This window comes from Archangium violaceum Cb vi76, assembly GCF_000733295.1.
Classification (GTDB): domain Bacteria; phylum Myxococcota; class Myxococcia; order Myxococcales; family Myxococcaceae; genus Archangium; species Archangium violaceum.
On the sequence record NZ_JPMI01000289.1, the window covers coordinates 115,343 to 161,360 of the forward strand.

The window sequence follows — 46,018 nt, forward strand, 5'->3', positions numbered from 1 at the left end:
ATAGATGTCCATGCCCGTGAGGCCCGGCATCATCAGATCACAGAAGATGACGTCGAACGGCTCACCGGAGGTCAGCTGTGCCAGGCCCTCCTGCGAGTTCACCACCACCGCCACCTGATGGTGCCGGCCGATGATCCGCGACAGCGAGCGGGCCACCAGCGGCTCATCATCGATGATCATCAAGCGTCCGCGGCGCTCGGCGCGGCTCTCGGGCGAGCCCGGGGACGGTGCTCCGGCGGCCGCCACTGGCCGCATGGGCGGCAGGAGGACGGTGAAGGTGGTCCCACGCCCGACCTCGCTGCGGACGGAGATCTCCCCGCCGAGGTCGCGGATGATGCCGTGGCAGATGGACAGGCCCAGCCCCGTTCCCTTTCCCACCGGCTTGGTGGTGAAGAACGGATCGAAGATGCGCGCGAGCACCTCGGGCGGCATGCCGGCGCCGGTATCGCTCACGTCCACGGCGACCCGGCCGCTCGCATCGAGCCGGACCCAGAGGGTGATGGTGTTGTGGGCGGAGCGCTCCTCGGGGAGGGCCTGTGCCGCGTTGATCAGCAGGTTGAGGAAGACCTGTCCGAGGCGGGACGCGTCGGCATGCACCTGGGGGACGGGCTCGTACTTCGTGATGAGCTGGGCGCGGTGGCGCAGCTCGCTGGCCGCCATCTTGAGGGAGAAGCCGAGGGGCTCGCGCACATCCACCGCGGTCCTCCGCTCCTCCTCCTCCTGACGCGAGAAGCTCTTGAGATCGCGCACGATGTTGCGCACCCGGAGCGCTCCCTCGTGAGCCTCCTGGAGCAGGGTCTCCAGCTCCGCGAACTGCTCGGCCTGGCGTTGCGCCTCCGGGCCGCCCGCTCCGGCGCCCATGCGCTCCTGGGCGAGCTGCTTCATGGACTCCAGGGCCAGGGCGAGGTTGGCCTGCACGTAGGACAGGGGGTTGTTGATCTCGTGACCGACTCCAGCGGCGAGTGTCCCCACCATCGACAGCCGATCCGTCTGCAGCAGTTGCGCCTGTATCTGCTTCCGCTCGGAGACGTCGCGCGCCATCACCACGACGGCCTTCGCTCCATCGAACTCGACGGGCACCCCCGTGCTCTCGACATCGAACCAGGTGCCGTCCCGCCGCAGGTAGCGGAGCTCTCTCAAGGGGGCCAGCTCGCCCAGATCCGCCGCGGAGTGGATCCGCTCCCGCACCAGCTTGCGATCGTCCGGATGGACGATGGTCAGGATGTCCTGGCCGATGAGCTCGCTCCGGTGCTCGTAGCGGAGCGCCTTGAGCATCATGGGGTTGACGTAGATGAAGCGGTGGTTGCTGTGGATGAAGATGGCCTCGGGCGCGTTCTCGATGACCCTGCGGAAGCTCTGCTCCGAGCGCCGGAGCGCTTGTTCGGTGCGCATCCGCTCGGTGATGTCCTCGAACAGGTACAGCTGGCGGAGCACCTTGCCCGCGGCATCGCGCGCGGGCGTCGAGAGGCGGCGGAGGGTGCGCCCGTTGGCGAGCTCCACCTGGCCCTCTTCCTGCCCGGAGCGGGGCTCGCCAGAAGGCGGAACGTGCGTCGGGAAGAAGGCCTCCGCGTCGCTGGCCGCGAGCGCGTGGAGGACGTGCGAGTGGGTGGCCTCTCCGCGGCGGATGTGCTCCTCCAGCGCCTCGAGGCCCGCCAGTTGGAGGAACCGGGGGTTGGCGTAGAGGACCTGGCCCGAGGGGAACTCCACGAGGTAGAGCCCGAGCGCGAGGCCATCACTCATGCTCCACGGCCGCGCCACGTCGAACGTCACCGGATCCGCCCTTCCCTGGAAAAGCAAGAGGGCGCGCCCCGCACTCCCTCAGAACTATGGGATATTAAACTTTCCGTGCAAAACAGGTGAGTCCTTTCTTGAGGGACAGAGCCGTGCCTGTCGCAACGGAATCCAGCGCCAGCAGGCGAGCGCCGTCCGGGCCCGCTTCCGCTACGGGGGCAGCGTGGCGGCCTGCACGATCGGCGACTCCTACGACGATCAGGACGATCTCGTCTTCGCCGTGCAGTGACGCATGCCGGGTGACGCCCCGCCGCTCTGATTCGAGGGCGTCGGGGTGTGTGTTGCCCCCCTGGTGGGCGGCCCGCGCTCCACGTGAGGCCCCCTGGCTTCATAACTTCCTGGGACACGCCACTCCTTCTTCGAGCGGGAGTGGAAGAGGGCCGGGAGGGAATGATGAGCAAGGATGGTCGGTGGGAGGACGGAGATGCGTGGCCGGTCACCACCGGCGCGCCCCAGGCCTCCGGGCCAGTTTCCGAGTCCGGTGACTCCTTCCTGAGGGAAGTGCTCCAGGTCGAGCCGTCCTCCCGGCAGCCGGTCCCCGGGCAGTGGCTCGGGGGCCTGGAGGGCCGGCGTTTCGAGATCCTCGAGCCGATGGGCAGGGGAGGAATGGGACAGGTGTTCCGCGCGCGGGACGCGACGCTGCGGCGTGAGGTGGCGCTCAAGTTCCTGCTGCCCCGTCCGGGTTTCGAGGAGCTGGCGCTCGCCGAGGCGCGGGCGGTGGCCCGGCTGGATCACGAGAACATCGTCCGCATCTTCGACGTGGCGGAGTGGAGCCACACACCCGGTCGAGCCGGGGTGCCCTTCCTGGTGATGGAGTACCTGGAAGGTGAGTCGCTCGCCGGGCTGTTGCGGCGCGAGCGCCCGGAGCTCCGGCGCGCGCTGGAGATTCTCGAGGCCATCGCCGCGGGCCTGGCGCATGCGCACGAGCGGGGCATCATCCACCGCGATCTCAAGCCCGGGAACGTCTTCCTCACCCGGGAAGGGGCGGTGAAGCTGCTGGACTTCGGCCTGTCGCACCTGGCGGTGGAGCCGGTGCGCTCCGAGCTCCAGCCGGAGGGAGGCACTCCCGCATACATGGCGCCGGAGCAGTGGCGTGGGGAGCCGCAGGACGCGCGGACCGACATCTGGGCGGCCGGAGTGGTGCTGCACGAGCTGCTCACGGGGGAGCCGCCCTTCCAGGGCGCCACGTTGGCGGAGCTGCGTGAGCGTGTCACTTCCCCGGAGCCCGCGTCCCCCGTCCGCGTGCGCCACCCGGAGGTGCCGCGGCGGGTGGCGGTGTTGCTGGCCACCGCGCTGGCGAAGGAGCCGGCCCGGCGTTTCGCCTCGGCGCTGGAGCTGCGGCAGGAGGTGCGCGAGCTGCGTGCCCGGCTCTTCGGGGGTGGGCACGAGGCGCGGGAATCCTCCGCCGAGCTCCAGCGGCGTCAGGTGACGCTGGTGTCCTGCCAGCTCGGGGGGCTCGCCGGGGGCGGCGAGGCGCTGGATGCCGAGGACCTGGGCGAGCTGGAGCAGGCCTTCCACGAGGCCTGCCTGGAGGTCATCGAGCGGCACGGGGGCACCGTGGCCCTGTCCATGGGCGGCGAGGTGCTCGCGTGCTTCGGTTGGACGCAGGGCCGGGAGGATGACTCGGAGCGCGCGGTGCGCGCGGGGCTCCAGCTCACGCGGGAGCTGCGGGACACGCTGTGGCGTGTGTTGCCGCACCTGCCCCTCTCCGGCCTGTTCGTGCGCGGGGGCATCCACACGGAGTGGATGACGGTGGGCCCGCGGCTCCAGGGCGAGGCTCCCAAGGTGGCCGCATGGCTCGCGCGGCGGGCCGGGCCGGGGGAGGTGGTCGTCAGCGGCACGACGTGGACGCTCGTGCGGGGCACCTTCCAGTCCAAGCCACTCGGCTCCCACGCCTTCGAGGGACTGTCGGGAAGCGTGAGCCTGGAGCTGCACCGTGTGCGCGGCGAGCGGGAGTTGGCCTCCCGGTTCGAGCGGACGCACGTGGTGGGACGGCTCTCCCCGCTGGTGGGGCGCGAGCGCGAGCTGGGCCAGCTCCTGACGCTCTGGGAGCGGGCGCGGCGGGGGCAGGGGGGGGCTGTCCTGGTGAGCGGCGAGGCGGGCATCGGCAAGTCCCGGCTCATCGAGTCGCTGTGCGAGCGGGTGGCGGAGTCGTCCACCCTGATCCGGGTGCAGTGCTGGTCCCGGTTCACCACCCACGCCCTGCACCCGATCCTCGTGCTGCTTCAGGTGGCGGTGGGCATCCGCCCGGAGGATCCTCCCGCGCTGCGCCTGGAGAAGCTGGAGGCCCGGTTGGGGGCGCTGGGCCTGTCCCAGGAAGACAGGGCGCTGCTGGGACTGCTGCTGGAGCTGCCCCTTTCCGAGGGCTCACCGCTGCTCCAGCTCACGCCCGAGCGGCGCAAGGAGAAGACCTTCCAGTCCCTGGTCCGCATGCTCATGCACTGCCCTTGTGATGACCCGCCACGGCTCCTGGTCATCGAGGATCTGCACTGGGCTGACTCCTCCCTGCTCGAGTTCCTGGACTTCCTCCTGAAACGCTGCGGGAAGGCGAGCGTCCTCGTCGTCCTGAGTGCGCGCCCGGAGTTCCAGCCGGCCTGCCCCTGGAGCGAGGGGGTGCATCGGCTGACGCTGGAGCGGCTGCCGGCCGGGCACGCCGCGGCGCTGGTGCGGCAGGTGGCCCGGGAGCGCGAGCTGCCGGAGGAGACGGTCCAGACGCTGGTGGGGAAGACAGATGGCAACCCGCTCTTCATCGAGGAGATGACGCGCATGGTGCTGGAGGGCGGGGCGGCGGCGTCCATCCCGCTCACCTTGCACGAGTTGCTGCTGGCCCGGTTGGAATTGCTGCCCTCGCGTCAGAAGGCCCTGGCCCAGCTGGGCGCGGTGGTGGGGCGGGTGTTCTGCGCCCGGATGCTGCTCATCCTGTCGGAGCGCGATGAGACCACCGTGCGGCGCGACATCGCCGGGCTGGTGGAAGCGGGGCTCTTGAGGGAGTGGGAGAGCGAAGACGTGCCCGGGCCGCAGTACCAGTTCCGGCACGCGCTCTTCCAGAAAGCCGCGTACCGGTCCCTGTCCCGGAGCACGCGGCGGCGCTATCACCGGCGCGTCGCATTGGCGATGGAGGCGGACTTCTCCGTGCTGGTGGAGAGGAGGCCGGATGTGCTCGCGCACCACCTCACCGAGGCGGGCGAGCACACGCGTGCCATCGGCTATTGGGTGCGGGCCGGACGGCTCGCCCTCGAGCGTCAGGAAAGCCTCGAGGCGTTGGGTCATCTGAACCGGGCGTTGGAGCTGTTGCCCGTCCTGACGGATGCCTCGCGGCGTCTCCAGCGGGAGCTTGAGATCCGCATGGCGCTGGGTTTCTCGATGCTGGAGGTGCATGGCTACGCCGCGCCCGAAACGGAGCGGATGTTCGCCCGTGTCTGGGAGCTGCTCCTCCAGGTAGGTGAGGCGTTGCCACGGCTCGACCTGTCCTTGTGGGGTCTCTTCGCCTACTACCGGGGGCGGTCCGAGTACCACCGGGCGAAGGAGCTGGCGGAGCGGCTCGTGGACCTGGGGCAGCGCCACGGGCAAGGGGAGCTCCGGAGCCTGGGCGAGGTGATGAGCGCGGTCATCCTCTTCACCTGGGGACGGCCGTGGGACGCCGCGCGGGAGCTGGCGCGTGTCCTGGGCCGCCCGGAGCCTTCCCTCGAGGAGCATCGGGCGCTGTCCATCCGCTACGGGACCGATCCCTGGATGATGGCGCTGGCCGAGAGCGCCATCGTGCATGCGATGCTCGGCCGGGTGGAGGAGTCACGGCGCCGGGCCCGGGAGGCGCTGGAACTGGCCGGCCGCCTCGGTCATCCCTACACGTTGGGCTCCACGCAGGTCTATGTGGCCATGGCCCGCCTGATGCGCCGGGATGCATCGGGGGCATTGTCGCTGGTGGACCGGGCCCTCTCGTTCGCGAGCGAGCGCAGATTCGTGATGTGGAGCACGTGGGCGACGCTCATCCGGGGAGGTGCCCTGGCCTGGCTGGGGCAGCCGCGGGAAGGCCTCGCACTCGCGCGGGGGGTCCTCGAGGTCTGGCGCGCGAGGGGGGTTCATCACGGGATTCCCGCCTGCCTGAACCTGATCGCGAAGAGCTGGTTGGCGCTGGGAGAACTCCAGGAGGCGGAGGCGGCGATTGATGAAGCGCTGGCCGAGAGCGCGCGGACGGGGGAGGTCAGCGGCGAGGCCTGGCTGCATCAGAACCGGGGCGAGTGCCTGAGGCGGGCGGGAAGGGACGAGGAGGCGGGCTCCTGCTTCGTCCGCGCCCTCGCGGTCGCTCGTGAGCAGGGGGCGGGTCTGCCCGAGCTGCGTGCGACGGTGAGCCTGTGCCGTCTGCTGAGGGACAGGGGTCGGGCGGAAGGAGCGCGGAGGATGCTGGAGCGCGCCTGTGCCGGGTTCGAGCCAGGAGGTGAATGCCTGGATCTCCAGGAGGCGCGGGCGCTTCGCGACGAGCTGTCGCGAGGCGAGGAGGCCGTGTGGGGAGTCGCCAGTCCCTGAGCTTCGAGGCTCCTGGGAAGCATGGGAGCCCTGGTCTACGGTACCGCCTCGTTCGAGGAGTCTCGTCCGAGGCGCTCGCCGTCACGGCGGAGCCGGCCTGGCTGGGGCCCAATCCGGTCGCCCGGTCGATGCTGTCGATGGATCCACCGCGCCATACCCCACTGCGCGCACTGGTGACCCGGGCCTTCGGCCCCGCGGGGATGGCCCGGTTGGAGGCCCAGGTCCGGCGGGTGAGCGAGTCGCTGGCGGAGGCCGCGGTGCGCCAGGGCGAGGTGGAGCTGGTGGATGCCTTCACCTTCGCGCAGCCCCGTAACATCATCGGCGCGATGCTGGGGTTGGACCCGAGCACCATGCGCGCCGCCGCCAGCCGGGCGATGACATGGTGAGTGATCTGCTCCAGGCGGAGGTGGAGGGGCAGAAGCTCACGGATGAGCAGTTGCTGTCCTTCCTCTTCCTGCTGCTGCCGGCGGGCATGGAGACGACGACACAACTGCTCGGCAACGCGGTGCTGATGCTCGCGCGGCATCCCGAGCAACTGGAGCTCATGAGGGCGGACAGGACGCACATTCCGCGCTTCATCGAGGAGGTGCTGCGCTACGAGCCACCCACGCAGCTCAGCTTCCGCACGGCGATGCAGGACGTGGAGCTGTCGGGGACGAAGGTGCCGGCGGGGAGCCTGGTGTTCGGGCTGATGGGCTCGGCCAACCGGGACGAGCGGGTGTTCGAGCAGCCGGAGCGCTTCCTCCCGGGGCGGGAGAAGGCCACCCAGCACCTGTCCTTCGGGTACGGGGTGCACTTCTGCCTGGGCGCGCAACTGGCCCGGATGGAGGCGCGGCTGGGCCTGGAGGCGCTCGTCTCGCGCATCCGCGGGCTGCGGCTGCGCTCGCCGGAAGTCCAGTGGCTGCCCGGGTTCACCATCCACGGGCCCGCGGTGCTGCCCGTGGAGCTCATTCCCGCCTGAGGCTCGGGCGTCGCGTCACTCCCAGCGGAGGACGAGCTTGCCCACGGAGTCGTTGCGGGCCATGCGGGCGAGGGCCTCGCGGGCCTCGCGCATGGGGTACATGGCGTCCACCACGGGGGTGAGCGTCCCGGAGCGGAACAGCGGAAGCAGGCTGCGCTCGGCGGCCTGGGCGAGCGCCATCTTCTCCTCGGGAGGCCGGCTGCGGAGCACGGTGCCGGTGACGCGCAGCCGCCGGGTGAGGAGGACGTCCAGGTCGGTGAGTGCCTGCCGGCCGGCGACGAGCCCCACGAGCAGGACGCGGCCCTGGGGCGCCATGGCCCGGAGCGTCTCCGGGAGGTAGTCCCCGCCGACGAGCTCCAACGCCACGTCCACCCCGCGTCCGCCGGTGGCTTCCCGGACGGCCTCCGCGAACCGGGGAGGCGCGTCACACAGCACCGTCTTCTCCACGCCCCAGGCGGAGGCGCGGGAGAGCTTCTCCGCGTTGCGTCCCGTCCCGATGCTCCGGACACCGAGGGCGCGGCAGATCTGCGCGGCGGCGGAGCCCACGCCGCTGGCGACGGCATGGATGAGCACGGACTCGCCCATGCGCAGGCCGCCCTGGAGCACGAGCGCGTCGAAGGCGGTGAGGTAGGCCTCGGGGAGCGCCGCGGCCGAGGCGAAGTCGAGGTTCTCCGGAAGGGGGAGGGCCTCGCGCTCGTGGGTGATGAGCTGCTCGGCGAAGGCACCTCCGCCCACGAGCCCCATCACCCGGTCACCGGGCTTGAAGCGGCGGGCGAGTGGACCGGTGGCGATCACCTCGCCGGCGTACTCGAGGCCGGGGACGTCGGAGGGGACGCCGGGAGGGGCGGGGTAGCCGCCGCGGATCTGCAGGAGATCGGCGCGGTTGAGCGCGGTGGCATGCACGCGCACGAGGAGCTCCGAGGGGCCGGGAGTGGGGGCGGGACGCTCCTCGAAGTCGAGCACCTCGGGACCGCCGGGACGGGTGAAGCGGAGCACCTGCATGGGAGAGCACCTGGGAGGTCGTTGAACCGGGGCAGTCAAGCACGGATGCTCTCGGGCCCCACCCGCAAAGCTTCCCGAGCGGACGCCTGGCGGGTGGCGCTCGAGCATGGGGTGGACTTCCTCGGCGCGGATGATCTCCAGGGTCTGGACTCCTTCCTGGAGGGAGCGCCCTGGGAGGCGGAGCGGGGGCCGTGAACGCGCTGGCCGGGGCGGGCAGCGGGGTTTATGAGTACGGCGTGTCCACGACCCTGAAAGAGTGTGCTGTCTGCCGGAAGCCGGTCGCCCCACGAGCCGAGAACCCGGCGTTTCCTTTCTGCTCCAAGCGCTGCCGCATGGTGGACCTGGGGCGCTGGCTGGGAGAGGAGTACCGGGTGCCGGCCCGGCAGACGGACGAGCAGGAGGACGAGCTGCCGGCCGATCAGCATCCCGAGCGCGGCGGCGACGCGTGAGCGGGCTGTGCGACCTGCACTGCCACCTGGTGCCGGGGGTGGATGACGGGGCGCGCACGCTGGAGGACGCGGTGGAGATGGCGCGGGCGCTGGTGGACCTGGGCTTCACCACGGTGGCGCCCAGTCCGCACGCGCGGCCCGAGTACCCCTCGCATTCGCGGCAGGTGGTGGAGGAGCGCCTGGCGGAGCTGCGCGAGGCGCTGGCGCGCGCGGGGGTGAAGCTGGCGCTGGGGACGAACGCGGAGAACTTCCTGGACGAGGCCTTCCTCCGGGTGCTGGGCACGCCGGAGGCGCGGCTGCTGGGGGCGGGGCGGTACGTGCTGGTGGAGCTGCCCTACACCTCGCCGGTGCCGGCGCTGACGGACATCCTCTTCCGCATCCGCCTCAAGGGGGTGACGCCGGTGCTGGCGCACCCGGAGCGCAGCCTGGAGTTCGAGCGTCCGGGCCGGGCGGCGGAGGCGGTGAGGGCGGGGGCGCTGCTGCAGCTGGACGTGGGGGCGCTGACGGGGCGGTACGGAGGGACGGCGAGGAAGCTGGCGCGGACCTTCCTGGAGGAGGGGTTGTACGCCCTGGGGGCCACGGACCTACACGGGCCGGTGGGGGCGCGGGAGTGGGTGGGAAAGGCGCTGGGGGAGCTGCGGAGCAGGGTGGGGGAGCGGGCCTTCACGCGGCTGATGGCCACCTCGCCGGGCCGCTTGCTGGCGGGGGAACCCCTGGAGTCCGGAGTGGGGTGAGGGTATACGGGCCGATGTGAATCGTGCCGTCAAACTGATCGCCAGCCTGCTGGTCACCCTCCTGTGCTCGTGGTGGGCCTTCCGGCACACGAACTGGGACTCGCAGATGACCAGCCTGAAGTCGGCCAACTACCTCTGGGTGTTGCCGTACTTCGTCATCCTGACGCTGGTGCACCTGTCACGGACGCTGCGGTGGGGCTGTCTGTTGTCGGGGATGGAGCGGGTGCCATTCCGCAAGCTGAACGAGGCCTCGGGCATCGGCTTCATGATGCTGCTGGTGCTGCCGTTCCGGCTGGGCGAGTTCGCGCGGCCGTTGCTCATCGCGCAGCGCAGCTCCATCCGCCGGAGCGCGGCGATGACGTCGGTGGTGCTCGAGCGCATCACGGACGGCATGTCGATCGCGGTGCTCATGTGGGTGCTGCTCTTCTTCGTGCCGGCGGACGTTCCCGGGATCCGCTTCGTGAAGCTGGGAGCGCACCTGATGTTCCTGGGGTTCGGCGGCTTGCTGACGTTCCTGCTGTTCGCGCTGAAGCACCGGGCCACGGCGGTGGGGCTGGTGCGCTCCACGGTGGGCCGGGTGGTGCCGAAGGTGGCGGACAAGATCGCGGACATCGTGGACACCTTCGTGGGCGCGATGCGGCAGTTGCCGGATCGCCGCCAGATGACGCTCTTCTTCCTGTACACGGTGGTGTACTGGGGGTTGAACGGGGCGGGGATGGCGTTGCTGTCGAGGGCGTTCGCCCCGACGAGCCTGACGCTGTTCCAGGCGTACGTGGTGATGTCGGTGCTGGTGGTGGGGGTGATGATTCCGGCGGCGCCGGGGATGGTGGGCACGTTCCAGGCGGCGATCAGAGTAGGGCTGTCGCTCTTCCTGCCGGCCTCGGTGGTGAACGGGGACGGGATGGCGTACGCGAACGTGCTGTGGCTGTGCCAGACGGTGCAGCAGGTGGGCTTCGGCGTGGTGCTGATGTCGCTGGGCCACCTGTCCTTCAAGGAACTGGCCGGCAAGCTGGACAAGGAACAGGAAGGGCAGCAGGCCTCGTTCCCGTCCGCCTGACTCCAACCCCTCTCCCCTCGGGAGAGGGACGGGGTGAGGGTGCTACGCCCCCCGGGTTCCCCCTCCGTGTGAAGCGCCCGAGAGCTCTCAGAGCTCCTCGTTGAGCCAGCGGATGATGGCCTCGCGGATGGAGGGGGGGCGCTCGGAGGAGCCGCGGGTGCCGAAGCCGCGGGAGTCCAGGGGAGGCGAGGCCTTCTCGCGGGAGAGGGCGGAAGTGCGAGCCTGGAGGGGCAGGGCCGTCCTCACAGCTCGCCCTCGGAGTTGGCCTGGCGGCCGTACTTGGAGAGCAGATCCTCGACGGCCTCGCGGAGGTACTCGCTCTGGTGGATGCGGGTGCGGCGGGCGAGCTCGCGCAGCTTGTGGACCTGCTCGATGGGGACGAGCACGTGGGTGGAGACCACGGACTCGGCGGCATCGGGGCCGTTCGAGTCGGCGGAGGCCGGGGTGACCTCGGAGCTCATCGGGCTGGCGCTGGCATCCTGCATCGGAACTACCTCCTCGGGGCTGCTACAGGCCACTACCGGCCTGTGGGCGCATTAGGAGGGCAGGTGGGGAAGCCGTCAAAAAAACCACCCCGCGGACACGAATGCTTGACGCGGACGAGGTGGGGTGGTCGTGCCCGCGTCAGGGCGTGGGAGCGTGGTGGGGCAGGCGCACGGTGAAGGTGGTGCCCGCGTCCACCCGGGAGTCCACGGTGATGGAGCCGCCGTGGGCGAGGATGAGCTGCTGCACGATGTAGAGGCCCAGTCCGAGACCCTGGCGCGGTTGGTCGTTGCCGCGGAAGAAGGGATCGAAGACATGGGGCAGCAGCGCCTCGGGGATGGGCGTGCCCTGGTTGTGCACGGAGAGGATGAACGTGGAGCCCTCGTGGCCCAGGCGCACCTCCACCGGCGTGTCACGGGCGCCATGCTGGAGCGCGTTGCCCACGAGGTTGGAGACGACCTGGGCGAGCCGGTCCGGGTCCCACTCCCCGGTGTACGAGCCGGGCGCATGGGAGAGGACGATGCGGCCCGGGTGCGTCACCTCGAGCTCCTCGAGCGTGGCGCGCACCTGCTCCACGAGCTGGCAGGGCCGGAGTCGCAGGGGGATGCCGCCGCCGAGCCGGGCGCGGGTGAAGTCGAGCAGATCGGTGATCATCCGCGACATGCGCTCGGTGCTCCGGGCGATGCGCTGCACTCCGGCGAGCACGGGCCCGGTGACGTCCTCGTGGCGCAGCAACTGCTCGGTGGTGAGGGCAATGCCGTTGAGCGGGCTGCGCAGATCATGGCTGACGATGCCCATGAGCCGCTCGCGGAACTGCTCGGCGCGCTTGTGCTCGGTGATGTCGCGGAAGAAGACGGCGAGTCCGCCCTCGCTGGTGGGGTGGACGCTCATGCCCACCCAGAGGCCCAGGGGCGGGTAGTACTCCTCGAATTGCACCGGCACCTGCTGCTCCAGGGCCTGGCGGAACGCGCGCCGGTAGCTGGAGTCGGGGTGGGCGAGAGGGGGGAACACCTCCCAGATGCTCCGGCCGAGTGTGTCCTCGCGCCGCGTGCGGGAGAGGCGCTCCTGGTGCGCATTGACGAGGAGGATGTGGAAGTCCTTGTCGACGACGACGAGGGCCTCGCCGTGCTCCAGCACCTCCACCGCGCGCTGACGTTCGCGCAGGGCCTGCTCGGCCTGTTCGCGCAGGCGGGTCTGTTCGCGGAGCAGCCGCTCGCGCTCCTCGTCGCGGCGCTTGCGCACGGTGACATCCTGGAAGAGGACGGCGACACCTTCGTCGGTGGGGTAGAGGTGGACCTCGAACCAGCGATCCCAGGGGGCGTAGTGGTTCTCGAAGGAGAGGGGGATGCGCTCGGAGGCGGCGCGGCGGAAGTAGTGCTCCACGGGGGTGCCCACGGATTCGGGGTAGACCTCCCATTGGGTGCGGCCGAGGAGCTCCTCGCGAGGACTGCCCAGGAGCCGCTCGGCCTCGCGGTTGAGGTAGATGAAGCGCCAGTCCCGGTCGAAGGCCTCGAAGGCCTCGGAGATGTTCTCCAGGAGGGTGGTGACGCGGTGTTTCTCTCGCTCGGCGGCCTCGCGTTCGAGGACGCGCCCGGTGATGTCGAGCGCCGTGCCGAGGAAGCGCACCGCGCGGCCGCTCGAGTCGAAGAAGGCCCTGCCCGAGGTGGACAACCAGCGGATGGAGCCATCCCGGGGGTTCACGGCGCGGTAGTCGAGCCGGTAGGAGCCGCTGCCGGTGGGCTCCAGGGCCTGCTGTACGGCCTGGTGGACGTGCTCGCGGTCCTCGGGGTGTACGAGGGAGAGGAAGGTGTCGTAGTCGAGGGAGGCATCTGGGGGCAGGCCGAAGAGGGCCTTGCAGCGCTCGTCCCAGAGCAGTGCGCCGGTGAGGGGATCGAGGTCCCAGGTGCCCAGGCCGGTGGCCTCGATGGCCAGACGCAGGCGCTCCTCGTGGAGGTGGGGCATCTCGGGGCCGGGAGCCGAGGGGCGGGAGTCGGACGGCATGGACGAGAGGGGGACCTCTTACGTCGGCCGGAGTTCACCGGGAAGCGGGCGGAAAAAAAAGCCCCGTCTCCGAGTGAACCCGGAGACGGGGCCTTGGCCAGGGTCGGACTTGAACCGACTACCTGCGGATTATGAGACCGCCGCTCTAACCAGGTGAGCTACCTGGCCAAAAAGTGGTGCCTCTCATAGCGGGACCCGCGCTCCACTGCAAGAGGATAGGTGAGCCGAAGTGAGCCCGGCTGCCCTGGGGGTGGCCAGCCAGCCTCGACCCAGGACGCGAAGCCGGGGGCTCCCGTGCCACCTTGGACTGGAACACCCGTCCGCAGCGCCTCTAGTCCCTGAATGTTCGGCCGGATGCTCATAAGCTGGGCTTCTGTCTCATGCCGCTGCTCGCTATGGGTTGCAGCGGGGGGTTGCGCTCCCCGAATGATGCCGCCGGGATTGGCGAACACCGGGTTGTCAGATCATTGGGGTACCCAGTTGGAATGGCTAACCCATCAGTGCGCGGCCATCTTCAGAGGGGAGTTCCCATGAAGCTGGGCTGGACGGCGGCACTGCTGGTGCTCCTCGTCGGGTGTGCTACCGCTTCTCGGGTCGTGAGCCTGGACACGGGTCAGGCCGACACTCTCGTTTTCACCCCACGCTCCGGTGCCGAGCCGGTGAAGCTGAACGGCGACGAGTTCAAGGAGGCCGTGACGAGGCGTGCCTGGGAGGTTCGGCCCTCCGAGCGACCCCAGGAATCCGCCAGGAAGCTGTTCGAGGTCGAAGCGCGGAGTGGTTCGTACACGTACGAGACACGTAGTCGCCGCCTCACTCCACTCGGGCCGGACGAGCATCTGGAGGGAGTACCGGCGGCGGAGGTGGAGTTGACGCGCGCCTACCTGTTCTGGTGCGAGCGCACCGGCAGGCCCGGAGACTGCCTACGCCTGTTGACAGAGTGCCCCGTCATCAATGGGGACGGCCGTTTCGCTCTGGCTCTGGCCCTCGCCAAGGGAGCCGTGCTGGACGAGATGCTGGAGGCGTTCAAGGACATGGCCGACCCACACGCCATGGTGGCGGCGGTTCTCTGGACCTGGACGACGTACATGGTCCTCCTCTCGATTCCCGACGTGACGGTCTCGAAGGGGATTGCGGCGGTGATGACCGCCGCCCTCATCTCCTACGTGGGCGTCGACACCTTCTGGGGCCTCGTCGTGGGCTTCAAGCGGCTGATGGTCGAAGCGGATCGGGCCGCCACGTTCAACGAGTTGCGCGAGGCCGGGGAGCGGTACGGCAAGGTGATGGGCCGCAACGCGGCGCGTGCGTTCGCCATGCTGGCCACGGTGGCTCTCGGCAACACGGCGCCGGGGTTGGCGGCGAAGGTGCAGACGCTGCCCGGTGCGATCCAGGCGGCGGCGCAGGCGGAGACGCAGGTGGGCCTCCGCCTCGCGGCAGTGGGGGAGGTCGAGACGGTTGCCGTGAGTGCCGAGGCCGTCACCATCACCCTCGCCCCCAACGCGGTCGCGATGTCGGCCGGAGATGGCCGAGGCAACGGTCATGTCACGGGCGAGTTGACAGGAGGCGCGTCGGATATCCACGTTGACAAGGTGGTCAACAGCAACATGCCGCACGCGGCGGAACGTGCGGTTGAACGGGCTGGTTTCTCCAGCGTGCAGGATGCTCGCGCGGCCTTGCAGGAGTTCGGCCGACAGATCGAGAAGTCGGGGCTTCCACCCGGAACCATTCGGGACACGGCCTACGCGGACCGCGTCATCGTTCCTGGCTTTGGCCGAGGTGGTGCGGTCGTCTATCAGCTCAGGGACGGTGTATTGAAGCTGAAGACCGTTTTGCAGTGGAGGCCGTAATGGGGCAGATGGATTCCAAGAAGAAGCTTGGGCGCTTCGAGCTGCGAGTCTCCGAAGACGATCAGGACGTGGCCTATTTGCGCCTCCCGAGTCACCCCGGTGAGACCTGCAAGATGTCGAAATCGATCAGGCTGGCCGAACTCATGGGTTCCTACACGGGCCCCGATGTGGTGCTCGACTTCGACCAGGATGGAGTCCTGGTCGGAATCGAGATCCTGGCGTGAGGCTCTGCCGACGATGACGCGCATGGTCCCGTATTGATGTGTGAGCACCCGGTGGGTGGGCACGCTGGGCATCATCATCCCGCCCTCGACACCGCCGTAGAGCCGACTTCACCGTGGAGATTAACGCGACGGAGAGCGAGGCCCAGGGCGCCTTCACGCCCCCATGGCTTTGGACGCTATCCGTGTTGGCGTGGGTGGTGTCAGGCCCTTCTTGGCCACCTGTTGTTTGACACTGGCGATGGCGTCCAGCCCCTCCTCCCGCCGGAAGTGGCCCAGCCGGATGCGGCGCAACCGGCGCTCCGTATCCTCCACCATCGCCCAGGCAATCGGGGCTCGGTTCCGGTCGTGGTTCGATATCCACAGCAGGGCGAGGCAGGCGGTATGAACCTGATTCTCCAGGTCGATGAAGCCGAGCCGTTTGATGCGGCGCAGCACCCGCGAGAACTCCTCCCAGCTCTTGGCGCGAGGATGCGCGACGTTCAGGATGTCATGGGCGATCAGCCTCTTGATGTGCAGCCGCTCCCACTCCGTCCGCGCTCCCTCCAGCAGTTTCTTCTGGAGGGCCAGGTATTCGCGCTCCACCCTTTCGAAGGGAACCCGCTCGGAGCCTGGGCCGAAGGCCATAAAGGCATCGTGGCGCTCCTTGACGATCCTCTGCCAGAACAACTCCCGTGAGGGCTTCATGACTCACCCTCCCGGGCACCGCTTGCCATTGGCACTCCAGGGCCAATACCTCCTCTTCCTGCATAGATCGAAACAACTCTGGCAGTGGCTCGTGCCATACTGGAGGTTGACCTTGAGCCCGCGCTCAGGCTCCGGGAGAGTTCTTTCAGAGCGAGAGCGCGAGTGAGAGGTGCATCCTGCCCTGAGGGTGGCCAGTCGGCCCTGATCCAGGGCACGAAGAGCCGGGGCCTCTCGCTCTACCTGGGACTGGAACACCGGCTCGCGTTGCCTCTAGTCCCAGAAGATTCCACCGGGTGCTTATAAGCGAGGCTTCTAGACGTTCAGGCCATTTCGTCTCTGGCTGGTCCGCCCTACGCCGCCGCGAGGTACAGGAGTAACGCCTCCTCGTCCCGCGGTGCCGGCTCCTGCTTCAACAGGAAGAGCCGCGTGGCCTCCCGGGCCTTCATCCGGAGCGGCCACCGGGCCTCCAGGAACGTGGAGCCCCGCTGGGTCATCACCAGCCCCTCGTGCTCGACGTCCACCGAGCCCGACATGACGAACAGCTGGGTGCCCGCCTCGAGCTCATGCTGCTCCCACGGCGAGAGCTCACGGTGCTCGCCTTCCCGGAGCAGGGCGAGCCGAGCCTTGCGCCCGAGGTGCCCGTACCGCTCGTTTCCTCGCACCAGGTCATCGAAGCGCCGCTCGGCGTGCGTCTTCCATATCCCCTCTCGCAGACGCGCATCCCCCTTCAACAGGGGCAGGAGCGCCGAGCGGGGAATGCGCACCAGCGTCGACGCCGTCGCCGTGCGGATGGACGCCGAGCGGCGCTCGCCCGTGAGCAGGGCCCCCTCACCGAAAACAGCGCCGCTGCCGAGCTCGTCCACGAGCTCCCCTCCCTCGGCCAGCACGTAGACCGCGCCCCGTTCCAGCACGTACAGCTCGTCGCAGGCGCTCCCCGCGTGGAAGACGTACCGGCCGGCGGGAAACACGAGGCGCTCCGCTCGCCCGGCCAGCTCGCGCAGGGTGGCCTCGTCGAGGTGGGCCAGCCATGGCACCCGGCGCAGTTGTTGGATCATCCGAGAGGCACCCAGGCGGGCCCCGAGGCGCGTGCGCTGCACCCGGGCCGCCAGCTGCTCCATGGGTTGGCGCAGCCGCCTCGTCAGCAGCGCCCGGGCGATGCTCAGCAGGTTTCCCAGGGTGATGGGCACCAGTGTCACCAGCCCGTGCCCCTCGCCATACCCGGGGTTGGTCTCGAGAAAGAAATCCACCTCGGGCTTGTCGGAGTGTGCCCAATACTCGCGCTCCATCTCCGTCTCGCGCGTGCGCCAGCCCACCTTCCGCACCAGCGGATGGGCCGGGTCCTCCTTCTCCAGGCCGAACTCCGTGGCCAGCGTGTCCATGAAGGCCAGCAGCTCCGGGGGGGTCTCCAGCTCCCGTCGTGGCCACACCTCGTCACAGTGCCGGGTGACCAGCGAGTAGCTGGACGGGTGCACCAGCGAGCCCATGTAGAACATGCGCCGGCCCGGGTGCTTCAGCACATAGCGAACCACCTGCTCCATCCAGAGTCCCGCGGTGACGTTGCCGCCCCGGTACTCCCGCAGCAGGCCCGTCTCCGCGCGGAACACGGCCAGCGGCTCGTCACCGAGCTGCTTCTCGAAGAGGTGCAGGGCGAGGTAGCCGACCACCCTTCCCGCCTCGTCCTTGTGGAGCAGCAGCCACGTGTGCTCGGCGTTGGACTCGATCACGTAGCGGGCGAAAGACTCCCGGTCCACGCCATCGAAGATGCGCTGGTGGACGGCATAGAGGGAATCGGTGAGCTGGCTCCGCGCCTCGGCGGACAGGGAGTGGGGGAGGATGAACTCGGTGCTCGTGATGTGGGACATGGCTGCTTCGACCGGGGTGTCGTGTCTCGGGGGGAGCCCTGAGAAGAAGCACTCTGACCTCGAGGCCGCGGGGCGGCTGTGACGGCGCGAACAGCCAGGGTGTGCACCCCGTCACAACCCTCACCCGGACGTCTTGGTGGGCAACAGCGCCAGCACGCGAGCGAGCACCGCGACACCCTCCTCGTACTCGTCGAGGCCGATGTGCTCGTGCGGCGTGTGGTCCAGGGAGGAGTCGCCGGGGCCGTAGGCGAGGGTGGGCACCCGCCACGCCTCCGCCACGGTGTTCCAGTCCGAGGTCCCCGTCTTCAGCCGGAGCGTCGGACGAGCCCCCCGCTCGCGGATGGCGCGCTTGAACATCCGCGAGAGCGCGTCGTTCCCCTCCGTGCTCACCGCCCCCTTGTTCGACAGGGCCTTCACGGTGACGCCGGGAACGCCGCCCAGGAGCGCCAGCAGCCGCTCGCCATCGCTGGCCGGCCCGGTGCGGACATTCACGCTGGCCCGGGCCCACTCCTCGGTGTCCGTGGAGCCCGTCTGGAACGAGGTCAACGCGGGCAGGTTCTGCTCGAAGAGCGACCGCTCCCGGTTCCACGCGTCACAGTCCGCGCGCAGCTGGTTCCAGGCCTCGACGACGTGCTCGGCGGGGGCGCGGTAGTCCCGGCTCGCCGTGTGGCGCCGGCTCGCCCGGTACTCGAGCTCGGCCCGGACGAGCCCCTTGTACCCGATGGTGACGGCATGGGCTCCGCTGGGCTCTCCGTTGATGACGAAGTCCGGGCGGTAGCGCTCGCGGACGTGGAACGCACCGCGCGTGATGGCCACCTCCTCCTCGACACACCCGAGCAGCAGGAACGTCTTCCCGGCGCGCTCGCTCTCCTCGAGCAACTCGACGGCCTCGATGAAGGCGCCCAGGGCCCCCTTGGCGTCCACCGTTCCGCGTCCGAAGAGCCGTCCGTCCTCGATGCGCACCGGCACCTCGCCGGGCACCGTGTCGATGTGGCCGAGCAGTGCGATGCACGTGTCACCCTCGCCCAGGCTGGCGATGGTGTTGCCCACCTCGTCGGTGTGCGCGCGCCAGCCGCGGCGCTCCAGTTGCCCGGCCAGGGCGCGGGAGAAGGCCTGCTCGTGGTGGCTGGGGCTGTACTGCTCCACCATCCACTTGAGGAACTCGATCGACTTCTCACGTGCCCGCATTGGCCGCGTCCTTCCGGGGGAGGGTGAACTTCGTGCCGGACTCCTCGGTGAGGGCGACGAACACGGGGCGGGGCACGCGGGAGGAGCTCACGTAGACGGAGGGGACTCCGCCCTGGAGCGCCTTGCGCGCGGCGTCCAGCTTGTACCGCATGCGTCCGGCCGCGAGCTGCATGCAGCCTTCCACGTCGTCGCTGTGCCGCACGAGCGTCAGCGGCTCGTTCGGGTTCTCCAGCAGTCCCGGCACGTTCGACAGCATCACGAAGGCCCGGGCGCCGAGCGCGGTGGCCACCGAGGCGGCGATCTGATCCGCATCGGCGTTCACCAGCACGCCGTCCTCCGTGACCGCGGGAGGGCAGAGGACGGGCACGTGGCCCAGCTCCATCAGCGTTCCCAACAGGCCCGTGTTCACCGAGGTGAGCTCCCCGGCCAGGTGCTCCCGGTCGATCCGGAGCCGCCCGTTGTCGTGAATCTTCAGCGGAGGCCGGCGCCGGGCGACGAGCACCCGTCCATCCGCGCCGCACAGCCCGAGCCCGGAGACGCCCCGCTCCCCGAGTGCCAGGACGATGCGTTTGTTCACCTCGCCCACCCACGCCATCATCAGGACGCGCAGGGTGGCCGCGTTCGTGAGGCGCACGACGTTGCCGGAGGGCGTGGTGACCTCGGGGCGCTCGAGCGAGTGGAGCTTCAGCAGGCGCTCCCCGGCGTCCGAGCCTCCATTCACCACGATGACGCGCTCGCCCTGGCGGACGAGCTCCGCGACGTCAGCGCAGACGTTCTCGAGGTCCACCCCCGGGGCGCCGCCGATCTTCACCACGATGGGCCCGCCGCTCATCCGATCACACTCGCGCCACCATCGACGAGCTGCACCGTCCCGGTGATGAACGAGGCCCGCTCGCTGGCGAGGAAGGCGGCGGCGGCGGCGAACTCCTCGGGGAGTCCCACCCGGCGCAGGGGAATGTGGGCCGCCATGGCGCGCAGTCCCGAGTCCACGTCTCCCCCGGTCCCCGCGGTGCGCTCGACCGGAGGCGTGCGGGTGTAGCCCGGGGCGAGCACGTTGACGGTGACGCCACAGTCCCCCAGCTCCTGCACGAGCGCGGACGCGAACCCGACGATGCCGAGCCGGGAGAACCCCGAGAGGGCGAACCGCGCCACCGGCCGGACCACCGTCTCGGAGGTGATGAAGAGCAGGCGCCCCCACCGGGCCTGTTTCATGTGGGGGAGGGCGGCCAACGCCAGACCGATGGGAGGCAGCAGCACCGCGTCGACGGCCTCCCGGTACGCCTCGACGCCGAACTTCGTCGCCGGGCCCGGAGGAGGCCCGCCGCTGTTCGTCACCGCGATGTGGAGCGCCCCCATGCGGCCCGCCACGTCCTCGACCCAGTGGCGGACGGCCTCGGGGTTCTTCAGGTCCACTTCCGTCGCGAGCACCTGGCCCCGGCCGAGCTCCTTCAACCGGCGCTCGGCCCGGGCGAGCTTCTCCGGGTCCCTCGCGCCGATGGCGACATGGGCCCCTTCCTTCGCCAGCTCCTCGGCGACGGCCAGCCCGAGTCCGCTCGAGCCTCCCGCGATGAGCGCGACCCTACCTGCCAGTCCCAGTTCCACGGACGTCCTCCCGGGTGTCGTTGTTCGCGGTCACGGAGCCCACGTTGGCGCGGGCCTGGGTGCGCGGCGGTTGGAAGTAGCCGTAGCGGGCCATCAGCGGCCACGACAGCGCCTCGGTGAGGGCCCTCGCCCGGGAGGGGAGCTCCTTCTTCCAAGAATCGTCCTCCGGACGCAGGAGCGTGGGCCCGGCGCGGAAACGATCCGGATTGCCCGTGACGGTGTGGTTCCCGCCCAGGTGGACCGTTCGCCCCTTCACCGGATTCACCGCGCCCTCCGTGCCGAGCAGCCCGAACAGCCCGTCCACCACGCTGTCCGGATGGGCGATGAAGTCCTCGTACCGGAGGAAGAACGAGCGCTCGGGGTAGCGCCGGATGACGGCCTCGGAGGCGAGGTTGAACCCCACCCAGTACGAGGTGCTGCGGAACGTGGACATCGGGACGACGTACTGCTTCGTCTTCGTCCACGAGTGCGCGGCGGCGCGCGGATCCCTCACCAGGTAGAGGTAGTAGGGCGTGACGCCTTCCACGTGCGGAAGGAGCGCCGCCTCGGAGGGGAGCTTGCCGCTGTCCACCACGGTGTGGCTGCCGGTCGCGTCCGCGATGGCGCGGTATGTCCGGCTCAGCGTGGCGGCATACTCGCGGACCGCCTCCGAGCGGGTGCCCTCCCGGAGGATGTTCCACGTGTGGCGCGTCCGGACGGCCTCCGTCTGACGCCTCACGACGTCGCGGGCATGCTCGGCGGGACTCCGGCCCGGGGGCGTCTCCTCCTGGAGCACCCTGGACCAGATGCCACAGCGGGTCAGCGCCTCACCGCAGCCACAGGAGGTGTTGGAGCCGTTGCCATGGGCGTTCTTCCACAGGAAGCTCAGCTCGCCGGTGTGGAAGAAGCCCTCCACCTCGTTGAGCACGTTGCCGATGATCGTGCTGCCGTTGCGGCACCAGCCGGTGATGTAGAGAACCTTGAGAGGATGTCGAGACACGCGTGCTCCCTGTTCCGGTTGCCGTCAGACCAGCGCGGCGACGTAGAAGTGCGTGGGCAGGTGGACCACCAGGGACTCGTAGATCTCCCCGCACACGGCGAGCCCCTCGCGCGGGAAGATGCCCTTGGGGGCTTCGGCGAAGCGGATGACGGAGCGGCCGCTGTCGAAGATGGTGGCGGCGGCGGTGTAGTCCCCGACGATGAGGGTGCCGGGGTTCACCATGCGCGCGCGGGCGATGCGCACGCCCATGTCCGCCAGATCCCTCAGCAGGCTGCCCTGGCCCACGAAGTAGCGGTAGTAGTCCGCCGGGTTCATGAGGATGCCGTCCGCCGAGCCGCCCACCTGCTCCACGCGATCACACGCCGCCAGGAGCGAGGCGATCGGGTTCTCCCGCGCGGCGAGCCGGGTGATGCCGGGGGTCTCCAGCAGTCCGCGCACGCGCTCGCCACCGGGACCGCGTGCGAGCGCCTGGTTCTCCGCCGTGCACAGGCGCACCAGCAGCCGGTAGTCGATGAACGTCGCGAGCGCCTCGGGGTCATTCAGCAGCTCGGGGTTGACCTGCACCCACGCCGTGGTCGGCTTCAGCTCCGCCTTGTCCGAGTGGAACTCGAACGTGGCCTCCTGCCTCAGCTGCGCGTCGATGACCTGCTCGGTGAGGGCGGCCTGGGGACGCGTCTCGTACCAGTATTTGACCTGGGGCTGCTCCGTCTTCACGACCTTGAAGAGGCCGCGCACCGCGATGCGGGGGCGGCGCTTGAAGCCCGGGAACGCGTCGGTGATCGTCGTGGAGAACTCCACGGACGCCTTCGTGCCCTGGGAGACGACCGCCGCGGCGAAAGCCCGCCCGGGGGACAGCTCGGTCCCCGCGGTTCCATTCGTGCTCATGTGTTCCTCCCCTGTGTTTCAGATGGGATGCAGGCCGCGGAAGCCGAGGCCCTCGGTCTCGGGTCTCCCGAGCATCAGGTTGATGGCGTGGACGGCCGTTCCCGCCGCGCCCTTCACCAGGTTGTCGATCGCCACGTTCACGACGATCCGCTGGCGCTCCGTGTCCACGTCCACGGCCAGGTCGCAGTAGTTCGTCCCCTGCAGCGGACCGGGCTCGGGGAAGGGCGAGGCGCTCGTGTTGGGCCGGATGAGCCGCACGAAGGGCTTCTCGCGGTAGGCGGTGGCGATGGCGCGCAAGGGCTCGTTCTCGTCGAGGGGCCTGGCGGCGAAGCCATGCACCGTCGCGAGGATGCCGCGCACGTTCGGCACGGCCGTGGCGCTGAAGTGCACGCTGGGGCGTGTCCGGGTGAGCCGCTCGACGACGTTCTCGATCTCCCCCGTGTGCCGGTGCCCCACGGGCCGGTAGCAGCGGAGGGCGGAGGCGCGTTCGGGGTGGTGGGACGAGCGGTCCGGCGTGGCGCCACCGCCCGAGGAGCCTGTCTTCGCGTCCACGACGAGCTCCGGCTTCACCAGGCCCGCGCGCACCAGCGGGAGGATTCCCAGGAGCGCGGCGTGCGCCATGCAGCCGGGGACGGCCACATAGCGGGCCTCGGGAAGCTCACCAGCGGTCCATTCGGGGAGCGCGTAGACGAAGCGCGGCGCGTCCTCGGGCCGCGGGTGTTTCGCATACCAGCGCGCGTGGTCCACCGGGTCCAACCGGAAGTCCGCGCTGAGGTCGACGATCCGGTCCGCGAGCCCTCGCACCTGGGCCCAGCGCTGGAGCAGTCCTCCCTGGGGCAGGCAGCTCACGAGCAGCTCGCACGGCTCCAGCGCCTCGTGTGGGACGAAGCGCAGCGGACTCATGCCCCGGAGGCTCGGGTGGGGGAAGTCGAGGCGCTTGCCCGCGAACTGCCCGGAGGTGGCCTGGACGACCTCCACGCCCGGGTGGGCCAGGAGCAGCCGCAACACCTCGCCGCCCGTGTAGCCCGAGGCGCCCAGCACGGCCACGCGCGTCATGGATGCACCCCCGCGGCGTAGTCCGCGATCAGCTCCGGCAGTGGAATCCGGGTGGACTCGATGCTCCGGGCGAACTCCACGCAGTGGTTGACCTCGTTCACGAGGAGCTCCCCGCTCCGTGTCTCGAGCAGGTCCACGGCCGCGATGTCCGCCCCCACGGCCGCCGCGGCGCGCTCGGCGAGCGTCGCGTGGGATTCGGGGACCTCGTACCGTTCGGGCACGGCGCCGCGCGCGGTGTTCGTCACCCAGTGCTCCGAGCGCCGGCGGATGCCTCCCACCGTCCGGCCCAGCACGTAGACGCGCAGGTCATAGCCCGGCTTGTCGATGTACTGCTGCACCAGCGCGACGTGATCGCTCGCGCCGCCCATCTCGAAGCGCATCTGCAGGAGGCCCTCGGCCGCGTTGCGCCCATCGATGCGCGCGACCATGCGGCCCCACGAGCCCACCGCCGGCTTCGTCACCACCGGGTAGCCCCGGCGCTCGATCTCCCCGAGGCAGGCCTCCTCCTCGAAGCCCGCGAACGACCACGGCATGGGAATGCCCTGGGCGGCCAGCGCCAGGTTCGTGAGGATCTTGTCCCCGCACGTGGCGATGGCCCTGGAGCTGTTCACCACGCGAGCGCCCTTCACCTCCAGGATGGCCGCCAGGTACCGGGAGCGGGTGAGCGACATGCTCCGCATCAGCACGACGCCGCCCCCGGACCAGTGCCCGGCGTCCAGGGGCAGGACGAGATCCGCGTCCTGATGGAGCTCCACCGCGCAGTCGCGCTTGCGGAGCGCCTCGAGGATCATCCGTTCTTCCGCGCGCAGCCGGGTGTAGATGAGATCGATCTTCTTCATGGGGAGGGGACTATTCGCCCCAGTCCTCTTCGACCTCGGGCGCCTCGGCGAAGCGGAGGGGCTTCAGGCCCACCACCTCGAGCTCGGCGGAACAGCCCTCGCACGTGACGACCTCGCCCTCCATGAAGCCGTCCCCGGTGATCTCGAAGGCACACGTGGGGCACCCGTTGATTCCCGCGACATCCTTGGCATCCATCTGCTTCTGCAGCTGCATCCGCTCCTCCTTGAGTCAGGTTCCAGCGACGCCTATTGGGGACGCGACAACGCGCCGAGGATGCGCTCGGCCACGGCCGTGCTCTCGAGCCCGTGCCCGAGCAGCAGCGACTCGTGGGAGCCCGCGAGCGGATCGTAGCGATCCTGGATGCCGATCCGCAGCACCCGCCGGGCGGGCCCGTGTGCGCAGACCGTCTCGCACACCGCGCCGCCGAGCCCGCCGAGGATGTTGTGCTCCTCCACCGTGACGAGCAGCCGCGTCCGCTCCGCCGTCTCGAGGATGGCCGCCTCGTCGAGCGGCTTGAGCGTGTGCAGGTTCACCACGCGCGCCGAGACGCCCTGCCCCTCCAGCCGCCGGGCCGCCTCCAGCGCGACGTCGACGCCGATCTCCCCGTGGGCGATCAGCCCCACGTCCGTGCCTTCCCGGAGGCACAGGGCCTTGCCGAGCGCGAAGTCACCGCGAGGCTCCTCCAGCCGGCTCACCCGGTTGCGGCCGAGCCGCATGTACACCGGGCCGTCATGTTCGATCATCGCGCGGGTGGCGAGGAGGGTCTCCAGCCCGTCGGCGGGGGAGAACACCGTCATCCCCGGCATGGCGCGGAGGATGGCGAGGTCCTCGATGGCGTGGTGGGTGGGTCCGAAGAACGCGCCCGAGACGCCCCCGTAGTCACAGACGAGCTTCACGTTGGCCTGGGGGTAGGCCATCCCGAGCCGCACCTGCTCGCAGGCCCGCATGGCCCCGAAGGGCGCGAAGGTGTGCGCGAAGACGACGTGCCCCACGTGCGCCATGCCGCACGCCATGTCGAGCATCGTGGCCTCGCAGATGCCCAGGTTGAAGTAGCGGCCCTGGTGGCGGGCCTCGAAGGGATCTCCCCCGCCGCCCAGGTCCGCCTCCAGCAGCACGAGCCGCGGCTCCTGGTCGGCGAAGCGCGCGAGGGCATGCCGGAAGATCTGCCGGTTGGAGAGCTTGGGGTTCTCCCGCAGCCAGGCCTCCGGGGCGCTCGCGAGATCCGCGCCGCCCGTCTGGGTGTCGCTCACGGGGTCTCTCCCATGGACACGAGCGCGCGCCGGAGCTGCTCGGGAGAGAAGACCGCGTAGTGTGGGCCCTTGCCCTTGAACAGGGGCACGCCCGCGCCCTTCCGGGTCCTCGCGATGAGGGCGCGCGGAGCCGTCCCGGTGGGAGGGGCTTCCAGCGCTTGGAGCAGCGCCGGGAGATCGTGTCCGTCCACCTCCACCGTGTCGAACCCGAACATGAGCAGCCGGTCCGCGAGCGCCGCCTGCGAGAGGATCGACTCCGTGGGGCCGTCGTTCTGGCCCCCGTTCCGATCGATGATGACTGTCAGATTGGACAGACGTTGATGTGAGGCAATCTGGAGGGCCTCCCAGTTCGAGCCCTCGCCCATCTCGCCGTCGCCACAGATGACATAGACACGATTGGACAGACCTTTCAGGCGGTAGCCGAGCGCGAGCCCGGTGCCCAACCCCAGTCCATGTCCGAGACTCCCGGTGGAGAAGTCCACCCCGGGAACCCTTGCATTGACATGCCCCGTGAAGGGACTGCCCTCCGCGTTGTAGCGCTGGACGAGCTCCTCGGGATCGAAGAAGCCAAATTCAGACAGGGCGGCATACAGCCCCGCCGCGGCGTGTCCCTTGGACAGGATGAGGTGATCCCTTCTCTCCCAGTGCGGGTCCTCGGGACGGAGAGTCATGACGCACCCGAGCAACGCCACGAGGATTTCCACGAGGGAGAGGGAGCCTCCGAGGTGGCATCCCGCCGGGGTGGCGGCGAGCCGGACGATGAGCCGCCGGATATGTCTCGCATGCGCCTCGAGCGGGCCCAGGGCGCTATCGGGGGAGCGCTCGACGCGAGCGTCTGTCGTTGCTGCGGTCATCGAGCGAGTCATGATTGGTGGGGGGGAGACAATTCGTGACTTCGATGCTTATCGAGAACCACCCTATAAGAAATTGATCGATGCCTCGTCAATGTGTGAACTTGGCGGCCGATGTAAAAAAAATCCGACATTGGCCAGCCGTTGAGAAAGTGTTAGGGCATGAAACAACAAATCACATAAAGACAAACCAACAGGAGAGTCATGGCAATGGCGGAGAAGTCCGACAGCACTGTCGCGCGGCTCAACGGCTCGGCCTATCGTCAGAAGGGTTGGTGGCGCGACGAAACGGTTGTCGATGACCTTCGCCGTGCGATCCAGAAGCACCCGGACAAGACAGCCATCATCGCGGCCCGGTATTTCTCGAGGGATCTCACGCGGATCAGCTACGCGGAGCTGGGCCGTTACATGGAGCGGTTCGCCGGAGCCTTGCGCGAGCTGGGTGTCGGGCGCGGGCAGCTCGTCGCGGTGCAGCTCCCCAACTGGTGGCAGTTCACCGCGCTGGCCCTGGCGTGCGCGCGGATCGGCGCGGTGCTCGCGCCCATTCCTCCGGATTACCGGCGGCGCGAGGTGGAGTTCATCCTCAACAGGACCGAGGCGCCCGTGTACATCGGGCCCGCGAGCTGGACCGGCTTCTCCCACCGGGACATGTTGCGCGAGATGGCTCCGGCGCTCCCGGCGCTGCGCCACCGGATCTTCCTCGGGGCGGGCAGCGGGGTGGGGGAGGGGGAGCTCGACTTCGACGCCCACTTCACCGCGCATCCGTGGGAGGAGCGCCATCCGTCCAGCTCATTGGACGCGTTGTCGGCCCGCGCGGATGACGTGTTCAACGTGCTCTACACCTCGGGCACCACCGGCGAGCCCAAGGGCGTCATCCACTCGTACAACACGAATTACGCCATCACCCGCGCGCTCAACGAGACCCTGGGGCTGGGCGCGGACGACGTCATCTCCCTGCCGAGCCTCCTCACCGCCTCGAGTGGCTTCACCTACCTCTTCCAGATGCCCGTCCTGCTCGGGGCCACGGCGGTCTACCTGGACGTGGCGGATCCCGAGTTCCACCTCAAGCTCATCGAGGAGCATGGGATCTCGTTCATGTATGGGATTCCCACCTACTACCTGAACATGCTGGCGTCGCAGAAGCGCCGGCCCCGGAAGGTGGGCACGCTCCGGTGTCTGGCCACCGGTTCCACGCCCGTGCCGCCCCACCTCATCGCCGAGGTGCGCGAGGTGCTCGGCGTCCGGCTGCACACGCTCTGGGGCATGACGGAGAACGGCGCCGTCACCATCACCCGGAACGAGGATCCGCCCGACTGGCCGGCCAACAGCGACGGTGCTCCCGTTCCCTGGATGGAGGTGAAGATCGCTCCCGCCCTCTCCGAGGACGGGACGCCCTTCCCGGATGGGGCGGGGCGGTTGCTGGTCCGCGGCGCGAGCCAGTGCCTCGGGTATTTCAAGCGCGAGGACATCTACGACGCGTGTGTGGACGCGGAGGGGTGGTTCGACACGGGCGATCTGGCGCGCGACGACGGGCGCGGAGGCATCCGGATCGCGGGCCGGCTCAAGGACATCATCTTCCGGCATGGAATGAAGATTCCCGTCGTCGAGGTCGAGTCCGCGCTGTACGCGCATCCCAAGGTGCGCGAGGTCGCCGTCGTGGCCCATGCGGATGATCGCATCGGTGGCGAGCGGGTGTGCGCCGTCGTGGTGCCTCGCGACGAGGCTCCCTCCTTGAATGAGTTGCGAGAGCACCTCCGCAAGGCCGGCATGTCCGTCTCGTACTGGCCGGACCGCCTGGAAATCATCTCGGAGATGCCCAAGACGCCCTCCGGGAAGATCCGGAAGTTCCTCCTGCGGGAGCGCTTGAAGGAGCAGCCCGGCGGCCCCGCCTGAGCCTGTTCCTCCGTGGTGTCGAAGTCCTCCCGCTGCCCCCCCTGCATCCGATTCAGGACTCCCAGGCCGATATGAACGTGCGTGATGTGCAACCCCCCGAGAGCACCACTGGAGCGAAGCCGGGCACGCGGACGGGACGCGGGTCTTCGCCCCTGGTACCGGTCTCCAGGGAGAGGGCGTTGCCCCTGTCCTCCTCCCAGCAGCGGCTGTGGTTCATCGAGCAGCTCGCGCCGGGTGGCTTCACGTACAACGTTCCCCTCGCCGCGAGGTTGAAGGGGCGGCTCGACGTGGCGGCGCTGGAGCGGAGCCTGGAGGCGCTCGTCCGGCGGCACGAGGCCCTGCGGACGACGTTCACCCTGGAGGATGGACAGCCGGTCCAGCGGATTGCCCCGGAGGCGGAGCTCACGTTGCCCGTGGAGAGCCTGGAGGCGCTGGCGGAGGAGGAGCGCGCCGGGGCGGTCCCGCGGCTCGTGGAGGAGGAGGCCCGGCGTCCGTTCGAGCTGGAGAAGGGGCCCCTGTTCCGGGCCCGGCTGTTGCGCCTGGCGGCGGACGAGCACGTGTTGCTGCTGTCGCTGCACCACATCGTCTGCGATGGCTGGTCCCTGGAGGTGATGGAGCGGGAGCTGACGGCGCTGTACGGGGCGTACTCGCGGGGAGAGACGCCCCGGTTGCCGGCGTTGCCCGTGCAGTATCCGGACTACGCGGTGTGGCAGCGGGAGGGGTTGAAGGGCGAGGCGCTCGAGGCCCGGCTCGCGTGGTGGAAGCAGCGGCTGGCCGGAGCTCCACCCGTGTTGGAGCTGCCCACCGACAGGCCCAGGCCCGTGGTGCGGTCCTCTCGCGGGGCCGTGCTGCGGGTGGCGCTGTCCCCGGAGCTGTCCGCGACGGTGCGCGAGCGCAGCCGTCTGGAGGGGGTCACGCCTTTCATGACGTTGCTGGCGGGCTTCCAGGCACTGCTGTCCCGCTACAGCGGACAGCCGGACGTCGTGGTGGGCACGCCGGTTTCCGGGCGCAACCGGCGCGAGCTGGAGGGGCTGATCGGCTTCTTCGCCAACACGCTGCCCCTGCGGGTGGAGGCCCCGGGAGGGCTGGGCTTCCGCGAGCTGCTGAAGCGGGTGCGCGAGTCCTGCCTGGGCGCCCTGTCCCACCAGGAGGTGCCGTTCGAGCAGATGGTGAACGCCGTGCAGCCGGTGAGGGACTCGAGCCGGACGCCGTTGTTCCAGGCCTCGTTCGCCCTCCAGGGGGCCGCGCCCTTCGCCGCGCTGGAGCTTCCCGGGGTGACCGTGGAGGAGCTCGTCTTCGAGCCTGGGGTGGCGAAGACCGATCTCACCCTCTACCTGCGCGAGACCCCGCGGGGACTGGTGGGCCTCTGGGAGTACAGCACCGCCCTCTTCGACGAGGCGACGGTGGCCCGCATGGCGGCGCACTACGCGCGGCTGTTGGAAGGAGGGCTCGCGGAGCCGGAGCGGGCGCTGGCGGAGCTGCCGATGCTGTCGGAAGCCGAGCGGCACCAGATGTTGGTGGAGTGGAACCCGGTGCGGACGGAGTCCCCGCGCCCCGCCACCGTGCACGGCTTGTTCGAGGAGCACGCGGCGCGCCAGCCCGAGGCGGAGGCGGTGGAATACGAGGGCGAGCGGCTCACGTACGCGGAGCTGAACCGCCGGGCCAATCAGGTGGCCAGGAACCTGCGGCGGCTGGGGGTGGGGGAAGGGACACGGGTGGGGCTGTGCGCCGAGCGCTCGCTGGAGCTGGTGGCGGCGATGCTGGGCATCCTGAAGGCGGGTGGCGCCTACGTGCCGTTGGATCCGTCGTATCCCGCGGAGCGGCTGGCGTTCATGGTGGAGGACACGGCGGTGCCGGTGGTGCTGGCCCAGCCGGAGTTCCTCTCGAGGTGGGAGGCCCTGGGCGCGACGGTGGTGCCGCTGGAGCGCTCGTGGGAGACGTTCGCGCACGAGGGAGGGGAGAACCTCGGGGAGACGGGCGGGCCGGAGGCGCTGGCGTATGTCATGTACACGTCGGGCTCGACGGGACGGCCCAAGGGCGTGTGCATTCCGCACCGGGGCATCGTCCGGCTGGTGCGCGATACCGTCCATGTCTGGCTGACGCAGGAGGATCGGTTCGCGCAGGTGTGCAACACCTCGTTCGATGCGTCGACGCTGGAGGTGTGGGGCGCGCTGGTCAATGGCGGGTGTCTGGTGGGGGTGCCCCGGGAGGTGGCGCTGTCCCCGCGTTCGCTCGCCGCGTTCCTGCGGGAGAAGCGGATCAGCGCGACGGTGTTGCCCACGGCGCTGTTCCACCAGGTGGTGGCCGAGTGTCCGGACGCGTTCCACACGCTGAAGTACGTGGTGGCGGGGGGCGAGTCCCCGGACCCGAATGCGATGCGGAAGGTGCTGGAGCGGGGCGCGCCGAGGTACCTGCTGAATGGCTACGGGCCGACGGAGAACACGACGGCGTCCACGTTCTTCGTGGTGGGGAACGTACCGGAGGGGGCGGTGTCCGTGCCCATCGGCACGCCGCCGGCGAACGCGGAAGCGTACGTGTTGGACGAGCGGATGCAGCCGGTGCCGGTGGGCGTGGCCGGAGAGCTGTACGTGGGGGGCGAGGGACTGGCGCTGGGGTACCTGAACCGGCCGGAGCTGACGGCGGAGCGGTTCGTGGCCCACCCCTTCAGTCCGATGCCGGGGGCGAGGCTCTACAAGACAGGAGACCTGGCGAGGTACCTGCGGGACGGCAACCTCGAGTTCCTGGGGCGGCGGGACGAGCAGGTGAAGGTGCGCGGGTTCCGCGTGGAGCTGGGGGAGATCGAGACGGCGCTGGCGAAGCACCCGGAGGTGAGCGAGGCGGTGGTGGTCGCAAGGGACGATGGCGCCAGCGGCAAGCAACTGGTGGCCTATGTGGTCCCAAATTCCCCTCTCCCCTCGGGAGAGGGACGGGGTGAGGGTGCCACGGGCCCCGGGCTGAATCCCGAGGAGCTCCGCACCTGGCTCAAGCAGACCCTGCCCGTGCACATGGTGCCGTCGGCTTTCGTGAGGCTGGAGGCATTTCCCCTCACTCCCAACGGCAAGGTGGATCGCAAGTCACTTCCCGCGCCGGAGCTGGAAGGAGTGGGCGCGGAGTACGTCCCTCCCCGGACGGCGTTGGAAGAGCTCGTCGCGGAGCTCTGGGCCTCGTTGCTGGGCGTGCGGCGCGTGGGCGCTCACGACCACTTCTTCGAGCTGGGCGGGCACTCACTGCTGGCGACGCGGCTCGTCTCGCGCCTGCGGGAGGTGCTCCGAATCGAGCTGCCCGTGAGCGCTCTCTTCGAGGCCCCCACGGTGGCGGAGCTCGCGCGGCGGCTCGAGTCGGTCGCCGAGCCGTCTCGAGGGCCACGGCCCCCACCGCTCGTGCCCCAGCCGGAGGGTGGGACCCTGCCGCTGTCCTTCGCGCAGCAGGGGCTGTGGTTCATCGAGCAGCTCGCGCCGGGAGGCTTCACGTACAACGTGCCGTACGTCACACGGCTGCGGGGCCGGCTCGAGGTGCCCGCGCTGGAGCGGAGCCTGGGGGCGCTCATCCAGCGGCACGAGGCCCTCCGGACGACGTTCACGCAAGTGGAAGGGCAGCCGGTGCAGCGGATCGCGCCAGCGCTGGCCTTCGCGCTCCCGGTGGAGAACCTGGAGGGGGTGCCGCGGCGGGTGGAGGAGGAGTTCCGGCGCCCATTCGAGCTGGAGAGGGGACCCCTGTTCCGGGCGCTGTTGCTGCGCGTGGCGGCGGAGGAGCACGTGCTGGTGCTCGTGATGCACCACATCGTCTGTGACGGCTGGTCGCTGAACGTGCTCGCGAGGGAGTTGGCGGCGCTGTACCAGGCGTTCTCCACGGGGAGCACGCCCTCCCTGCCGGAGTTGCCGGTGCGGTACGGGGATTACACCCGGTGGCAGCGGGAGTGGCTGAAGGGCGAGTCGTTGGAGTCCCTGCTCGGCTGGTGGAGGCAGCGGCTGGCTGGAGTGCCTCCCGTGCTGGAGCTGCCGACGGACAGGCCCAGGCCTCCGGTGCAGACCTTCCGCGGCGCCATGATTCCGATGCGGCTGCCGGTGGCGCTCTCCAGGGCCCTCGGGGAGCTGAGCCGCCGGGAGGGCGTCACTCCCTTCATGACCTTGCTGGCGGGCTTCCAGGCGCTGCTGGCGCGCTACAGCGGGCAGCAGGACTTCGTGGTGGGCTCGCCCAGCGCGGGACGCACCCATCGGGAGCTGGAAGGGCTGATCGGCCTCTTCATCAATACGCTCGCCCTGCGGGCGGAGGTCCCGGGGACGGCGAGCTTCCGGACGTTGCTCGGGCGTGTGCGTGAAGCCTGCCTGGGCGCCTACGCGCATCAGGAGCTGCCGGTGGAGCAGCTGATCCACACGCTACAGCCGGTGCGGGATCCGAGCCGTGCGCAGTTGTTCCAGGTGGTGTTCTCGCAGATCGAACCGGCGCCCGCGCTGCCGCTGCCCGGGGTGGTGTCGGAAGAGGTGGCCATCGAGACGGGGCTGGCGAAGTTCGACCTCAACCTGTTCGTGCGGGAGACGGAGGAGGGCTGGGAGAGCCTGTGGGAATACAACACCGGCTTGTACGACGAGGCGACGGTGGCGCGGATGGCGGCGCACTACGTGCGGCTGCTGGAGGGCGCCGTGGCGCGGCCGGAGCAGGAGGTGTTCGCGCTGCCACTGCTGGGTGAGGAGGAGCGGCGTCGGCTGTTGGTGGAGTGGAACCAGACGCGGACGGAGTACCCGAGGCACGCCAGCGTCCATGGCCTGTTCGAGGAGCAGGTGGCGCGCCGGCCCGAGGCCGTGGCGGTGGAGGACGAGGGGCAACGGCTCACGTACGCCGAGCTGAACGTCCGGGCCAACCAGGTGGCGCGGACCCTGCGCGGGCTGGGCGTGGGGGCGGGGACGCCGGTGGGCCTGTGCGTGGGGCGTTCGCTGGAGCTGGTGGTGGCGACGCTCGGCATCCTGAAGGCGGGTGGCGCCTACGTGCCGTTGGATCCGTCGTACCCGCCGGAGCGGCTGGCGTTCATGCTGGAGGACACGGCGGTGCCGGTGGTGCTGGCCCAGCCGGAGCTGGCCTCGGAGCTGCCGGCGGGAGGCGCCTTCGTCCTGGAGCTGTCGCGAGAGGCGTTCGCGCACGAGAGCGGGGAGAACCTCGAGGAGACGGTGGGGCCCGAGTCCCTGGCGTACGTCATGTACACGTCGGGCTCGACGGGGAGGCCCAAGGGCGTGTGCATTCCGCACCGGGGCATCGTCCGGCTGGTGCGTGACACCAACTACGTCCGGTTCACGGAGGAGGATCGCGTCGCGCAGGTCTCCAACACCTCGTTCGATGCGTCGACGCTGGAGCTGTGGGGCGCGCTGCTGAACGGCGGGTGCCTGGTCGGAGTGCCCCGGGAGGTGACGCTGGCCCCGAAGGCGCTGGCCGCGTTCCTGCGCGAGCAGCGGGTGAGCGCGATGTTCCTGACGACATCGCTCTTCAACCAGGTGGCGGCCGAGTGCCCGGAGGCCTTCCGCACGGTGCGGCAGGTGTTGTTCGGAGGCGAGGCGGCGGATCCAAGGTGGGTGAGGGCGGTACTGGAGCAGGGGACGGCCGGGACGTTGGTGAACGGGTACGGACCGACGGAGATGACCACCTTCACCTGCTGCTACGTGCTGACGGAGCCCGGGCAGGTGCGGAACCCGATGCCGATTGGAAGGCCGATCTCCAACACGGTGGTGTACGTGCTGGACGAGCGGATGCAGCCGGTGCCGGTGGGAGTGGCGGGAGAACTGTACGCGGGAGGAGACGGGCTGGCGTTGGGGTACCTGAACCGGCCGGAGCTGACGGCGGAGCGGTTCGTCCCGCACCCGTTCAGCGAGGACCCACGGGCCCGGCTGTACAAGACGGGGGACCGGGTGAGGTACCTGGCGGATGGGAGGCTCGAGTACCTGGGCCGAGGGGACGCGCAGGTGAAGGTGCGGGGCTTCCGCATCGAGCTGGGAGAGGTGGAGGCGGCACTCGCGAAGCATCCGGGAGTCGGCGAGGTGGTGGTCGTCGTGAGGAACGATGGCCCCAGTGGCAAGCACCTGGTGGCCTACGTGGTCCCAATATCCCCTCGCCCTCCGGGAGAGGGACGGGGTGAGGGTGCCACGGGCCCCGGGTTCAAATCCGAGGAGCTCCGCACCTGGCTCAAGCAGACCCTGCCCGAGTACATGGTGCCGTCTGCCTTCGTTCGGCTGGAGCGGCTCCCCCTGACGCCGAACGGAAAGCTGGACCGTGCGGCCCTCCCCGCGCCGGAGGCGGATGGGACGGAGCGCGAGGAGTACGTGGCGCCGCGGACGCGGATGGAGCAGTTGGTGGCGGACATCTGGGCGCCGCTGCTGAAGCAGCCGCGTGTGGGGGCACGGGACGACTTCTTCGAGCTGGGCGGGCACTCGTTGCTGGCGGCGCAGGTGGCCACGCGGCTGCGCGAGGCGCTCCAGCGGGAGTTCCCCATCCTGATGCTCTTCGAGGCGCCCACGGTGGAGGCGTTGGCGGCGCGGCTCGAGTCACTGCCGGGAGGAGTGGAGGAAGCCGGAGTTCTCCCGCTGGTGCCCGTGTCGCGAGAGGGCGAGCCGCCGCTGTCCTTCGCGCAGCAGCGGTTGTGGTTCATCGAGCAACTGGAGCCCGGTGGGTTCACGTACAACGTTCCCTACGCCGTGCGGCTGCGAGGCCGGCTCGAGGTGGCCGCATTGGAGCGGAGCCTCGGGGAGATCATCCGGCGGCACGAGACGCTGCGGACGACGTTCCTCCTGGTGGATGGACGGCCGGTGCAGCACATCGCGCCGGAGCTGGCCCTGACGTTGGGGGTGGAGGAACTGGAGGGGCAGGCGGCCGAAGCGGTCACGCGGCGGGTGGAGCAGGAGGCGCGCCGCCCGTTCGATCTGGGAACGGGCCCGCTGGTGCGCGTGACGCTGCTGCGCCTGGCGGCGGAGGAGCACGTGCTGGTGCTCGTGGTGCACCACATCGCGTGCGATCTCTGGTCGTTGAACGTGCTGTCGCGCGAGCTGGAGACGCTGTACGCGGCGTACTGCTCGGGGACGGAGCCCACGGTGCCGGCGCTGCCGGTGCAGTACGCGGACTACGCGGCGTGGCAGCGGGAGTGGCTGAGGAGCGGGGTGCTGGAGGAGCAGCTCGCGTGGTGGAAGCAGCGGCTGGCCGGAGCGCCTCCGGTGCTGGAGCTGCCGGCCGACAGGCCGAGGCCTCCCGTGCAGACCTTCCGGGGGGCGCACCTGACCGTGCCACTGCCGGCGGGCCTGGCGGGTGCGGTGAAAGAACTGCTGAGCCACGAGGAGGGCGTCACGCCGTTCATGGCGTTCCTGACGGGCTTCCAGGCGCTGCTGACGCGCTACAGCGGGCAGACGGACCTGGTGGTGGGCACGCCCATCTCCGGACGTCACCGGCGCGAGGTGGAGGGGCTGATCGGCTTCTTCCTCAACACGCTGGCGCTGCGGGTGGATGGCTCGGGGGACGTGAGCTTCCGGGAGTTGCTGGGCCGGGTACGGGAGTCGTGCCTGGGCGCCTATGCCCACCAGGACGTGCCCTTCGAGCAACTGGTGGATGCGCTCCAGCCAGCAAGAGACCTGAGCCGCTCGCCGCTCTTCCAGGTGATGTTCGTCTACCAGACCGAGCTCACGGCGATGGAGCTGCCCGGGGTGTCCGTGAGCGAGCTCGCCTTCCAGCCGGGGATGGCGAAGTTCGATCTCACGCTGTTCGTGAGGGAGACACCGGAAGGGTTGGTGAGCCTCTGGGAATACAACACCGACCTGTACGACGAGACGACGGTGGCGCGGATGGCGGCGCACTACACGCGGCTGCTGGAGGGGGCCGTCGCGGAGCCGGAGCGGAAGTTGTCGGCGCTGCCGTTGATGGACGAGGCGGAGCGGCGGCGGGTGCTGGTGGAGTTCAACGACACGAGGGTGCTGTACGCCCCGGCCAACGGGGTGCACGAGTTGTTCGAGGCGTGGGCGGACCGGACGCCAGACGCGGTGGCGGTGAGCTTCGGGGAGGAGCGGCTCACCTATGGCGAGCTGAACCGGAAGGCCAATCGGCTGGCGCACCACCTGAGGAGCCAGGGCGTGGGGCCGGACGTGCCGGTGGGCCTGTGCGTCGGGCGCTCGATGGACCTGGTGGTGGGCGTGCTGGGGATTCTCAAGGCTGGTGGTGCCTACGTGCCGCTGGACCCGGCCTACCCGGCCGAGCGCTTGGCGCTGATGCTCGGGGCTTCCCGGGCGCCGGTGGTGCTCACGCAGAGGCGGTTGGCGGACACGCTGCCGGCCCATGAGGCGAAGCGGCTGTATCTGGACGAGGAGGAGGACACCTGGGCCGGGTGCGCCGAGAACAACCCGGAGAAGGTGTCGGGTCCGGAGTCGCTGGCCTACGTCATCTACACCTCGGGCTCGACGGGAGTGCCCAAGGGTGTGGCGATGCACCACCGGCCGTTGCTCAACCTGATTCGCTGGCAGGTGGCGCGCTCGGCGGAGAAGCCCCGGACGCTGCAGTTCTCCGCGCTGAGCTTCGACGTGAGCTTCCAGGAGCTGTTCTCCACATGGGGAGCGGGAGGCGAACTGGTGCTCATCCCCGAGGAGCTGCGGCTGGAGGCGAGGGCGCTGCTGGAGATGATGGACCGTGGCGGGGTGGAGCGGTTGTTCCTGCCCTTCGTGGCACTCCAGAACCTGGCGGAGGAGGCGGACAGGGGAGGACTGGCGCCGAGGGCGTTGAAGGAAGTCATCACGGCGGGAGAGCAGCTGCGGGTGACGCCCGCGCTGCGCCGGCTGATGAAGAGACTGGGAGGGGTGCTGGAGAACCAGTACGGGCCGACGGAGACGCACGTGGCAACGGCGTACCGGCTGGAGGGAGAGCCGGAGAAGTGGCCGGAGGTGCCGAGTATTGGCGGGCCGATCGCCAACACGAGCGTGCACCTGCTGGATGAGAAGGGCGCGCCGGTGCCGGTGGGAGTGGTGGGGGAGCTGCACATCGGAGGGGCGGCGGTGGCGCGAGGCTACCTGCACCGGCCGGAGCTGACGGAGGAGCGATTCATCCCGGACGAGTACAAGGCGAAACCGGGAGCGAGGCTGTACCGGACGGGGGACTACGCGAGGTACCTGGAGGACGGGAACCTCGAGTTCCTGGGGCGGAGGGACGCACAGGTGAAGGTGCGTGGCTTCCGCATCGAGCTGGCGGAGGTGGAGTCCGCGCTGTCCAGACACCCGGCGGTGAAGGACGTGGTGGTCGCGGCGAGGGAGGACGGAGCAGGAGCCAGAAAACTGGTGGCCTACGTGGTCCCAACTTCCCCCACTTCCCCCACTTCCCCTCTCCCTCTGGGAGAGGGACGGGGTGAGGGTGTAACGGCCCCCGAGCTGAAACCCGAGGCTCTCCGCACCTGGCTGAAGAATCGTCTGCCCGAGTACATGGTGCCGTCGGCGTACCTGTGCCTGGAGTCCTTCCCGCTGACGCCGAGTGGGAAGGTGGACCGAAGGGCGTTGCCGGAGCCGGAGGCGGAAGGCACCGGACACGAAGCCTACGTCGCGCCCAGAACACGGATGGAACAGTCCGTGGCGGAGATCTGGGCGCCGTTGCTGGGCGTGCGCCGGGTGGGAGCACACGACAACTTCTTCGAGCTGGGTGGGCACTCGCTGCTGGCGATGCGGGTGACGTCGCGCCTGCGCGAGGCGCTGAAGGTGGAGGTCCCCGTCCGGGTGCTCTTCGAGGCGCCGACGGTGGCGGAGCTCGCGAGGCGGCTCGAGTCGCTGTCGGAGGACCATCAGGAGACCCAGCTCCCACCGCTGGTGCCCGTGCCAAGAGAGGGCGCACTGCCGCTGTCCTTCGCGCAGCGTCGTTTGTGGTTCTTCGACCGCCTCCATCCTCAGAGCGTGCTCTACAACCTCGCCATGGTGCTGCGCCTGGACGGCGTGCTCGATGTGACGTCCCTGGAGCGGAGCTTCCAGGAGCTGGTGCACCGGCACGAGTCCCTGAGGACGACGTTCCAACAAGGTGAGCAGGGCGTGGTCCAGGTCATCTCCGCGTCGGCGGCGCTGCCCCTGGAGGTGGTGGATCTGCGCGAGCTCGCGGAAGGGACGCGGGAGCAGGAAGCGAGGCGGCTGGCCACCGAGGAGGTCCTGCGGCCCTTCGAGCTGGGGAGGGGACCGCTCCTGCGGGTGAGCCTGTTGCGGACGGGCGAGGCGGAGCACGTGCTGGTGCTGACGATGCACCACATCGTGTCGGACGGGTGGTCGATGGGAGTGCTCGCCCGGGAGGTGTCGGCCCTGTACGAGTCCTTCCGGGAGGGAAGGGCTCCCGCGCTGGAGGCATTGCCCATCCAGTACGCGGACTACGCGGCGTGGCAGCAGAGCTGGCTCCGGGGCGAGGTGCTGGAGTCGAAGCTCGCCTGGTGGTGCGAGCAGTTGGAAGGCGCGCCACCCGCGCTGGAGTTGCCGACGGATCGCCCGAGACCGGCGGTGCAGAGCTACCGCGGCGCGCTCCATTACCTGCACCTCCCCCTGGCGCTGACCGAGGCGCTGCGCGGGCTCGGCCAGAAGGAGGGCGTGACGCTCTTCATGACGTTGCTGGCGGGCTTCCAGGCGCTGCTGCACCGGTACTCGGGGCAGGAGGACATCAGCGTGGGCTCGCCCATCGCGGGCCGGAACCGGGCCGAGCTGGAGGGGCTGATCGGCTTCTTCATCAACGCGCTGGTGATGCGGACGAAGGTGAGGGGGGAGGCGTCCTTCCGGGAGCTGCTGCACCAGGTGAAGGAGGTGGCGCTGGGGGCATATGCCCACGAGGAGGTGCCGTTCGAGAAGCTGGTGGAGGCGTTGAATCCCGCGCGCGACACCAGCCGCGCGCCGCTCTTCCAGGTGGCGTTCGCCCTGCAGAACGCCCCGTCGCCGGACCTGAAGCTGCCGGGCATCGAGTCCCGGCCACTGGAGCTGATGGGCCAGGCCGCGAAGTGCGAGCTGACGTTGTCATTGAGGGAGACGGGGGCGGGGCTGGAGGGCGTCGTCGAGTACAGCACCGACCTGTTCGAGGCCTCCACCATGGCCCGGATGTTCGGGCACCTGCGGACGTTGTTGGAGGGCGTGGTGGCGGACCCCGGGCGCCGGGTGGGTGAGTTGCCGCTGCTGGGGGAGGAGGAGCGGCGCCAGCTCCTGGTGGAGTGGAACCAGACGCGGACGGAGTACCCGCGCCATGCCACCGTGCACGCGCTGTTCGAGGAGCAGGCGGCACGCCGGCCCGAGGCCGTGGCGGTGGAGTACGAGGAGCAACGGCTCACGTACGCGGAGCTGAACCGCCGGGCGAACCAGGTGGCGCGGACCCTGCGGGGACTGGGCGTGGGGGCGGGGACGCTGGTGGGCCTGTGCGCGGGCCGCTCGCCGGAGCTGGTGGCGGCGATGCTCGGCGTCCTGAAGGCGGGCGGAGCCTATGTGCCGTTGGATCCGTCCTATCCCGCGGAGCGGCTGGCGTTCATGCTGGAGGACGCGGCGGTGCCGGTGGTGTTGGCCGCGCCGGAACAGGCCTCGGAGCTGCCCTCGGGGAGCGCCTTCGTGCTGGAGCTGTCCTGGGAGTCCTTCGCGCACGAGAGCGGAGAGAACCTCGAGGAGACGGGCGGGCCGGAGTCGCTGGCGTACGTCATGTACACGTCGGGCTCGACGGGACGGCCCAAGGGGGTGTGCATCCCGCACCGGGGCATCGTCCGGTTGGTGCGAGGCACCGACGTCTTCCAGGTGACGGCGGAGGACCGATTCACCCAACTGGCCAACACCTCGTTCGACTCGTCGAACCTCGAGTTGTGGGGCGCGCTGCTCAACGGAGCACGGTTGGTGGGCGTGCCCCGGGAGGTGGTGCTGGCCCCGAAGATGTTGGCCGCGTTCCTGCGCGAGCGGCAGGTGAGCGTGGTGGTCTTCACGACGCCGCTCTTCAACCAGGTGGCGGCCCAGTGTCCGGAGGCATTCCAGACGGTGCGGTACGCGATGTTCGGTGGCGAGGCGGCGGACCCGGCGCGGCTGCGCGAGGTGTTGCGGCGGGGCGGGAGCGCGAAGCTGCTGAACCTGTACGGGCCCACCGAGAACACGACGAACACGACGTGGCACGAGGTGAAGGAAGTGCCGGAAGGCGCCGTATCGGTGCCCATCGGCGGGCCGGTGGCGAACACGGAAGTGTACGTGCTGGACGAGCGGATGCAGCCGGTGCCGGTGGGGGTCCCGGGTGAGCTGTACACGGGGGGAGACGGGCTGGCGCTCGGCTACTTGAAGCGGCCGGAGCTCACCGAGGAGCGGTTCGTCTCCCATCCCTTCCACCCGGAGCCGGGAGCGAAGCTGTACCGGACGGGAGACCTGGTGAAGTACCTGCCGGACGGGACGCTCGAGTTCCTGGGGCGGCGCGACGGGCAGGTGAAGGTGCGGGGCTTCCGCATCGAGCTCGGGGAGATCGACGCGGTGCTGGCGAGGCACCCCGGGGTGGGGGAGAGCGTGGTCCTTGCCCGGGACGATGGACCCCAAGGCAGGTGGCTGGTCGCGTACGTGGTGCCCGCGGCCCCTACTTCCCCTCTCCCCCTGGGAGAGGGACGGGGTGAGGGTGCCACGGGCCCCGGGCTGAACCCCGAGGCTCTCCGAGCCTGGCTGAAACAGTCGCTCCCCGAGCACATGGTGCCCGCGGCCTTCGTGTTCATGGAGGCCCTGCCGCTGACACCGAACGGCAAGGTGGACCGTGGGGCGCTGCCCGCGCCGGACTCGCAGCGGGCGGGGTTCGGTGCCTCCTATGCCGCCCCCGAGAGCGGACTCGAGCGCTCACTCGCGGCGATCTGGGCCGAGGTGCTCGGGCTGGAGCGGGTGGGCGTGGACGACAACTTCTTCGACCTGGGAGGCAACTCGCTGCTGTTGCAGTCGGTGCACGCGAAGGTGGAGGCCGTGGTGGGCCGAGCGCTGCCCATGGTGGAGCTGTTCCAGTTCTCCACGGTCCGCACGCTCGCCGCGCAGCTGGCGGAGAAGCTCGGGGATGGCCGCGAGCCGGCCGCGCCGGAGCGGACGAGCTGCCTCGTGCGGCTCCAGGGGGGCTCGCCCGGGCCGGCGCTCTTCTTCCCGCACGCGATGGGGGGACGGACATTCTTCTACCGGGAGCTGGCGCGGCGCATCGCACCCCACCGGCCCGCCTATGGCTTCGACGCGCCGGGGTTGGAGGCGGGTGGACTGGAGCCCACCACCATCGAGGAGATGGCCGCGCACTACCTCGAGCTCCTGCGCGCCGTGCAGCCCACGGGGCCGTACCTGCTCGTCGGTGCGTCCTTCGGAGGGGTGCTCGCGTACGAGATGGCCCGCCGCCTGTCCGCCGAGGGGCATGAGGTGCCGCTGTGCGCGCTGCTCGACTCACCCGGCCCTGGGCTCTTCCCTCCACCTCCCGAGGACGACGCCGTGCTCCTGGCGGGCATGGTGGCCTCCTGGGTGGAGCTCCCGGCCGAAGCGCTGCGCGGACTGCCAACCGAGACGCAGCTCCAGAAGGTGCTCGACGAGGCGGCCCGGAGAGGCATCGAGCCTCCCTTCCCAGACATTGAGCGGGGCCTGCGGTTCCTCCGGGTGTGGAGGAGCCACGCGGAAGCCCTGCACCGTTACACCGCCCCGCGCTGGGAGCGGGGAGCGTTGCAGTTCTTCCGGGCCGCCGAGCTCCAGCCGGGGAGGCCGGAGCATCTGGAGCGGGCCTGGCTGGACCGGTGCTCGGCGGTGCGGGTCGAGGTCGTCCCGGGAGATCACGACAGCATGCTGCGCCCTCCGCACGTGGACGGCCTGGCGGCGCGGATCCGGGCGTGTCTGGAGCAGGTCCATGGCTGAAGCGTCGGAGCACGAAAGAGGAGGTGGGCAATGCTGAATGTCGTCACGACGTTCGCGAAGAATCTCAAGAAGGCGCTGTTGGCGGATCCCAAGCGTTTCTATTCGGTCGACACGGGGGCCTGGGTCACGGGTCTTCCCAAGCCGGAGGAGATCCAGGTCACCACGGGCCGTGAGCCCTTGTGGCTCAACCTGGGCTATTGGCGCGACGTGGAGCGCGTCGACGAGAACAACTACGAGCGCGTGGGCGAGCTGTTCAAATCCGCCCAGGCGCAGATGGCCCATCTGCTCGCGAAGACGGCGCGCCTGGGCCAGGGCGACGTGGTGCTGGACTGTGGTTTTGGCTATGCGGATCAGGACATCCTCTGGGCCGAGGAGTACCGCCCCGCGCGCATCCACGGGTTGAACGTCACGCCCAATCAAGTCCGGATTGGCCGGGAGCGTGTCCGGCTCACGGGGCTCGAGAAGGTGGTTCAGTTGGAGGTGGGCTCCGCGACCGAGCTTCCCTTCGGCCCGGGCGGGTTCGACGTCGTCTTCGCACTCGAGTCCGCCATGCATTTCAAGACGCGGCGCGATTTCCTGCGCGAGGCGTTCCGGGTGCTCCGTCCGGGTGGCCGCCTGGTCATGGCGGACATGTGCCAGAAGACGGATCGGGAAGCGGGCTCGGGGCTGCGGCTCCGCCTGCGTCACCGCTATTGGCGAGGCCTGATTGCCTTTCCGGAGGAGAATGTCTGGACGGTCCAGCGGTATGGCACGGAGCTGAAGTCGGTGGGCTTCCAGAATGCCAGACTCGAATCCATCGCGGCGGATGTCTATGGCCCGGTGAATACCGCGTTCACGGCCCTGCGCGCCGTGACGGCGGCCAGCCGGCAGCCCGGCTCGGTCACTCCAGAGCGCATCCGCGCGAGCGTCCGCGAGGTCCGGGAGCGGGACCCCGAGCAGTACCAGCACCTCGCCCAGTTCAACTGCGATGACTACGTCATCGCCTCCGCCGAGAAACCCTGAGGCCCCACCATGAGCACCCATCATCCTCCCAGCACGCGGATGGAACAGAGACTCGCCGGATACTGGAGTGAATTGCTGGGCCTCCAGGAGATCGGCCGGGGAGACCATTTCATCTCAATCGGAGGCAATTCCCTGCTCGCGACGATGCTCGCCAACCGCATCGAGGAGGAGCTGGGAATCCGCCCGATGATGGGAGAGCTGTTCAACACCCTGGAGGAGGTGGCCACGCTCTGTGAGCAGTTGCTCCAGGAGCAGGAGGAGGCGGGGAGATGAGGTATGAGCTGTCTCATCTCCAGGCCCTGGAAGCGGAGTCCCTCTTCATCATCCGGGAGGTGGTGGCCGAGTTCTCCCGGCCCGTCCTCCTGTTCTCCGGTGGGAAGGACTCCGCCGTGATGTTGTGGCTGGCGGAGAAGGCCTTCGCGCCGGCTCCGCTGCCCTTTCCGCTGATGCACGTGGACACGGGTCACAACTTCCCCGAGGTGCTCGAATACCGGGACGAGCGCGTGGCCGCCCTGGGGGCCCGCCTGGTGGTGGCCTCCGTGCAGGAGCTCATCGACTCGGGGCGGGTGGTGGAGGAGAAGGGCCCGCGTGCCTCGCGCAACCGGCTGCAGACGGCGCCGCTGCTGGAGGCCATCGAGAAGCACCAGTTCGACGCCGTCTTCGGTGGCGCCCGCCGCGACGAGGAGAAGGCCCGCGCCAAGGAGCGTGTCTTCTCCTTCCGCGACGAGTTCGGCCAGTGGGACCCGAAGAATCAGCGCCCCGAGCTGTGGAGCCTCTACAACGGCCGCCACCGCCGCGGGGAGCACATCCGTGTCTTCCCCCTGTCCAACTGGACCGAGATGGACATCTGGCAATACATCGGCCAGGAGCGCATTCCGCTTCCGTCCATCTACTTCAGCCATCGGCGCGAGGTGTTCCGCAGGGACGGCATGCTGATGGCGTGCTCGCCCCACCTGCCGTTGATGCCGGGGGAGCGGGTGACGACGGCCCAGGTGCGCTTCCGCACCGTGGGCGACATGACGTGCACCGCCTGTGTCGAGTCCACCGCGTCCACGGTGGAGCAGGTGATTCATGAGGTCGCCGCCTCCCGTGTGACCGAGCGGGGAGCGAGCCGGGCCGACGACAAGTTCAGCGAGACGGCCATGGAAGACCGTAAACGCGAGGGGTATTTCTAATGGAGCTGCTCCGCTTCGCCACCGCGGGCTCGGTCGACGATGGGAAGAGCACCCTCATCGGCCGGCTGCTGCACGACACGAAATCCATCTTCGAGGACCAGCTCATCGCCGTGGAGCGCACCAGCAAGGCGCGCGGGGATGAGTACACCAACCTCGCCCTGCTCATGGATGGCCTGCGCGCCGAGCGCGAGCAGGGCATCACCATCGACGTCGCCTACCGCTACTTCGCCACCCCCCGGCGCAAGTTCATCATCGCGGACACCCCGGGCCACCTCCAGTACACTCGCAACATGGTGACGGGTGCCTCCACCGCGGATCTCGCCCTGGTGCTCGTGGACGCGCGCAAGGGTCTGCTGGAGCAGACGCGGCGCCATGCCTTCATCGCCTCGCTGCTGCGCGTGCCCCACCTGGTGCTGTGCGTCAACAAGATGGACCTGGTGGGCTACGACGAGGCCGTCTTCGAGTCCATCAAGGACGCGTTCCGCGAGTTCTCCATGAAGCTGGAGCTCGCGGATCTCACCTTCATCCCCATCTCCGCGCTCAACGGCGACAACGTGGTGACGCGCTCGGAGAAGATGCCCTGGTACCAGGGCCCCGTGCTGCTGCACCACCTGGAGCACGTCCACATCGCCTCGGATCGCGACCTCATCCGGGTCCGTTTTCCGGTGCAGTACGTGTCCCGGCCCATCTCCAGGAAGCTCCACGACTACCGCGCCTGGTCCGGGCAGGTGGTGGGCGGTGTCTTGAGGCCGGGCGACGAGGTGATGGTCCTGCCCTCGGGCTTCACCTCGCGCATCCGCGGCATCGAGCTCGCGGGCAGGCCCGTGGAGGAGGCCTTTCCTCCCATGTCCGTCAACATCTCGCTGACGGACGAGCTCGACATCAGCCGGGGAGACATGCTGTGCCGGCCGGGCAATCCGCCCACCGTCGCGCAGGACATCGACGCCATGGTGTGTTGGATGGTGGAGCAGCCCCTGCGGCCCGGCGCGAAGCTGGCCCTCAAGCACACCACGCGCTCGGCCCGGGCCCTGGTCAAGGACATCCAGTACCGGATCGACGTCAACACGCTCCACCGGCACGAGGAGCTCGAGTCCCTCGAGCTGAATGAGATGGGCCGGGTGTCCTTGCGGACCACCGTGCCGCTGTTCTTCGACGAGTACCGGCGCAATCGCCACACCGGCAGCTTCATCCTCATCGACGAGGGGACGAACGCCACCGTGGGCGCCGGAATGATCAACGGTCCAGCCGCATGGACCCCAGGTGAACATCCGTGAGCCGATCTCCTTCAGACACAGCGTCCCAGCGGGGTTTCATTGTCTGGTTCACCGGTATGTCCGGTGCGGGCAAGAGCACCCTCTCCATGGCCGTCCGCGAGCGGTTGCTGTCCACCCACTCCGTGGAGGTGCTCGACGGGGATGAGGTCCGCACCTTCCTCTCGCGAGGGTTGGGCTTCACCCGGCCCGACCGGGAGGAGAACATCCGGCGCATCGGCTACGTGGCCCGGGTGTTGGCCAGGCACCGGGTGGCCGTCCTCTCCGCGGCCATCTCGCCCTACCGCGAGTCGCGCGACGAGGTGCGGCGGCTGGCCTCGGAGGCGGGCATCCCCTTCATCGAGGTGTATGCACGGGCCAGCCTGGAGGCGCTCATCGAGCGGGACGTGAAGGGGCTCTACAAGAAGGCCCTGGCCGGGGAGATCCCTCATTTCACCGGCATCTCGGACCCGTATGAGCCACCCGGGTCGCCCGAGGTGATGGTCCGTACGGACTCGGAGACGGTGGAGACGGGCGTGGAGCGCATCCTCTCCGCGCTGCGAGAGCGGGGACTCATCACCTAGGAGTGGACCTGA

33 protein-coding genes, 1 tRNA gene and 1 pseudogene (1 of these 35 only partly in view) are annotated in these 46,018 nt (G+C 69.6%); 17 read left to right on the top strand and 18 right to left on the bottom strand.

All coding sequences use genetic code 11. The features are described from left to right. Window positions 1–1,740, bottom strand: partial view of a hybrid sensor histidine kinase/response regulator gene (locus Q664_RS39440; RefSeq protein WP_052519221.1) — the 5' portion only. It extends 177 nt beyond the left edge of the window; the window shows 1,740 of its 1,917 coding nt (coding positions 1–1,740); it begins with the start codon at window positions 1,738–1,740; the stop codon falls past the left edge of the window. Between Q664_RS39440 and Q664_RS59555 the strand changes: the two genes are divergently transcribed. The 4 genes from Q664_RS59555 (at window position 1,739) to Q664_RS39450 (ending at window position 7,276) form a co-directional block, all read left to right on the top strand. Continuing rightward, window positions 1,739–2,020 carry a hypothetical protein gene (locus Q664_RS59555; RefSeq protein WP_052519222.1) on the top strand — a complete coding sequence of 94 codons (282 nt, stop codon included), beginning with the start codon at window positions 1,739–1,741 and terminating at the stop codon, window positions 2,018–2,020. The two genes, Q664_RS39440 and Q664_RS59555, sit on opposite strands and share 2 nt — an antisense overlap. Window positions 2,021–2,184: 164 nt before the next feature. Beyond that, the gene (locus Q664_RS39445) at window positions 2,185–6,315 is read left to right on the top strand and encodes a protein kinase domain-containing protein (protein ID WP_160174598.1); all 4,131 of its coding nucleotides are present in this window, start codon (window positions 2,185–2,187) and stop codon (window positions 6,313–6,315) included. Then, entirely contained in the window at window positions 6,294–6,701 is a 408-nt protein-coding gene (locus tag Q664_RS53255) for a cytochrome P450 family protein (RefSeq protein WP_052519224.1), read from the top strand. Before Q664_RS39445 ends, Q664_RS53255 begins: the two co-directional genes overlap by 22 nt. After that, entirely contained in the window at window positions 6,695–7,276 is a 582-nt protein-coding gene (locus Q664_RS39450) for a cytochrome P450 (protein ID WP_052519225.1), read from the top strand. The genes Q664_RS53255 and Q664_RS39450 overlap by 7 nt, the downstream gene beginning before the upstream one ends. Before the next feature lie 15 nt (window positions 7,277–7,291). Here Q664_RS39450 and Q664_RS39455 read toward each other — a convergent pair whose 3' ends face one another. Further along, window positions 7,292–8,278: an NAD(P)H-quinone oxidoreductase gene (locus tag Q664_RS39455; protein ID WP_043408308.1), complete on the bottom strand. Its 987-nt coding sequence runs from the start codon at window positions 8,276–8,278 to the stop codon at window positions 7,292–7,294. Between the two features lie 21 nt (window positions 8,279–8,299). Here Q664_RS39455 and Q664_RS59560 point away from each other — a divergent pair, with 21 nt between their 5' ends. From Q664_RS59560 to Q664_RS39470, 4 genes are read left to right on the top strand one after another with little or no spacing between them, the layout of a single operon-like run. Further along, window positions 8,300–8,473 (top strand): hypothetical protein, encoded by a 174-nt coding sequence (locus Q664_RS59560; RefSeq protein WP_160174599.1) that lies wholly within the window; start codon window positions 8,300–8,302, stop codon window positions 8,471–8,473. A 53-nt stretch (window positions 8,474–8,526) separates the two neighbouring features. After that, on the top strand, window positions 8,527–8,727 hold the full coding sequence (locus Q664_RS39460; protein WP_143195778.1) for a DNA gyrase inhibitor YacG: 201 nt from the start codon (window positions 8,527–8,529) through the stop codon (window positions 8,725–8,727). After that, window positions 8,724–9,461, top strand: a complete 738-nt coding sequence (locus tag Q664_RS39465) for a tyrosine-protein phosphatase (protein WP_043408310.1) — start codon at window positions 8,724–8,726, stop codon at window positions 9,459–9,461. Before Q664_RS39460 ends, Q664_RS39465 begins: the two co-directional genes overlap by 4 nt. Before the next feature lie 16 nt (window positions 9,462–9,477). After that, a complete protein-coding gene (locus tag Q664_RS39470) occupies window positions 9,478–10,518 on the top strand; it encodes a lysylphosphatidylglycerol synthase transmembrane domain-containing protein (protein WP_043408312.1) in 1,041 nt (346 codons plus the stop codon). A gap of 87 nt (window positions 10,519–10,605) precedes the next feature. Here Q664_RS39470 and Q664_RS59565 read toward each other — a convergent pair whose 3' ends face one another. The 4 genes from Q664_RS59565 to Q664_RS39485 form a co-directional block, all read right to left on the bottom strand. After that, complete coding sequence (locus Q664_RS59565; RefSeq protein WP_160174600.1) at window positions 10,606–10,764, bottom strand: hypothetical protein; 159 nt, start codon at window positions 10,762–10,764, stop codon at window positions 10,606–10,608. Continuing rightward, a complete protein-coding gene (locus Q664_RS39475) occupies window positions 10,761–11,003 on the bottom strand; it encodes a ribbon-helix-helix domain-containing protein (protein ID WP_043408315.1) in 243 nt (80 codons plus the stop codon). The genes Q664_RS59565 and Q664_RS39475 overlap by 4 nt, the downstream gene beginning before the upstream one ends. A 139-nt stretch (window positions 11,004–11,142) precedes the next feature. Beyond that, complete coding sequence (locus Q664_RS53260; RefSeq protein ID WP_052519226.1) at window positions 11,143–13,002, bottom strand: PAS domain-containing sensor histidine kinase; 1,860 nt, start codon at window positions 13,000–13,002, stop codon at window positions 11,143–11,145. 94 nt (window positions 13,003–13,096) lie between these two features. Continuing rightward, window positions 13,097–13,170 (bottom strand) — tRNA-Ile (locus tag Q664_RS39485). 362 nt (window positions 13,171–13,532) lie between these two features. Here Q664_RS39485 and sitA5 point away from each other — a divergent pair. Next, window positions 13,533–14,532: pseudogene (gene sitA5 / locus Q664_RS39490) on the top strand (SitA5 family polymorphic toxin); the annotation flags it as partial. A gap of 322 nt (window positions 14,533–14,854) precedes the next feature. Further along, complete coding sequence (locus Q664_RS39495; RefSeq protein ID WP_063934844.1) at window positions 14,855–15,070, top strand: DUF2283 domain-containing protein; 216 nt, start codon at window positions 14,855–14,857, stop codon at window positions 15,068–15,070. Window positions 15,071–15,223: 153 nt separating this feature from the next. Here the strand turns inward: Q664_RS39495 and Q664_RS39500 are convergent, their stop codons facing one another. From Q664_RS39500 to Q664_RS39555, 12 genes are all read right to left on the bottom strand, one after another. Beyond that, on the bottom strand, window positions 15,224–15,754 hold the full coding sequence (locus Q664_RS39500) for a hypothetical protein (protein WP_052519227.1): 531 nt from the start codon (window positions 15,752–15,754) through the stop codon (window positions 15,224–15,226). A 350-nt stretch (window positions 15,755–16,104) separates the two neighbouring features. Further along, complete coding sequence (locus tag Q664_RS53265) at window positions 16,105–17,616, bottom strand: cyclic nucleotide-binding domain-containing protein (RefSeq protein WP_052519228.1); 1,512 nt, start codon at window positions 17,614–17,616, stop codon at window positions 16,105–16,107. Window positions 17,617–17,736: 120 nt separating this feature from the next. Further along, window positions 17,737–18,804 (bottom strand): M20/M25/M40 family metallo-hydrolase, encoded by a 1,068-nt coding sequence (locus Q664_RS39510; protein ID WP_043408320.1) that lies wholly within the window; start codon window positions 18,802–18,804, stop codon window positions 17,737–17,739. After that, window positions 18,791–19,636 carry a [LysW]-aminoadipate kinase gene (locus tag Q664_RS39515; RefSeq protein WP_043408323.1) on the bottom strand — a complete coding sequence of 282 codons (846 nt, stop codon included), beginning with the start codon at window positions 19,634–19,636 and terminating at the stop codon, window positions 18,791–18,793. Before Q664_RS39515 ends, Q664_RS39510 begins: the two co-directional genes overlap by 14 nt. Continuing rightward, on the bottom strand, window positions 19,633–20,406 hold the full coding sequence (locus Q664_RS39520) for an SDR family oxidoreductase (protein WP_043408326.1): 774 nt from the start codon (window positions 20,404–20,406) through the stop codon (window positions 19,633–19,635). Before Q664_RS39520 ends, Q664_RS39515 begins: the two co-directional genes overlap by 4 nt. Beyond that, window positions 20,384–21,385 carry a sulfotransferase gene (locus tag Q664_RS39525; protein ID WP_152622602.1) on the bottom strand — a complete coding sequence of 334 codons (1,002 nt, stop codon included), beginning with the start codon at window positions 21,383–21,385 and terminating at the stop codon, window positions 20,384–20,386. The genes Q664_RS39520 and Q664_RS39525 overlap by 23 nt, the downstream gene beginning before the upstream one ends. A 24-nt stretch (window positions 21,386–21,409) precedes the next feature. Further along, the gene (locus tag Q664_RS39530) at window positions 21,410–22,270 is read right to left on the bottom strand and encodes a family 3 encapsulin nanocompartment shell protein (RefSeq protein ID WP_043408330.1); all 861 of its coding nucleotides are present in this window, start codon (window positions 22,268–22,270) and stop codon (window positions 21,410–21,412) included. A gap of 18 nt (window positions 22,271–22,288) precedes the next feature. Beyond that, window positions 22,289–23,326 carry an N-acetyl-gamma-glutamyl-phosphate reductase gene (argC, locus tag Q664_RS39535; RefSeq protein WP_043408333.1) on the bottom strand — a complete coding sequence of 346 codons (1,038 nt, stop codon included), beginning with the start codon at window positions 23,324–23,326 and terminating at the stop codon, window positions 22,289–22,291. Continuing rightward, the gene (locus tag Q664_RS39540) at window positions 23,323–24,165 is read right to left on the bottom strand and encodes a RimK family alpha-L-glutamate ligase (RefSeq protein ID WP_043408336.1); all 843 of its coding nucleotides are present in this window, start codon (window positions 24,163–24,165) and stop codon (window positions 23,323–23,325) included. Before Q664_RS39540 ends, argC begins: the two co-directional genes overlap by 4 nt. Before the next feature lie 10 nt (window positions 24,166–24,175). Next, window positions 24,176–24,379, bottom strand: a complete 204-nt coding sequence (gene lysW, locus Q664_RS39545) for a lysine biosynthesis protein LysW (protein WP_235217065.1) — start codon at window positions 24,377–24,379, stop codon at window positions 24,176–24,178. Window positions 24,380–24,411: 32 nt separating this feature from the next. Then, the gene (locus Q664_RS39550) at window positions 24,412–25,416 is read right to left on the bottom strand and encodes a transketolase family protein (protein ID WP_052519229.1); all 1,005 of its coding nucleotides are present in this window, start codon (window positions 25,414–25,416) and stop codon (window positions 24,412–24,414) included. After that, a complete protein-coding gene (locus tag Q664_RS39555) occupies window positions 25,413–26,282 on the bottom strand; it encodes a transketolase (protein ID WP_200883834.1) in 870 nt (289 codons plus the stop codon). The genes Q664_RS39550 and Q664_RS39555 overlap by 4 nt, the downstream gene beginning before the upstream one ends. Window positions 26,283–26,477: 195 nt before the next feature. Between Q664_RS39555 and Q664_RS39560 the strand changes: the two genes are divergently transcribed. The 7 genes from Q664_RS39560 (at window position 26,478) to cysC (ending at window position 46,006) form a co-directional block, all read left to right on the top strand. Continuing rightward, window positions 26,478–28,160, top strand: coding sequence for an AMP-binding protein (locus Q664_RS39560; protein ID WP_043408339.1), 1,683 nt, complete (start codon window positions 26,478–26,480; stop codon window positions 28,158–28,160). A gap of 179 nt (window positions 28,161–28,339) precedes the next feature. Then, on the top strand, window positions 28,340–41,995 hold the full coding sequence (locus Q664_RS39565) for an amino acid adenylation domain-containing protein (protein WP_052519231.1): 13,656 nt from the start codon (window positions 28,340–28,342) through the stop codon (window positions 41,993–41,995). 30 nt (window positions 41,996–42,025) lie between these two features. Continuing rightward, window positions 42,026–42,997 carry a class I SAM-dependent methyltransferase gene (locus tag Q664_RS39570; protein ID WP_043408342.1) on the top strand — a complete coding sequence of 324 codons (972 nt, stop codon included), beginning with the start codon at window positions 42,026–42,028 and terminating at the stop codon, window positions 42,995–42,997. A gap of 9 nt (window positions 42,998–43,006) precedes the next feature. Beyond that, window positions 43,007–43,270: a phosphopantetheine-binding protein gene (locus tag Q664_RS39575; protein ID WP_043408346.1), complete on the top strand. Its 264-nt coding sequence runs from the start codon at window positions 43,007–43,009 to the stop codon at window positions 43,268–43,270. Then, window positions 43,267–44,172 (top strand): sulfate adenylyltransferase subunit CysD, encoded by a 906-nt coding sequence (gene cysD / locus Q664_RS39580; RefSeq protein WP_043408349.1) that lies wholly within the window; start codon window positions 43,267–43,269, stop codon window positions 44,170–44,172. The genes Q664_RS39575 and cysD overlap by 4 nt, the downstream gene beginning before the upstream one ends. Then, window positions 44,172–45,446: a sulfate adenylyltransferase subunit 1 gene (locus tag Q664_RS39585; protein ID WP_043408353.1), complete on the top strand. Its 1,275-nt coding sequence runs from the start codon at window positions 44,172–44,174 to the stop codon at window positions 45,444–45,446. Before cysD ends, Q664_RS39585 begins: the two co-directional genes overlap by 1 nt. Continuing rightward, complete coding sequence (cysC, locus tag Q664_RS39590) at window positions 45,443–46,006, top strand: adenylyl-sulfate kinase (RefSeq protein ID WP_075207644.1); 564 nt, start codon at window positions 45,443–45,445, stop codon at window positions 46,004–46,006. The genes Q664_RS39585 and cysC overlap by 4 nt, the downstream gene beginning before the upstream one ends. The last annotated feature ends 12 nt before the right edge of the window (window positions 46,007–46,018 follow it).

Bases quoted from the DNA above. Each gene is read 5' to 3' on its own strand.
- Q664_RS39575 (WP_043408346.1), top strand. From the start codon at position 43,007: ATGAGCACCCATCATCCTCCCAGCACGCGGATGGAACAGAGACTCGCC.
- Q664_RS39555 (WP_200883834.1), bottom strand. From the start codon at position 26,282: ATGACTCGCTCGATGACCGCAGCAACGACAGACGCTCGCGTCGAGCGC.
- Q664_RS39445 (WP_160174598.1), top strand. From the start codon at position 2,185: ATGAGCAAGGATGGTCGGTGGGAGGACGGAGATGCGTGGCCGGTCACC.
- Q664_RS39560 (WP_043408339.1), top strand. From the start codon at position 26,478: ATGGCGGAGAAGTCCGACAGCACTGTCGCGCGGCTCAACGGCTCGGCC.
- Q664_RS39570 (WP_043408342.1), top strand. From the start codon at position 42,026: ATGCTGAATGTCGTCACGACGTTCGCGAAGAATCTCAAGAAGGCGCTG.
- argC (WP_043408333.1), bottom strand. From the start codon at position 23,326: ATGACGCGCGTGGCCGTGCTGGGCGCCTCGGGCTACACGGGCGGCGAG.
- Q664_RS39530 (WP_043408330.1), bottom strand. From the start codon at position 22,270: ATGAGCACGAATGGAACCGCGGGGACCGAGCTGTCCCCCGGGCGGGCT.
- cysD (WP_043408349.1), top strand. From the start codon at position 43,267: ATGAGGTATGAGCTGTCTCATCTCCAGGCCCTGGAAGCGGAGTCCCTC.
- Q664_RS39515 (WP_043408323.1), bottom strand. From the start codon at position 19,636: ATGAGCGGCGGGCCCATCGTGGTGAAGATCGGCGGCGCCCCGGGGGTG.
- Q664_RS39540 (WP_043408336.1), bottom strand. From the start codon at position 24,165: ATGAAGAAGATCGATCTCATCTACACCCGGCTGCGCGCGGAAGAACGG.
- Q664_RS39475 (WP_043408315.1), bottom strand. From the start codon at position 11,003: ATGCAGGATGCCAGCGCCAGCCCGATGAGCTCCGAGGTCACCCCGGCC.
- Q664_RS39455 (WP_043408308.1), bottom strand. From the start codon at position 8,278: ATGCAGGTGCTCCGCTTCACCCGTCCCGGCGGTCCCGAGGTGCTCGAC.
- lysW (WP_235217065.1), bottom strand. From the start codon at position 24,379: ATGCAGCTGCAGAAGCAGATGGATGCCAAGGATGTCGCGGGAATCAAC.
- Q664_RS39510 (WP_043408320.1), bottom strand. From the start codon at position 18,804: ATGCGGGCACGTGAGAAGTCGATCGAGTTCCTCAAGTGGATGGTGGAG.
- Q664_RS53265 (WP_052519228.1), bottom strand. From the start codon at position 17,616: ATGTCCCACATCACGAGCACCGAGTTCATCCTCCCCCACTCCCTGTCC.
- Q664_RS39450 (WP_052519225.1), top strand. From the start codon at position 6,695: ATGGTGAGTGATCTGCTCCAGGCGGAGGTGGAGGGGCAGAAGCTCACG.
- Q664_RS39495 (WP_063934844.1), top strand. From the start codon at position 14,855: ATGGATTCCAAGAAGAAGCTTGGGCGCTTCGAGCTGCGAGTCTCCGAA.
- Q664_RS39500 (WP_052519227.1), bottom strand. From the start codon at position 15,754: ATGAAGCCCTCACGGGAGTTGTTCTGGCAGAGGATCGTCAAGGAGCGC.
- Q664_RS59555 (WP_052519222.1), top strand. From the start codon at position 1,739: ATGCTCCACGGCCGCGCCACGTCGAACGTCACCGGATCCGCCCTTCCC.
- Q664_RS53260 (WP_052519226.1), bottom strand. From the start codon at position 13,002: ATGCCGTCCGACTCCCGCCCCTCGGCTCCCGGCCCCGAGATGCCCCAC.
- Q664_RS39585 (WP_043408353.1), top strand. From the start codon at position 44,172: ATGGAGCTGCTCCGCTTCGCCACCGCGGGCTCGGTCGACGATGGGAAG.